This window comes from Sphingomonas montana (genome assembly GCF_001956315.1).
GTDB lineage: Bacteria > Pseudomonadota > Alphaproteobacteria > Sphingomonadales > Sphingomonadaceae > Sphingomonas_R > Sphingomonas_R montana.
In genome coordinates this window covers 1-56,749 of record NZ_MOLY01000036.1, presented here as the reverse complement: position 1 = coordinate 56,749, position 56,749 = coordinate 1, and the positions used below count along the sequence as shown (strand labels likewise).

General features: G+C 67.9%; 55 protein-coding genes (1 of these 55 cut by a window edge). 37 read left to right on the top strand and 18 right to left on the bottom strand.

The genetic code is table 11. The features are described from left to right. The 3 genes from BKY59_RS09960 to BKY59_RS09950 form a co-directional block, all read right to left on the bottom strand. On the bottom strand, positions 1-610 hold the 5' portion of the coding sequence (locus BKY59_RS09960) for a 5-formyltetrahydrofolate cyclo-ligase (RefSeq protein ID WP_240500056.1). Its footprint begins 5 nt before the window's first position; 610 of the gene's 615 nt are visible here — the first part of the coding sequence; its start codon is at positions 608-610; the stop codon falls past the left edge of the window. 172 nt (positions 611-782) lie between these two features. Continuing rightward, on the bottom strand, positions 783-1,199 hold the full coding sequence (locus BKY59_RS09955) for a cell division protein ZapA (protein WP_076071121.1): 417 nt from the start codon (positions 1,197-1,199) through the stop codon (positions 783-785). Next, on the bottom strand, positions 1,199-1,420 hold the full coding sequence (locus BKY59_RS09950; protein WP_076071119.1) for a hypothetical protein: 222 nt from the start codon (positions 1,418-1,420) through the stop codon (positions 1,199-1,201). The genes BKY59_RS09955 and BKY59_RS09950 overlap by 1 nt, the downstream gene beginning before the upstream one ends. A gap of 118 nt (positions 1,421-1,538) precedes the next feature. Here BKY59_RS09950 and BKY59_RS09945 point away from each other — a divergent pair, with 118 nt between their 5' ends. From BKY59_RS09945 to thiE, 7 genes are all read left to right on the top strand, one after another. Next, entirely contained in the window at positions 1,539-1,883 is a 345-nt protein-coding gene (locus tag BKY59_RS09945; protein WP_129586338.1) for a hypothetical protein, read from the top strand. Beyond that, positions 1,880-2,887 carry a type I glyceraldehyde-3-phosphate dehydrogenase gene (gap, locus tag BKY59_RS09940; protein WP_076071116.1) on the top strand — a complete coding sequence of 336 codons (1,008 nt, stop codon included), beginning with the start codon at positions 1,880-1,882 and terminating at the stop codon, positions 2,885-2,887. Before BKY59_RS09945 ends, gap begins: the two co-directional genes overlap by 4 nt. Positions 2,888-2,894: 7 nt before the next feature. Next, a complete protein-coding gene (locus BKY59_RS09935; RefSeq protein WP_338056532.1) occupies positions 2,895-3,419 on the top strand; it encodes an MOSC domain-containing protein in 525 nt (174 codons plus the stop codon). Between the two features lie 10 nt (positions 3,420-3,429). Further along, complete coding sequence (locus BKY59_RS09930) at positions 3,430-4,626, top strand: phosphoglycerate kinase (RefSeq protein ID WP_076071114.1); 1,197 nt, start codon at positions 3,430-3,432, stop codon at positions 4,624-4,626. Between the two features lie 199 nt (positions 4,627-4,825). Continuing rightward, a complete protein-coding gene (locus tag BKY59_RS09925) occupies positions 4,826-5,740 on the top strand; it encodes a class I fructose-bisphosphate aldolase (protein ID WP_076071113.1) in 915 nt (304 codons plus the stop codon). A 66-nt stretch (positions 5,741-5,806) separates the two neighbouring features. After that, positions 5,807-6,253 (top strand): hypothetical protein, encoded by a 447-nt coding sequence (locus tag BKY59_RS09920; protein ID WP_240500055.1) that lies wholly within the window; start codon positions 5,807-5,809, stop codon positions 6,251-6,253. 8 nt (positions 6,254-6,261) lie between these two features. Next, positions 6,262-6,963 (top strand): thiamine phosphate synthase, encoded by a 702-nt coding sequence (gene thiE, locus BKY59_RS09915; RefSeq protein ID WP_206362050.1) that lies wholly within the window; start codon positions 6,262-6,264, stop codon positions 6,961-6,963. A gap of 96 nt (positions 6,964-7,059) precedes the next feature. Here the strand turns inward: thiE and BKY59_RS09910 are convergent, their stop codons facing one another. Further along, positions 7,060-7,611: a peptidoglycan L,D-endopeptidase MepK gene (locus tag BKY59_RS09910; protein WP_076071272.1), complete on the bottom strand. Its 552-nt coding sequence runs from the start codon at positions 7,609-7,611 to the stop codon at positions 7,060-7,062. An 80-nt stretch (positions 7,612-7,691) separates the two neighbouring features. Between BKY59_RS09910 and BKY59_RS09905 the strand changes: the two genes are divergently transcribed. The 23 genes from BKY59_RS09905 to BKY59_RS09795 all read left to right on the top strand — a co-directional run bounded on the left by BKY59_RS09905 (position 7,692) and on the right by BKY59_RS09795 (position 30,759). After that, positions 7,692-8,717 carry a L,D-transpeptidase family protein gene (locus BKY59_RS09905; RefSeq protein WP_083672038.1) on the top strand — a complete coding sequence of 342 codons (1,026 nt, stop codon included), beginning with the start codon at positions 7,692-7,694 and terminating at the stop codon, positions 8,715-8,717. A gap of 74 nt (positions 8,718-8,791) precedes the next feature. After that, positions 8,792-9,379 carry a M23 family metallopeptidase gene (locus BKY59_RS09900; protein WP_076071111.1) on the top strand — a complete coding sequence of 196 codons (588 nt, stop codon included), beginning with the start codon at positions 8,792-8,794 and terminating at the stop codon, positions 9,377-9,379. A gap of 78 nt (positions 9,380-9,457) precedes the next feature. After that, complete coding sequence (gene efp, locus BKY59_RS09895; RefSeq protein ID WP_076071109.1) at positions 9,458-10,021, top strand: elongation factor P; 564 nt, start codon at positions 9,458-9,460, stop codon at positions 10,019-10,021. 103 nt (positions 10,022-10,124) lie between these two features. Then, entirely contained in the window at positions 10,125-10,940 is an 816-nt protein-coding gene (locus tag BKY59_RS09890; protein WP_076071107.1) for an inositol monophosphatase family protein, read from the top strand. A 273-nt stretch (positions 10,941-11,213) separates the two neighbouring features. Then, positions 11,214-11,591: an NADH-quinone oxidoreductase subunit A gene (ndhC, locus tag BKY59_RS09885; protein WP_076071105.1), complete on the top strand. Its 378-nt coding sequence runs from the start codon at positions 11,214-11,216 to the stop codon at positions 11,589-11,591. Further along, complete coding sequence (locus tag BKY59_RS09880; RefSeq protein ID WP_076071103.1) at positions 11,582-12,124, top strand: NuoB/complex I 20 kDa subunit family protein; 543 nt, start codon at positions 11,582-11,584, stop codon at positions 12,122-12,124. Before ndhC ends, BKY59_RS09880 begins: the two co-directional genes overlap by 10 nt. Beyond that, positions 12,121-12,783: an NADH-quinone oxidoreductase subunit C gene (locus tag BKY59_RS09875; RefSeq protein WP_076071101.1), complete on the top strand. Its 663-nt coding sequence runs from the start codon at positions 12,121-12,123 to the stop codon at positions 12,781-12,783. Before BKY59_RS09880 ends, BKY59_RS09875 begins: the two co-directional genes overlap by 4 nt. Continuing rightward, complete coding sequence (locus BKY59_RS09870; RefSeq protein ID WP_083672037.1) at positions 12,780-14,042, top strand: NADH-quinone oxidoreductase subunit D; 1,263 nt, start codon at positions 12,780-12,782, stop codon at positions 14,040-14,042. Before BKY59_RS09875 ends, BKY59_RS09870 begins: the two co-directional genes overlap by 4 nt. Positions 14,043-14,044: 2 nt before the next feature. Next, on the top strand, positions 14,045-14,224 hold the full coding sequence (locus BKY59_RS09865; RefSeq protein ID WP_076071099.1) for a hypothetical protein: 180 nt from the start codon (positions 14,045-14,047) through the stop codon (positions 14,222-14,224). Further along, the gene (locus tag BKY59_RS09860) at positions 14,217-14,864 is read left to right on the top strand and encodes a complex I 24 kDa subunit family protein (RefSeq protein ID WP_076071097.1); all 648 of its coding nucleotides are present in this window, start codon (positions 14,217-14,219) and stop codon (positions 14,862-14,864) included. The genes BKY59_RS09865 and BKY59_RS09860 overlap by 8 nt, the downstream gene beginning before the upstream one ends. A gap of 21 nt (positions 14,865-14,885) precedes the next feature. After that, positions 14,886-16,184: an NADH-quinone oxidoreductase subunit NuoF gene (gene nuoF, locus BKY59_RS09855; RefSeq protein ID WP_076071095.1), complete on the top strand. Its 1,299-nt coding sequence runs from the start codon at positions 14,886-14,888 to the stop codon at positions 16,182-16,184. A gap of 4 nt (positions 16,185-16,188) precedes the next feature. Then, positions 16,189-18,204: an NADH-quinone oxidoreductase subunit NuoG gene (nuoG, locus tag BKY59_RS09850; protein ID WP_076071093.1), complete on the top strand. Its 2,016-nt coding sequence runs from the start codon at positions 16,189-16,191 to the stop codon at positions 18,202-18,204. 64 nt (positions 18,205-18,268) lie between these two features. Then, a complete protein-coding gene (gene nuoH / locus BKY59_RS09845) occupies positions 18,269-19,315 on the top strand; it encodes an NADH-quinone oxidoreductase subunit NuoH (protein ID WP_076071091.1) in 1,047 nt (348 codons plus the stop codon). Next, the gene (gene nuoI, locus BKY59_RS09840) at positions 19,315-19,800 is read left to right on the top strand and encodes an NADH-quinone oxidoreductase subunit NuoI (RefSeq protein ID WP_076071089.1); all 486 of its coding nucleotides are present in this window, start codon (positions 19,315-19,317) and stop codon (positions 19,798-19,800) included. Before nuoH ends, nuoI begins: the two co-directional genes overlap by 1 nt. Before the next feature lie 81 nt (positions 19,801-19,881). Then, entirely contained in the window at positions 19,882-20,496 is a 615-nt protein-coding gene (locus BKY59_RS09835; protein ID WP_076071087.1) for an NADH-quinone oxidoreductase subunit J, read from the top strand. Then, positions 20,493-20,798: an NADH-quinone oxidoreductase subunit NuoK gene (gene nuoK / locus BKY59_RS09830; RefSeq protein WP_076071085.1), complete on the top strand. Its 306-nt coding sequence runs from the start codon at positions 20,493-20,495 to the stop codon at positions 20,796-20,798. The genes BKY59_RS09835 and nuoK overlap by 4 nt, the downstream gene beginning before the upstream one ends. Before the next feature lie 8 nt (positions 20,799-20,806). Beyond that, positions 20,807-22,888, top strand: coding sequence for an NADH-quinone oxidoreductase subunit L (gene nuoL / locus BKY59_RS09825; RefSeq protein WP_076071083.1), 2,082 nt, complete (start codon positions 20,807-20,809; stop codon positions 22,886-22,888). An 85-nt stretch (positions 22,889-22,973) separates the two neighbouring features. Further along, positions 22,974-24,542, top strand: coding sequence for an NADH-quinone oxidoreductase subunit M (locus tag BKY59_RS09820; RefSeq protein WP_076071267.1), 1,569 nt, complete (start codon positions 22,974-22,976; stop codon positions 24,540-24,542). Continuing rightward, positions 24,542-25,993 carry an NADH-quinone oxidoreductase subunit NuoN gene (gene nuoN / locus BKY59_RS09815; protein ID WP_076071081.1) on the top strand — a complete coding sequence of 484 codons (1,452 nt, stop codon included), beginning with the start codon at positions 24,542-24,544 and terminating at the stop codon, positions 25,991-25,993. Before BKY59_RS09820 ends, nuoN begins: the two co-directional genes overlap by 1 nt. Next, complete coding sequence (locus BKY59_RS09810; RefSeq protein WP_276205505.1) at positions 25,990-26,697, top strand: biotin--[acetyl-CoA-carboxylase] ligase; 708 nt, start codon at positions 25,990-25,992, stop codon at positions 26,695-26,697. Before nuoN ends, BKY59_RS09810 begins: the two co-directional genes overlap by 4 nt. A gap of 1,034 nt (positions 26,698-27,731) precedes the next feature. Then, positions 27,732-28,511: a type III pantothenate kinase gene (locus tag BKY59_RS09805; protein WP_076071077.1), complete on the top strand. Its 780-nt coding sequence runs from the start codon at positions 27,732-27,734 to the stop codon at positions 28,509-28,511. Positions 28,512-28,586: 75 nt separating this feature from the next. After that, on the top strand, positions 28,587-30,227 hold the full coding sequence (locus BKY59_RS09800) for a ribonuclease J (RefSeq protein ID WP_076071075.1): 1,641 nt from the start codon (positions 28,587-28,589) through the stop codon (positions 30,225-30,227). A 259-nt stretch (positions 30,228-30,486) separates the two neighbouring features. Then, the gene (locus BKY59_RS09795; RefSeq protein WP_076071074.1) at positions 30,487-30,759 is read left to right on the top strand and encodes a DUF1467 family protein; all 273 of its coding nucleotides are present in this window, start codon (positions 30,487-30,489) and stop codon (positions 30,757-30,759) included. Between the two features lie 3 nt (positions 30,760-30,762). Here BKY59_RS09795 and BKY59_RS09790 read toward each other — a convergent pair whose 3' ends face one another. Next, a complete protein-coding gene (locus BKY59_RS09790; protein ID WP_129586337.1) occupies positions 30,763-32,973 on the bottom strand; it encodes a hypothetical protein in 2,211 nt (736 codons plus the stop codon). Between the two features lie 87 nt (positions 32,974-33,060). Between BKY59_RS09790 and BKY59_RS09785 the strand changes: the two genes are divergently transcribed. From BKY59_RS09785 to BKY59_RS09770, 4 genes are all read left to right on the top strand, one after another. Then, positions 33,061-33,348 (top strand): Hpt domain-containing protein, encoded by a 288-nt coding sequence (locus BKY59_RS09785; RefSeq protein ID WP_076071071.1) that lies wholly within the window; start codon positions 33,061-33,063, stop codon positions 33,346-33,348. Between the two features lie 374 nt (positions 33,349-33,722). Further along, positions 33,723-34,973, top strand: coding sequence for a hypothetical protein (locus tag BKY59_RS17705; protein WP_076071069.1), 1,251 nt, complete (start codon positions 33,723-33,725; stop codon positions 34,971-34,973). A 32-nt stretch (positions 34,974-35,005) separates the two neighbouring features. Then, positions 35,006-36,121 carry a DUF2336 domain-containing protein gene (locus BKY59_RS09775; RefSeq protein ID WP_076071068.1) on the top strand — a complete coding sequence of 372 codons (1,116 nt, stop codon included), beginning with the start codon at positions 35,006-35,008 and terminating at the stop codon, positions 36,119-36,121. Beyond that, entirely contained in the window at positions 36,118-37,461 is a 1,344-nt protein-coding gene (locus tag BKY59_RS09770; RefSeq protein WP_076071066.1) for a sensor histidine kinase, read from the top strand. The genes BKY59_RS09775 and BKY59_RS09770 overlap by 4 nt, the downstream gene beginning before the upstream one ends. Before the next feature lie 235 nt (positions 37,462-37,696). On the opposite strand, the gene BKY59_RS09765 is transcribed toward BKY59_RS09770, so the two are convergent. Together BKY59_RS09765 and gltX are read right to left on the bottom strand one after the other, a co-directional pair. Beyond that, entirely contained in the window at positions 37,697-38,980 is a 1,284-nt protein-coding gene (locus tag BKY59_RS09765) for a citrate synthase (protein ID WP_076071064.1), read from the bottom strand. A gap of 22 nt (positions 38,981-39,002) precedes the next feature. Then, the gene (gene gltX / locus BKY59_RS09760; protein ID WP_076071063.1) at positions 39,003-40,457 is read right to left on the bottom strand and encodes a glutamate--tRNA ligase; all 1,455 of its coding nucleotides are present in this window, start codon (positions 40,455-40,457) and stop codon (positions 39,003-39,005) included. Between the two features lie 121 nt (positions 40,458-40,578). Here gltX and BKY59_RS09755 point away from each other — a divergent pair, with 121 nt between their 5' ends. Continuing rightward, a complete protein-coding gene (locus BKY59_RS09755; RefSeq protein ID WP_076071061.1) occupies positions 40,579-42,768 on the top strand; it encodes a ComEC/Rec2 family competence protein in 2,190 nt (729 codons plus the stop codon). Positions 42,769-42,972: 204 nt separating this feature from the next. Here the strand turns inward: BKY59_RS09755 and lexA are convergent, their stop codons facing one another. The 6 genes from lexA to BKY59_RS09725 all read right to left on the bottom strand — a co-directional run bounded on the left by lexA (position 42,973) and on the right by BKY59_RS09725 (position 47,866). Continuing rightward, entirely contained in the window at positions 42,973-43,650 is a 678-nt protein-coding gene (gene lexA, locus BKY59_RS09750) for a transcriptional repressor LexA (RefSeq protein ID WP_076071059.1), read from the bottom strand. Between the two features lie 57 nt (positions 43,651-43,707). Continuing rightward, complete coding sequence (locus BKY59_RS09745) at positions 43,708-44,892, bottom strand: molybdopterin molybdotransferase MoeA (RefSeq protein WP_076071057.1); 1,185 nt, start codon at positions 44,890-44,892, stop codon at positions 43,708-43,710. 136 nt (positions 44,893-45,028) lie between these two features. Further along, positions 45,029-45,499 carry a cyclic pyranopterin monophosphate synthase MoaC gene (gene moaC / locus BKY59_RS09740; RefSeq protein WP_076071056.1) on the bottom strand — a complete coding sequence of 157 codons (471 nt, stop codon included), beginning with the start codon at positions 45,497-45,499 and terminating at the stop codon, positions 45,029-45,031. Further along, positions 45,496-46,287 carry an indole-3-glycerol phosphate synthase TrpC gene (trpC, locus tag BKY59_RS09735; RefSeq protein WP_076071054.1) on the bottom strand — a complete coding sequence of 264 codons (792 nt, stop codon included), beginning with the start codon at positions 46,285-46,287 and terminating at the stop codon, positions 45,496-45,498. The genes moaC and trpC overlap by 4 nt, the downstream gene beginning before the upstream one ends. Then, positions 46,287-47,282 carry an anthranilate phosphoribosyltransferase gene (gene trpD / locus BKY59_RS09730; protein WP_076071052.1) on the bottom strand — a complete coding sequence of 332 codons (996 nt, stop codon included), beginning with the start codon at positions 47,280-47,282 and terminating at the stop codon, positions 46,287-46,289. The genes trpC and trpD overlap by 1 nt, the downstream gene beginning before the upstream one ends. Next, positions 47,279-47,866, bottom strand: a complete 588-nt coding sequence (locus tag BKY59_RS09725; RefSeq protein WP_076071050.1) for an anthranilate synthase component II — start codon at positions 47,864-47,866, stop codon at positions 47,279-47,281. Before BKY59_RS09725 ends, trpD begins: the two co-directional genes overlap by 4 nt. A 107-nt stretch (positions 47,867-47,973) precedes the next feature. On the opposite strand from BKY59_RS09725, the gene BKY59_RS09720 reads away from it, so the two are divergent. Further along, positions 47,974-50,088: a TonB-dependent siderophore receptor gene (locus BKY59_RS09720; protein WP_076071048.1), complete on the top strand. Its 2,115-nt coding sequence runs from the start codon at positions 47,974-47,976 to the stop codon at positions 50,086-50,088. A 31-nt stretch (positions 50,089-50,119) separates the two neighbouring features. Continuing rightward, positions 50,120-51,304 carry a PepSY-associated TM helix domain-containing protein gene (locus tag BKY59_RS09715; RefSeq protein ID WP_076071046.1) on the top strand — a complete coding sequence of 395 codons (1,185 nt, stop codon included), beginning with the start codon at positions 50,120-50,122 and terminating at the stop codon, positions 51,302-51,304. A gap of 247 nt (positions 51,305-51,551) precedes the next feature. Here the strand turns inward: BKY59_RS09715 and BKY59_RS09710 are convergent, their stop codons facing one another. From BKY59_RS09710 to BKY59_RS09690, 5 genes are all read right to left on the bottom strand, one after another. After that, positions 51,552-52,823 carry an adenosylmethionine--8-amino-7-oxononanoate transaminase gene (locus tag BKY59_RS09710; protein WP_076071043.1) on the bottom strand — a complete coding sequence of 424 codons (1,272 nt, stop codon included), beginning with the start codon at positions 52,821-52,823 and terminating at the stop codon, positions 51,552-51,554. 73 nt (positions 52,824-52,896) lie between these two features. After that, positions 52,897-53,592, bottom strand: a complete 696-nt coding sequence (gene bioD, locus BKY59_RS09705; RefSeq protein ID WP_083672035.1) for a dethiobiotin synthase — start codon at positions 53,590-53,592, stop codon at positions 52,897-52,899. Then, a complete protein-coding gene (locus tag BKY59_RS09700; protein WP_076071041.1) occupies positions 53,589-54,713 on the bottom strand; it encodes an 8-amino-7-oxononanoate synthase in 1,125 nt (374 codons plus the stop codon). Before BKY59_RS09700 ends, bioD begins: the two co-directional genes overlap by 4 nt. A 65-nt stretch (positions 54,714-54,778) precedes the next feature. Beyond that, on the bottom strand, positions 54,779-55,294 hold the full coding sequence (locus tag BKY59_RS09695) for a phosphoribosyltransferase (RefSeq protein ID WP_076071039.1): 516 nt from the start codon (positions 55,292-55,294) through the stop codon (positions 54,779-54,781). A gap of 28 nt (positions 55,295-55,322) precedes the next feature. Beyond that, entirely contained in the window at positions 55,323-56,339 is a 1,017-nt protein-coding gene (locus BKY59_RS09690) for an adenosine deaminase (RefSeq protein ID WP_076071037.1), read from the bottom strand. Positions 56,340-56,749 lie beyond the last annotated feature (410 nt).

Sequence of the window (56,749 nt, the reverse complement as noted above, 5' to 3'; positions counted from 1 at the left end):
CCGCGATCCAGCCGCGTTCGGTGGCGATGCCGTGGAGCGGGACGTCCCATGGATCGACGGGCAGCGCGTCGACGGCCTGCACGGTCCAGGCGAGACCGATGCGCCGCGCATCCGGCCGCGCGGCGAATGCGCGGTCGTAGAAGCCGGCGCCCTGGCCCAGCCGGTTGCAGGCGGCATCATAGCCCACCAGCGGCGCCAGGATCAGGTCGGGATCGAGGATTTCGGCATCGGCGCGCGGTTGCAGCAGGCCGAGCGGGCCGGGAACGAGGTCGTCACCGGGAAACCAGCGGTGGAAGACCATTGGGGCGGTGCGGCCGGTGATGCGGGGCAGCACCATGATGCAGCCCTGGTCGAGCGCGCGGAACAGCAGCGGGAGCGGATCGACCTCCTCCCCGTCAGAGACATAGCCCGCGACGATGCGCGCGCCGGCCAGATGCGGAGCGGCATGTTCGGCCAGCTGGAGCGTATCGACCAGCAGCTGGGCGGCGACCGCCTCGTCCGCGACGAACCGGGCGCGGGCGGCGCGAAGCGTGCGGCGGAGTTCGGACTTGTCCATAGGTTCCAGGTCCCGTCCGCTGGCCGGCCCGCAGGCGGCGTGTCCGGTTGCCATGGGTGGCGGGACCGCCATGGCCGTTTGCCGGAATATCCTCTGACGCCTGTAACGTCAGGTGGGGACCATGTGCGTCGGACCAGGATCCGGGCAGGGACAGCCCCCGAAGGATGATGAATAGCCTCAGGGATTTTCCTTCGGCTCGTACCGGGCAGTGCCCGCCGCGTCCTATCTAGGCGGTCGGCGGCCCGGCCTCAAGACCCTCCGCCGCAATTGCCTCCGGCTCGGCCACGTCCGGCTCGGCGATGTCCGCTTCCAGCGATTCGGCCAGAGTCTCGATGCGGGCGGCCAGTGCTGCGACCGCCTGGGCGAGCAGCGGATCGGGCAGCGTCTCCGCGGCGTTGTCCGGCGCCGCGGCCGCGGCGTCCGATGCGGCCTGGACCGCGCTGCGCAGGCCGCCAATCTCGTCGGCGAGCAGGAGGCCGGCGAACAGCAGCATGCGGACCTCGGTCAGGCCGCCGACCGAGCGCGCCGCCTGACCGGCTTTCTCGTCCAGGATCTGGCCGAGACGGAGGAAATGGGCTTCCTCCCCATCGCGGCAGGTAAGTTCGTGGCTGTAGCCGGCGATGGTCAGCGTGACTTTCGCCATCAGGATGCCTTTGCGTCGATAAGCGCGTCGATCCGCGCGATCGCCGCCTCCGCGCCGGCGCGCAGCCGCGCATGGCGGGCGGGCAGGTCCGGATCGTCCGGCATGGACGGAACAACGGGCGGCGCGACGGGCACGGACGCGCGGCGGACGAACGCCGCTTCGGCACGCGTTACCGCGGCGTCCAGGCGGAAGATCGCGTCCTCAAGGGTTTCATCAGGCATGGCCGGGCGATAGCAGCCCGCCCGGACATAGCAAATCGGGTTACGCCAGTCCGTCCGGCGCATGCGACCGGCGCGCGCGGGACATGACACTGTTGTCGGAAGGGCTGTCGTATGGGTCGTGCAGTTGACGATACCGGCCGCCGCCGCCAAAGCACGCCCGGACGATGCGGTGCCATGCTGTCGGCATGCCGCCGTCCGCGCCGTGACGACATGGGGGCCTGCCCGACCGATGACGATCTGCCCGCCGCCTGCCGACATCGTCCGCGCACGGATGGCGGACGTGGTGTGGACAGCCGGTCGTCCGGATCGGTTGGGGGCGGCAACCGTGGCGACGATGCCGCGCCGCACCCATATGAATGCCCGCCGCGATCTCCCGACCGTGGCCCGCCATTCCGGACCTTTCACCCTGACCGCGCCGATGGTGCCAGCCGCCGCGACGCCAACCGAGGAACAGAACGCATGACGAAGGTTGCCATCAACGGATTCGGCCGCATCGGCCGGCTGGTCGCGCGCGCCATCCTGTCGCGTCCCGACAGCGGGCTCGAACTGGTCGCGATCAACGACCTGGGCGATGCCAAGGCGAACGCGCTGTTGTTCAAGCGCGACAGCGTGCACGGCAGCTGGAAAGGCGACGTGAGCGCCGACGGCGATCATCTGGTGGTCGACGGGACGCGCATCCGCGTGACGGCGGAGCGCGACCCCGCCAACCTGCCGCATGCCGAACTGGGCGTGGATATCGCGCTGGAATGCACGGGTTTCTTCACGGACCGCGAATCGGCCGGCAAGCATCTGACCGCGGGCGCGAAGAAGGTGCTGATCTCCGCCCCGGCCAAGGGTGTCGACCTGACCGTGGTCTACGGCGTGAACCATGACAAGATCTCGGCGGATCACACGATCATCTCCAACGCGTCGTGCACCACCAACTGCCTGGCTCCGGTCGCCAAGGTGCTGAACGATGCGATCGGCATCGAACGCGGACTGATGACGACGATCCACAGCTATACCAACGACCAGAAGATCCTGGACCAGATCCACCCGGACATGCGCCGGGCGCGGGCGGCGGGGATGTCGATGATTCCGACCACGACGGGCGCTGCGCGCGCGGTGGGCGAGGTGTTGCCGGAACTGAAGGGCAAGCTGGATGGATCCGCGGTGCGCGTGCCGACGCCCAACGTGTCGCTGATCGACCTGACCTTCACCCCGTCGCGCGATACCACGCTGGAAGAGGTGAACGGCGCGCTGAAGGCGGCGTCCGAAAGCGGCCCGCTGAAGGGGATCCTGCAGTTCGTGACCGATCCGCTGGTCTCGATCGATTTCAACGGCGATCCGCACAGTTCGTCGGTCGACAGCCTGGAAACCGCGGTGCTGGAAGGCAAGCTGGTCCGCGTGATGAGCTGGTACGACAATGAATGGGGTTTCTCCAACCGCATGGTCGATACCGCAGGCGCGATCGCCAAGCTGCTCTGAGGCCGCGTTGCGCCAGCCGTTCCTGCCGTTCGCGCCGGTATCGCTGCGGTCCGACCCGGACCATGTGGCGGCCGGGCATGGCACCGTGATCGGGATCGCGCGGCGGCAGGCGCCGCGCGCGCCGATGGAATTGCTGGCGGAGGCCGCGATCACGCCGGCGCACGGCGTGGCCGGGGACTTTCGCGGCAGGGCGAAGCCCGACGGCCGGGTGGCCCGGCGGCAGGTGTCGCTGTTGCGGCGCGAGGACTGGGCCCTGGCCGAGGCCGAACTGGGCCGCGCGCTGCCGTGGACGCATCGCCGTGCGAACCTGCTGGTCGAGGGGCTGGACCTGCCGCGGATCGCCGGGACTATTCTGACGATCGGCGCCGTTCGGCTGGCGGTCAGCGGGGAATGCGACCCGTGCCGCCGGATGGACGAGGAACAGCCCGGCCTGTGGCCCGCACTGGTGCCCGACTGGCGCGGCGGATATCTCATGACCGTCATCACCGGGGGGTATGCCCGGCTGGGCGACCCGATAAGACTATCGCAATGAGGATCGAGACATGACGGCTTTCCGGACGCTGGACGATATCGGCGACGTGCGCGGGCGACGTGTGCTGGTGCGCGAGGACCTGAACGTGCCGATGGACGGCGCCAAGGTGACCGACGACACGCGGTTGCGCGCCGCGGCCCCGACGATCGCCGAACTGGCGGACAAGGGTGCGATCGTGCTGGTGCTGGCCCATTTCGGTCGACCCAAGGGCATGCGGAACCCGGACTTGTCGCTGGCGCTGATCGTGCGGCCGCTGTCCGACGTGCTGGGCCGCGAGGTGCGGTTCATCGACGATTGCCAGGGTGTCGATGCGGACAAGGCCGTGGCCCAGATGCAGGCCGGCGACATCGCGGTGCTGGAAAATACCCGGTTTCACGGTGGCGAGGAAGCCAACGATCCCGGGCTGGCGGCGGCGATCGCGCTGTTGGGCGAGTTTTATGTGAACGACGCCTTTTCCGCCGCGCACCGGGCGCATGCGTCGACCGAGGGGCTGGCGCACCTGCTGCCCGCCTTTGCCGGGCGGTCGATGGAGGCGGAGTTGCAGGCGCTGGAGAAGGCGCTGGGCCAGCCGGAGCACCCGGTGGCCGCGGTCGTGGGCGGGGCGAAGGTTTCGACCAAGCTGGACGTGCTGAAGCAGATGGTGGCCAAGGTCGATCACCTTATCATCGGCGGCGGCATGGCTAACACGTTCCTGGCGGCGCGCGGCGTGGATGTCGGCAAGTCGCTATGCGAGCATGACCTGACCGATACCGCGAACGCCATATTGGACGCGGCCGACGCGGCGGGGTGCACCGTGCACCTGCCCTACGACGTGGTGGTCGCGAAAGAATTCCGCGCCAACCCGTCGACGCGGACCGTGAACGTGCACGAAGTGGCGGCGGACGAGATGATCCTGGACGTGGGGCCGGCGGCGACCGAATCGCTGGGCGACGTGCTGAAGAATTGCCGGACGCTGGTGTGGAACGGGCCGATGGGGGCGTTCGAGACGGCCCCGTTCGATGCGGCCACCGTGGCGCTGGCGCGGACGGCGGCGGCGCTGACCGAAAGCGGATCGCTGGTATCGGTGGCGGGCGGCGGCGATACCGTCGCGGCGCTGAACCAGGCCGGCGTGGCGGACCGCTTCACCTTCGTATCGACCGCGGGCGGGGCTTTCCTGGAATGGATGGAGGGCAAGCCGTTGCCGGGCGTGAAGGCGCTGATGGGTTGAAGGCGCAGGCAGGCATATTCAACGGATATGCCTGTCACAGTTGCCACCATGGCTGTCACGTACTGGAACGACGAGACGTCCGGTCGTTCGCGCGTGCGCAGTAGGACGGGACGATGACATCGCTTGACCAGCGTTGTCATGCTTGCATGCTGCCAGCAGAGCTTTACCGCATCGCACAAATCCATCGGAGATATCGGCCATGAGCTTTACCCCGACCGTCAAGGCGATCCTGGACAATTACGAGTCCGATAACCCCGGCACGAAGGCCAATCTGGCGCGGATCCTGACCCACGGCCATCTGGGCGGCACGGGCAAGCTGGTGATCCTGCCGGTGGATCAGGGGTTCGAACACGGCCCCGCGCGGTCGTTCGCGATGAACCCGGCGGCGTACGACCCGCATTATCATTATCAGCTGGCGATCGATGCCGGCCTGTCCGCCTATGCGGCGCCGCTGGGGCCGCTGGAAGCCGGGGCGGATACGTTCGCCGGGCAGATTCCGACGATCCTGAAGGTCAATTCGTCGAACAGCTGGGCCACGAGCATCGACCAGGCGGTGACCGGCACGGTCGACGACGCGCTGCGGCTGGGATGTGCGGCGATCGGGTTCACCATCTATCCGGGGTCGGACGGGATCTTCGAACAGATGGAGGAGATCCGCGAAATGTCCGCGGAGGCCAAGGCGGTCGGCATCGCGACCGTGATCTGGTCCTATCCGCGCGGCGGCGACATTTCCAAGAAGGGCGAACTGTCGCTCGACGTCGGGGCCTATGCCGCGCACATGGCGGCGTTGCTGGGCGCGCACATCATCAAGGTGAAGTTGCCGACCGCCGATATCGAGCAGAAGGAATCGGTCGCGGTCTACAAGGACGGCGACTGGTCGACCCAGGCCAAGCGAGTGGCGCATGTCCGGCAGGCCTGTTTTGCGGGGCGGCGGATCGTGGTGTTCTCCGGCGGAGCGACGAAGGGCAACGACGCGCTGTACCAGGATGCGCGCGACATTCGCGACGGCGGCGGCAACGGGTCGATTATCGGCCGCAACACGTTCCAGCGCCCGCGGGCCGAGGCGCTGGCCATGCTCGCCAAGATCGTGCGCATCTACAAGGGCGAGGAATAAGCCATGCCGGGGGCGGGCGCGGCTGAAGCTGTCGCCTTCCCCTGCCATCGCAGCCTGGCGCCCATAATGTGGGTTCTGCTGGCGCTGGCGCTGATCGAGATGATCGTGGCGCACGGGCTGGTCGCGATCTGGTCCACGCGGGTCGCCCTCTGGCTGTCGCTTGTCAGCCTGGGCGGCGTCGCCTGGATCGTCCGGCTGATCCGGTCGCTCCGCACGCTGCCCCCGTTTGTTTCAGGCGACGTGCTGACGATGCGTGCGGGTGTGCTGGGTACGGTGGCGATCCCGGTCGCATCGATCGCCGGACTGCGCGCGGACTGGTCCGCGGAGACGCTGAGGCAGCGGGGCACGCTCAATCTGGGGCTCCTCGCCTATCCCAACATCGTGATCGACCTGTTGCCGCCGGTGATGGGGCGGCGCGGCCGGCCGGTGCGGGCCGTGGCGCACCGGCTGGACGACCCGCAGGCGTTTCGCGCGTGGATCGCGACCCTTCCGCAGGCGAACGGCTTGGCGTAGGTGGAGGCATGACCGACCTGCCCGACATCGAAGACGACGCCCTGAAACTGGACCCGGCCTTTGCCGACCGGTTCGAACCGCAGTTCCGACCGGCGTGCCAGCTCTACCTGATTTCCCCGCCGACGATCGGAGACGATTTTCCCGCGATGCTTGAAGCGGCGCTGGACGCCGGGCCGGTGGCGGCGTTCCAGTTGCGGTTAAAGGGAATCGACGATCACCGCATCGCGGCGCTGGCCCAACCACTGGTCGCCATCTGTCAGGCGCGCGAAGTGGCGTTCATCGTCAACGACAGTATCGGCCTTGCCAAGCGGCTGGGCGCGGACGGCGTGCATCTGGGGCAGGAAGACGGCGACCCGCGCGACGCCCGCGAGCAGCTGGGCAAGACCGCGCAGATCGGCGTCACCTGCCACGACAGCCGGCATCTGGCGATGGAAGCGGGCGAGCGCGGGGCGGACTATGTCGCGTTCGGGGCGTTCTTTCCCAGCACGACCAAGCCGGGGGAGCATGTCGCGGAGCCGGCGCTGCTGGGCTGGTGGACGACGGTGTTCGAGACCCCCTGCGTCGCGATCGGCGGGATCACGGCGGACAACGCCGCGCCGCTGGTCGCGGCGGGCGCGGACTTCCTTGCGGTAAGTGGCGCGGTGTGGGAACATCCGGACGGGCCGGCGGCAGGCGTACGGGCGTTTGCGGGGGTTTTGGGGCAGGGGTGAGGCCGGTTCAGTGTGCTCGAAGCGGCCGCATCGAGATCCCGGTTTTCGCCAGGGAACGCTAGCGGTTCTGGTAAGCGTTGGCGTGCGGCATAAGCCCTACCAGGTCCGCAGCTGTCCGGTATCGACATGGACGAAGCCGTCGCGCGGGTAGTAGCCTACGCCGCCGCGGCGCAGGGAGTAGGCGGCGGCGCGGAGCGTGGCGAGCGGGACGCCGGGCATGGCGATGTCGCTGGCCTTGCCGAGCATGTGCTGGCTCTTGCCCGCGACGCCGCTGTGCGCGCCGCCGGCTTCCTTGAGGCGCCCGTTCGTTTCGGGCGAGCGGTAGCCGGAGATCAGGTCGAACCCCTTGCGCGGCGCGACGCCCAGCCGGTCGCGCAGATCACCGAGCAGGTCGAGCAGGTCGCGGTCCATGAGGTGGGTCTGGCCGGTGCGCCAGTCGCGCAGGCCGTGGTTGATCTCGGCGATCCCCTGACGGTCCAGCCCGGTGGGGCCGTAGTAGCGCGCATCGACGCGTTCGTTGGTATGGACGTTGCGGAAGGCGAGGCGCCGTTCGCGCGTATCGGCAAGGGCGGGCGTGGCAAACAGCGCGGTGCCGCCAAGGGCGAGCATTCCGCCGAGCAGCCGTCGTCGTCCCGTGTCGAATTCCATCATTATGCTGGTCACCCCGGAAAGATTTGCCGTAGCCCTGCGTTTGAGTCGGCTTGGATTGAACATAAGGGCCTGCACGCATGAAGAAATCGTTGGTTGCCCTGACCGGTCTCGGACTTTGCACGGTCGGTCTGATATCCTGGCCTTCGACTGCGCAGCAGGCGGCGCCCGCGCCGGATGCGCCGGCCGCCGGCGTCGACATGACCGTGCTGCATGTCCAGGTCCTGCTCGACCATCTCGGATTCGGGCCGGGGGTGATCGACGGCAAGGGCGGCATGTCGTTCCGGAACGCGCTGTCCGGTTTTCAAGGCGCGCGCGGCCTGCCCAAGACGGGCAAGGTGGACGCCGCCACGTTGAAGGCGCTCTATCCCTATCGTGCGGTGCGGCCGGTGCGCGTGCTGGCGCTGAGCCAGGCGGATGCGGCCGGGCCCTACCAGGGGCCGTTGCCCAAGGAGCCGGCCGATCAGGCGAAGCTGCCGGCGATGGGCTACGCCAATGCGATGGAGAAGCTGGCGGAGAAGTTTCACACCACGCCGCAGACGCTGGCGGCGCTCAATCCGGGCGGGCGGATTGCACCGGGTGCCCGGCTGCGCTTTCCCAACGTCCTGCCGTCGTCGCGCGCCTATGATCCGAAGCTGAAGCCCGAATGGCGGCAGACGCTGTCCGACCTGAACGTCAGCGCGACCCAGCCGCAGGGCAAGCGGATCGTGGTCGACAAGTCGGAGGGCGTACTGAAGGTGTACGGCGAGGACGACAAGCTGCTCGCGCAATTCCCCGCGACGATGGGCAGCGAGCATGACCCGCTGCCGCTCGGCGACTGGAAGATCCAGGGCGCGGCATATAACCCGCCGTTCCACTATAACCCGACGCTGTTCTGGGATGCGGACGACAGCGACAAGAAGGCGCTGCTGCCGCCGGGGCCGAACGGGCCGGTGGGTGTGATCTGGCTGGACCTGTCGAAGCCGCATTACGGGATCCACGGGACGCCGAGCCCGGAGACGATCGGCCGGGCGGAAAGCCATGGCTGTATCCGGCTGACCAACTGGGACGCGGCGCGGTTGTCGCTGATGGTGAAGCCGGGGACGCCGGCGCATTTCCAGGCTTGAGGGTGCGGTCGGGGTCTGGTGAAGCTGTTTCGCCTTAGGCCCCGGCCCGCCCCGGGGAACGATGGGAGTGGGTTTTGAACAGGTTCGGTAAGGCGATCGTCGCCATTCTGGTTCTGGCTTTGATCTCGATCGTGTCGATGGTGCGGTTCGTGGATCCGCCGGCGAGCGCCCCTGCGCCGTCGGCCGCGACGACGGACGACGCGGTGCAGGGCGAGATCGCGATCGCGCCGACGGGGCTGGCGGTTCCGGTGGCGGGCGTACGACCGGAGCAGTTGACCGACACGTTCGACGATGCGCGCGAGGGCCATGCGCACGGCGCGCTCGACATCATGGCGCCGACCGGCACGCCGGTGGTCGCGGCTGCCGGAGGGCAGGTCGATAAGATCTTCGAGAGCGAAGCCGGCGGGCATACGGTCTATGTCCGGTCGCCGGATCGGCGCTGGATCTATTATTATGCGCATCTCGAGGGCTATGCTCCCGGGCTGGTCGAGGGGCAGCGGCTGGTCCGCGGTACGCTGATCGGGACGGTGGGCTTTTCGGGCAATGCGAGCCCTGCCGGGCCGCATCTCCATTTCGAAATTCGCCGGATGAGCGCGGACGAGCCGTGGCACGGCGGTCGGCCGATCGACCCGTACCGTGTGCTGGCCCCGCGCGCAGCATGACGACCGGACCGCTTGAGCGTGGGGCCAGGGTCGGCTAGACGCCGCGGCTGCTCTTTCCCATCATCAAGCGAGGCCCCCGTGAAGATCAGCGGCGTGGATATCCGTCCCGGTAACATCATCGAATATGAAGGCGGGCTGTGGCGCGCGGTCAAGATTCAGCACACGCAGCCCGGCAAGGGTGGGGCCTATATGCAGGTCGAGCTGAAGAACCTGATCGACGGGCGCAAGAACAATGTCCGGTTCCGCTCGGCCGAGACGGTCGAAAAGGTGCGGCTCGATACCAAGGATTTCCAGTTCCTGTTCGCCGACGGCGACGCGCTGACGTTCATGGACAAGCTGAACTACGATCAGGTGCAGCTCGACCGCGGCACCCTGGGCGATGCGGCGGCATTCCTGCAGGACGGCATGGACGTAGTGATGGAATTGTACGACGAGCGGCCGATCTCGGTCCAGCTGCCCGACACGGTGGAGGCGATGATCGTTTCGGCCGACGCGGTGGTGAAGGGGCAGACGGCGTCGTCGTCCTACAAGCCGGCGGTGCTGGAGAACGGCGTGCGCGTCATGGTGCCGCCGCATATCGGCGCGGGCACCCGGATCGTGGTCGACGTGTATGAACAGACCTATGTGAAGCGCGCCGACTGACATCGAGACCAGGGGTGCGTCGCGGTTGCGCGACCGCCCCGTACCGATCGCGTGCACCCACCCCCGACCCCTCCCTTGAAAGGGAGGGGGGAAAGAAAAGATCATGGCAGCCCAGTCCGGCCTCATCACCGTCATGGAGCGCGCGGCGCGCAAAGCGGCCCCGCGCCTGCGCCGCGATTTCAACGAGACGCAGGAATTGCAGGTCAGCCGCAAGGGGCCGGCCGACTTCGTCAGTCAGGCCGACCGCCAGGCCGAACAGACGCTGTACGAGGAACTGAAGCGCGCGCGGCCCGACTGGGGCTTTCTGGGCGAGGAGGGCGGCGTCGTCGAGGGCGATCCGACCAAGCCGCGCTGGATCGTCGATCCGCTCGACGGCACCACCAACTTTCTCCACGGCCTGCCGCATTTCGCGATCTCGATCGCGGTGGAGGAGCCCAAGCCCGGCGGGCGGACCGAGATCACGCAGGGGCTGGTGTACCAGCCGCTGACCGACGAGAGTTTCTGGGCGGAGAAGGGCCGCGGCGCGTGGCTGCACGACCGCCGGCTGCGCGTGTCGAGCAGGCGCGACCTGACCGAATCGCTGATCGCGACGGGCATCCCGTTCGCAGGGCACGGCGATTTCGCGCAATGGCGCAAGATCTACGACGCGGTCGGGCCGGAAGTGGCGGGCATCCGCCGGTTCGGGGCGGCGTCGCTCGATCTGGCCTGGGTCGCCGCCGGGCGGTTCGACGCGTTCTGGGAAAGCGACCTGCAACCATGGGACGTGGCGGCGGGCATCCTGCTGGTGCGCGAGGCTGGCGGGTTCGTCACCGATTTCCGAGGGGGCGAACGCGTGATGGAACGCAACGAATATATCGCGGCAAACGACGGGCTGCATTCGCGGCTGCACAAACTGATTGCGGGTGCGTTGCGGGTCTGAGGTCTGGTGCTCCCGCTCTCCCTTGGGGGCGGGGGAGCGCGGCGTCTGTGGTAACGTTCCGTCCCGGCGCAGGCCCTGCTCCCCCTCACCCAACCCTTTCCCCTGAAGGAGAGGGCTCAAGACGGTAGCGCGACCCGTACGCCGCCGCGGGGCGAAATGCCCAAGGCTTTGCGAGTCATTCTCACCCGGCCGATCCTTGCCTACCGCACCTGCGAAGTTTAAGTGCTCAACCTCAAGATGGTCCGGTTCACGGGGCGTCACCGGAGAAGTTTCATGGCGTCCGTCGCCGGCGGCTACCTGCCGATCCTGTTGTTCCTGGGCGTCGCGATGGCGCTGTCGACGGCATTCGTGCTGTTGCCGATGCTCGTGTCGAAATTCACCGGCGCGTCGAAGCCCTACGCCGACAAGCTGGCCGAATATGAATGCGGCTTCCCCGCGTTCGAGGATAGCCGGTCGCAGTTCGACGTGCGTTTCTACCTGGTCGCGATCCTGTTCATCATCTTCGACCTGGAGGCGGCATTCCTGTTTCCCTGGGCCGTGGCGCTGGGCGGCATCGGTTTTGCGGGCTGGGCGGCGATGATGATCTTCCTGGCCGAACTGGGGCTGGGCTATGCCTATGCCTGGAAGAAGGGAGCACTCGATTGGGAGTAGAACTGGCACGCACGATCCCCGCCCCGGGAACGGAGCCGGATCGCGCCTTCTTCGACGACATGTCCGCCGAGGTGCAGGACAAGGGCTTTCTCGTCACATCGACCGAGGACCTGTTCACCTGGGCCCGGACGGGATCGTTGTGGTGGATGACGTTCGGCTTGGCGTGCTGCGCGGTCGAGATGATCCACGTGAACATGCCGCGCTACGACCTCGAACGGTTCGGTGCGGCACCGCGGGCCAGCCCGCGCCAGTCGGACGTGATGATCGTGGCGGGGACGTTGTGCAACAAGATGGCCCCGGCGCTGCGCCGCGTGTACGACCAGATGTCGGAACCGCGCTACGTCATCTCGATGGGCAGCTGCGCCAATGGCGGTGGCTATTACCACTACAGCTATTCCGTAGTGCGCGGGTGCGACCGTATCGTGCCGGTCGATATCTACGTGCCCGGATGTCCGCCGACCGCGGAAGCGTTGCTGTACGGCATCATGCAGTTGCAGCGTAAGATCCGGCGCGCCGGGACGATCGAGCGATGAGCGGGCTGACCTATCCGCGCTATGCCGCGAACGACGGCATCGCCGACGAGGCGACGGCCGCGCTGGGCGACATGCTGCTCTACGCCGCCGAGGCGGTGGGCGAGATCATGTTGCATGTCCGGCGCGATGCGCTGGTGGACGTGATGCGCGTGCTGCGTGGGCAGATGCAGTATCAGCAGCTGATGGAGATTGCGGGTGTCGACTATCCGGAGCGTGAAGAGCGTTTCGAGGTGGTCTATTGCCTGTTGTCGTTGACCCGCAATCACCGCATCCGGGTGCATGTGCAGACCGACGACCGCAAGCCGGTGCCGTCGCTGACCGGTCTCTGGCCGGTCGCCGGGTGGCTGGAGCGCGAGGTGTTCGATCTGTACGGCGTGTTGTTCTCGGGCAATCCCGACCTGCGCCGTATCCTGACCGACTACGGGTTCCGTGGCCATCCGCTGCGCAAGGATTTTCCGCAGACCGGCTATGTCGAGCTGCGCTATTCCGAGGAAGAGAAGCGAGTCGTCTATGAGCCGGTGAAGCTGGCGCAGGATTTCCGCAGCTTCGATTTCACCAGTCCGTGGGAGGGCGGCGCCTATGTGCTGCCCGGCGACGAGAAGGTGCCGGAGGCCAAGGGTGCGCCGACGCCGCTGAAGGCCGACGAGGTGAAGAGATGATGGACTATATCGATATTCCGCATCGCGAGAATACGCCCGAGGAACTGGCGGAGCGCATCACGCCGGCCGATCCGAGCGTCGGCGATGTCGAGATCCAGAACTACACGATCAATTTCGGTCCGCAGCATCCGGCCGCGCACGGCGTGCTACGGCTGGTGATGGAGCTGGACGGCGAGATCGTCGAACGGGTCGACCCGCATGTCGGCCTGCTTCACCGCGGCACCGAGAAGCTGATCGAGCAGAAGACCTACCTGCAGGCGCTGCCCTATTTCGACCGGCTCGACTACTGCTCGCCGCTGTGCATGGAGCACAGCTATGTGCTGGCGATCGAGAAGCTGCTCGGGCTCGAGGTGCCGCTGCGGGCGCAATATCTGCGCGTGCTGTTCGCCGAGGTGACGCGGATCATGAACCACATGCTGAACCTGGGTTCGCATGTGATGGACGTCGGCGCGATGACGCCGAACCTTTGGCTGTTCGAGCTGCGCGAAGACACGATGGGCTTTTACGAGCGTGCATCCGGCGCGCGGATGCATGCCGCCTGGTTCCGCCCGGGTGGCGTGCATCAGGACGTGCCGCTGAAGCTGCTGACCGATATCGGCGACTGGGTGGACGACCGGTTCCCGAAGCTGTTCGAGGACGCGATCAGCCTGGTCGCGGACAACCGCATCTTCAAGCAGCGCAACGTCGACATCGGCACGGTCAGCCGTGACGACGCGATCGCATGGGGCTTCTCGGGTCCGATGATCCGCGCAGCGGGCATTCCGTGGGACTTGCGCAAGTCGCAGCCCTACGACGTGTACGACCGGATGGAATTCGACGTTCCGGTCGGCACGCGCGGCGATTGCTACGACCGGTTCATGGTGCGGGTGGAGGAAGTGCGGCAATCGCTGCGCATCATCAAGCAGTGCCTGGCGCAGATGCCGGAGGGGCCGATCGCTTCGCTCGACCGCAAGGTGGTGCCGCCCAAGCGGGCTGACATGAAGCAGTCGATGGAAGCGATGATCCATCACTTCAAGCTGTATACCGAAGGCTTCCACGTGCCCGCGGGCGAGGTCTACGTCGCGACGGAAAGCCCGAAGGGTGAATTCGGCGTCTATCTGGTCGCCGACGGGACGAACAAGCCCTATCGCTGCAAGATCCGGCCGACGGCGTTCAGTCATCTGCAGGCAATGGACTTCATGATGAAGGGCCACATGCTGGCGGATACCACGGCCGTGCTGGGTGCCGCGGACATCGTGTTCGGGGAGTGCGACCGGTGACGATGAAGCGGGCTCTTCCGCTGTGGCTCTATGTCGTGGTTGCGACGCTCATCGCGGTGACCGCGTTCGGCATTGCCCAGATTTCGGATGGCGCAGGCATGCCGTTCGTCATTCTCGCGACCACGCTGTGGGCCGCCTTTTCAGTTTCCCATCAGCGCAGGTGGCACAAGACGCATGGCTGACGCAGCCCACATCCCCGACGAAGTCGAGACGCGCGCCCGCTGGGGCGGGTTCGCATGGAACGAGGCGAACGCCGCGAAGGCGCGCGAGATCATCGCGCGTTATCCTGACGGCCGCGCGCACAGCGCGGTCATGCCGTTGCTCGACCTGGCCCAGCGTCAGGTGGGGGCCGAGACACAGACCCAAGGCTGGTTGCCGGTCCCGGTGATCGAATATGTGGCCCAGTCGGTCAACATGCCGTTCATGCGCGCCTACGAAGTCGTGACCTTCTACACCATGTACAACATGGCACCGGTCGGGCGTTTCCATGTGCAGGTCTGCGGCACGACCCCGTGCATGCTGCGTGGATCGGACGATGTGTTCGCCGCCTGCAAGAATCGTGGGCTGTCCAAGGGCCACACCACGCCGGACGGACTGTTCACGCTGACCGAGGTCGAGTGCATGGGCACATGCGCCAACGCGCCGATGGTGCAGATCAACGACGACAATTACGAGGACCTGACGTTCGACAGCATGTCCGCGATCCTGGAAGCGCTGGCCAATGGCGAGACGCCGAAGGCCGGATCGCAGATCGGGCGGATGGCATCGGCGCCGGAAGGCGAACGTACGACCCTGCACGCCTATCAGGGTGCGGACGCGTGAGCGGCATGAAGGAGCACGACCGTGCTTGACGACAAGGATCGCATCTTCACCAACCTGTACGGCCAGCAGGACTGGGGCGTCGACGCCGCGATCAAACGCGGCGACTGGGACGATACCAAAGGCCTGATGGCGCGCGGGCAGGACGGTATCATCGACGCGATCAAGGCTTCGGGCCTGCGCGGGCGTGGTGGTGCCGGTTTCCCGACCGGCATGAAATGGTCGTTCATGCCCAAGGAATCGAAGAACGGGAAACCGAGCTTTCTCGTCATCAACGCCGACGAGTCCGAACCGGGGTCCTGCAAGGATCGCGAGATCCTGCGCCATGATCCGCACAAGCTGATCGAGGGCGCGCTGGTCGCCGGCTTCGCCATGCGGGCGCGAGCGGCGTATATTTATATTCGCGGCGAGTATATCCGCGAAGCCGAGACGCTGTTCGCGGCGGTGGCGCAGGCCTATGCGCGCGGGTTCATCGGCAAGAATGCGTGCGGGTCGGGCTACGACTTCGACGTGTTCGTGCACCGCGGGGCGGGCGCCTACATCTGCGGCGAAGAAACGGCGATGCTGGAAAGCATTGAGGGCAAGAAGGGCCAGCCGCGGCTGAAGCCGCCGTTCCCGGCGGGTGTGGGCCTTTACGGCTGCCCGACGACGGTAAACAATGTCGAGTCGATCGCGGTTGCGCCGACGATCCTGCGGCGCGGGGCGGAGTGGTTCGCGGGCATCGGGCGCGAGAAGAACCAGGGTACCAAGCTATTTCAGATCAGCGGCCATGTGAACCGGCCCTGCGTGGTCGAGGACGCGATGGGCGTGTCGTTCCGCGAACTGATCGAGACGCATGCCGGCGGCATTCGCGGTGGGTGGGACAATCTGCTGGCGGTGATCCCGGGCGGATCGTCGGTGCCGCTGGTGCCGGCCGCGCAGATCATCGATGCGCCGATGGATTTCGACGGGCTGCGTGAGTTGGGTTCGGGGCTGGGCACGGCGGCGATCATCGTCATGGACAAGTCGACCGACATCGTTCGCGCGATCAGCCGACTGAGCTATTTCTACAAGCATGAATCCTGCGGCCAGTGCACGCCGTGCCGCGAAGGCACCGGCTGGATGTGGCGCGTGATGGAGCGGCTGCGCGAAGGCAATGCCGAGATCGGTGAGATCGACATGCTGGAGGAGGTGACCCGGCAGATCGAGGGCCACACCATCTGCGCACTCGGTGATGCGGCGGCCTGGCCGATTCAGGGACTGATCAAGCATTTCCGCCCCGAGATCGAACGCCGGATCATCGAAAAGAACGGTGCCGCGCCTTACGCGGTGGCGGCGGAGTAACGACATGCCAATTCTGACCGTCGACGGGATCGAAGTGGAGGTGCCGGCCGGTGCCACCGTGCTCCAGGCCTGCGAAGCCGCGGGGAAGGAGATTCCGCGTTTCTGCTATCATGAGCGGCTGAGCATCGCTGGCAATTGCCGGATGTGCTTGGTGGAGGTGAAGCCGGGTCCGCCCAAGCCGCAGGCGTCGTGCGCACTGCCGGCGGCGGACAAGATGGAGGTCTTCACCACCAGCGAAAAGGTGAAGAAGGCGCGCGAGGGGGTGATGGAGTTCCTGCTCATCAACCACCCGCTCGATTGCCCAATCTGCGACCAGGGCGGCGAGTGCGACCTTCAGGATCAGTCGCTGGCCTATGGCCGCGGGCACAGCCGCTACGACGAGAACAAGCGCGCGGTCACCGAAAAATATATGGGGCCGATCGTCAAGACGGTCATGACGCGCTGCATCCAGTGCACGCGCTGCGTCCGGTTCGCGCAGGAAGTGGCGGGCGTCGAGGAGATCGGCGCGATCGGCCGCGGCGAGAACATGCAGGTCACGACCTATCTGGAACATGCCGCGACGAGCGAACTGTCCGGCAATGTGGTCGACCTGTGCCCGGTCGGTGCGCTGACGTCGAAGCCCTATGCGTTCGAGGCGCGTCCGTGGGAGTTGAAGAAGACCCACGGGATCGACGTGATGGACGCGGTTGGCACGAACATCCGGCTGGACAGCCGTGGTCGGCAGGTGCTTCGCGCGCTGCCGCGGCTGAACGAAGACGTGAACGAGGAATGGGCGTCGGACAAGACGCGCCACGCGGTCGATGGGCTCGTGCGGCGGCGGCTCGACAGCCCCTATGTCCGGCGTGACGGCAAGCTGGCGAAGGCGAGCTGGGCCGAGGCGTTCGCGGCGGTGAAGGCGGCGGCGGATGCGGCCGGTTCGTCGGTGGCGGCGATCGCGGGCGATCTGGTCGATGCCGAGACGATGTATGCGGCCAAGGCGCTGCTGCGGGCAATCGGGTCGGACATGCTGGAAGGTCGGCAGACGGGTCTCGCCTACGACACGTCCAGTATCGCCGCGGTCAATTTCAACACCACGATCGCCGGGATCGAGACGGCGGACGCGGTGCTGCTGGTCGGCACCAACCCGCGGTGGGAGGCACCGCTGGTCAACACGCGCATCCGCAAGGCCGTGAAGCGTGGCGCGCGGGTGTTCGCGATCGGCGAACCGGTCGACCTGACCTACCCGGTCACCTGGCTCGGCAACGACGCCGCGCTGCTCGGCGACCTGCCGCAGGCGGTGACCGATGCGTTCGGCGGTGCCGAACGGCCGGCGGTGATCGTCGGTGGCGGCGCGCTGAAGATCGACGGGTTGCAGGCGGCGACGCTGGCGCTGGTCGAGACGCTGGACCTCATCAAGCCGGACTGGAACGGCTATAACGTCCTGCACATGGCGGCGTCGCGGATGGCGGGGCTGATGCTCGGCTATGCGCAGGACGGCGGCATCGCGGCGGTGGCGGAAAAGGCCCCGAAGCTGCTCTTCCTGCTGGGTGCGGACGAGGTCGATTTCACGCGGTTCGGCGGCAGTACCAAGGTGTATGTCGGCCATCACGGCGACAAGGGCGCGGCGGCGGCGGACATCGTGCTGCCGGGTGCGGCCTATGCCGAGAAGGCCGGGACGTGGGTCAACCTGGAAGGGCGCGTGCAGCGTGGCGAGCGGGCGGTGTTCCCGCCGGGCGATGCGCGTGACGACTGGAGCATCTTCCGCGCGCTGTCCGAAACGCTGGGGCACACGCTGCCGTTCGATACGCTGGCGGCATTGCGTGCGGCGATGACGGCGGAGGTCCCGGCGCTGGGCGTGCAGGGGCTGGCCGGTTATGTTTGGGGCGTACCGACCTTGCCGTCGGTTCCGGTATCCGGCACCTTCGGGCTGCCGATCGCGGACTTCTACCTGACCAACGCGATCTGCCGGGCCAGCCCGACGATGCAGCGCTGTTCGGACGAGATCATCCACGGCCACGACTATGCGGAGGCCGCGGAATGAGCGAGCTCTTCGCCATGCCTGTCAATCCGCGCGCGACGTCGCGCCGCCATGGGGGCCTTGCGGCATGACCGGTTTCTTCGCCGATACGCTTGGCATGGGCTATAATGCGGGGTGGTTCACGGCCACCATCGTCGGCATCCTGCTGATCGCGTTGCCGCTGATGCTGTCCGTCGCGATGATCATCTACGCCGATCGCAAGATCTGGGCGGCGATGGCGCTGCGCCGCGGACCGAACGTGGTGGGTCCGTTCGGGCTGCTGCAGTCGTTCGCCGACGGGTTGAAAGTGTTCCTCAAGGAAACGATCATTCCGTCGTCCGCCAACCGCGGGCTGTTCCTGATTGCGCCGATCCTGACGTTCACGGTGGCGCTGGTCGCCTGGGCGGTGATTCCGTTCGGGCCGAACATGGTGCTGGCGGACATCAATGTCGGGCTGCTCTACATCCTCGCGGCGTCTTCACTGGGCGTGTACGGCATCATCATGGCGGGCTGGGCGTCCAACTCGAAATATCCCTTCTATTCGGCGCTGCGCGCGGCCGCGCAGATGGTCAGCTACGAAGTGTCGATCGGGTTCATCCTGATCTCGGTCGTGCTGTGGGCCGGCACGTTCAACATGGGCGGCATCATCGATGCGCAGCGCGGCAACATCTTCGGTATCGTCAGCGCGTTCGGACTGAATCCGCTGCTGTTCCCGATGGCAGTGATGTTCCTGATCTCGTCGATGGCGGAGACGGCGCGCGCGCCGTTCGATCTGACCGAGGCGGAAAGCGAGCTCGTCGCCGGGTACCAGACCGAATATTCGTCGATGAGCTTCGCGCTCTTCTGGCTTGGCGAATATGGCAACGTGCTGCTGATGTGCGCACTGAACGCTGTCCTGTTCTGGGGTGGCTGGTTGCCGCCGGTGGATTGGGCGCCGCTCTACATGGTGCCCGGGATCATCTGGCTGTTCGCCAAGATCCTCATATTCTTCTTCATATTCAGCTGGGTGAAGGCGACGGTTCCGCGCTATCGCTACGACCAGTTGATGCGGCTGGGCTGGAAGATCTTTCTGCCGATTTCGCTGTTCTGGGTGTTCCTGGTGTCGGGATACCTCATGCTGACAAGGTATAGCTGATGGGTATCGCGTATCTCGTTAAATCGTTCACGCTCTGGGAGTTTCTCAAGGCGCACACGCTGACGCTGAAGTATTTCTTCAAGCCAAAGGCGACGATCAACTACCCGTACGAGAAGAACCCGCTGAGCCCGCGGTTCCGCGGCGAGCACGTCCTGCGACGCTATCCGAATGGTGAGGAGCGCTGCATCGCGTGCAAGCTGTGCGAGGCGGTATGCCCGGCGCAGGCGATCACGATCGAGGCGGAGCCGCGCGACGACGGCAGCCGCCGCACGACACGCTATGACATCGACATGACCAAGTGCATCTTCTGCGGCCTGTGCCAGGAAGCCTGCCCGGTCGATGCAGTGGTGGAAAGTCCGAACTTCGAATATTCGACCGAGACCCGCGAAGAACTGATCTACGACAAGGCCAAGCTGCTGGCGAATGGCGACCGGTGGGAGCGTGCCGTCGCGGCGAACCTTGCCGCCGACGCGCCCTACCGCTAAGGCCCGCTCGACTCCCGCGCCGTCGTCCGTAACGGAAGGCGGCGCGGGTCGGACGCCCACCGGTTTGAGGACCGTTTCGCTTTGATCCAGACGATCGCCTTCTACCTGTTCGCCACGCTGGTCATCGCGTCAGGCGCGTTGACGATCGTCGCGCGAAACCCGGTCCATTCGGTGTTGTGGCTCATCCTGGCGTTCTTCAACGCCGCAGGCCTCATGGTGCTGGTGGGGGCGGAGTTCATCGCGATGCTACTCGTCATCGTGTACGTCGGCGCGGTGGCTGTGCTGTTCCTGTTCGTCGTCATGATGCTGGATATCGACTTTTCCGAGCTGCGCGCCGGCTTCGGGCGCTATCTGCCGTTCGGCGTGCTGCTGGTCATCGTGCTGGCGGTGGAGATCATCTTCGCGGTGGGTGCCTGGAATGCTGGCGGCATCGGGCTGGGTGCGGCGACGTCGCCCACGCCGGAAGGCATGTCCAACATCCAGGCGCTCGGTACGCTGCTCTACACGCGATATCTGTATATCTTCGAGGCAGCCGGACTGGTGCTGCTGGTCGCGATGATCGGTGCGATCGTGCTGACCCACCGGACACGGAGCGGCGTGCGAGCGCAGAATATCAGCCGTCAGAACCAGCGCCGGCCGCAGGATGCGGTGCGCAACGTATCGGATCAGCCGTCGGGCAAGGGAGTGACGCTGTGATCGGGATCCAGCATTTCCTGGTGGTATCGGCCATCCTGTTTTCGATGGGCGTGTTCGGCATCTTCCTGAACCGGAAGAACATCATCATCATCCTGATGGCGATCGAGCTGATCCTGCTGAGCGTGAATATCAACCTGGTCGCCTTCTCCGCCTATCTCGGCGATCTGGTGGGGCAGGTGTTCGCGATGTTCGTGCTGACCGTGGCCGCCGGCGAGGCTGCGATCGGTCTCGCCATCCTCGTCATCTATTTCCGCGGACGCGGCACGATCCTGGTTGACGACGTCAACCGGATGAAGGGGTAGTTCGCACCGTGATTGCCGTCATCGTCTTCCTGCCGTTGCTGGCAGCCATCGTCGCGGGCCTGGGCCAGCGAATGATCGGCGCCGTGCCGTCGAAGCTCATCACCACCGCCGGGCTGTTCGCCGCCTGCGCGCTCAGCTGGCCGATTTTTCTGGGTTTCCTGGGCGGCACGATGACCGCGCATGTCGAGACCGTGCTGCCGTTCATCCGGTCGGGCGATCTGGCGGTCGACTGGGCGTTGCGCGTCGATGCGCTGACTGCCGTCATGCTGGTCGTCATCACGTCGGTATCGGCGCTCGTCCACCTGTATAGCTGGGGCTATATGGCGGAGGACCCGGATCAGCCGCGGTTCTTCGCCTACCTGTCGCTGTTCACCTTCGCCATGCTGATGCTGGTGACGTCGGACAATCTGATCCAGATGTTCTTCGGCTGGGAAGGCGTCGGGTTGGCGTCCTATCTGCTGATCGGCTTCTGGTACAGGAAGCCGAGCGCGAACGCGGCGGCGATCAAGGCGTTCGTGGTCAATCGCGTGGGTGATTTCGGTTTCTCGCTGGGTATCTTCGGGACGTTTCTCGTGTTCGGCACCGTGTCGATCCCGGCGATCCTGGCGGCGGCGCCGGGCATGGCCGGATCGACGATCGGGTTCCTGGGCGGCCGGTTCGACACGATGACCGTGCTCTGCCTGCTGCTGTTCGTCGGCGCGATGGGCAAGTCGGCGCAGCTCGGGCTGCATACCTGGCTGCCGGACGCGATGGAGGGGCCGACGCCGGTCTCCGCGCTGATCCACGCGGCCACGATGGTGACTGCGGGCGTGTTCATGGTGTGTCGCCTGTCGCCGATGTTCGAAGTGTCGCCGACCGCGCTGACGGTGGTGACCTATGTGGGGGCCGCCACCGCTCTGTTCGCTGCGACGGTTGGGCTGGTGCAGACCGATATCAAGCGCGTGATCGCCTATTCGACCTGTTCGCAGCTGGGCTACATGTTCTTCGCCGCGGGCGTCGGGGCGTATGGTGCGGCGATGTTCCACTTGTTCACGCATGCCTTCTTCAAGGCGCTGCTGTTCCTGGGGGCCGGTTCAGTTATCCATGCGATGCATCATGAGCAGGACATGCGGTTCTACGGTGGCCTGCGGAAATCGATTCCGATCACTTTCTGGGCGATGCTGGCCGGGACGTTGGCCATCACCGGGGTCGGCGTTGCGGAGGTGTTCGGCTTCGCGGGCTTCTATTCCAAGGACGCGATCATCGAGGCGACCTATGCCGCCGGCAGTGATGCGGGGCAGATCGCGTTCGGGGTGGGCGTGTTCGCAGCGCTGCTGACCAGTTTCTATTCGTGGCGGCTGATGTTCCTGACCTTCTTCGGCGCGCCGCGCTGGGCCGGGTCAGAGCATATCCAGCATGCGGTGCACGATGCGCACGGTCATGGACATGACGCGACGCATGGCCATGACGACCCGGCCGCGGCCGAGGACGCCGGCCATGCGCCGCATGCCCATGACGCTGGCTCGCACGATGTGGCGACCGGGACGGCGGGTTATCATCCGCATGAGAGCCCGTGGCCGATGCTGGTGCCACTGGTCGTGCTGACGATCGGCGCGGTCTTCGCCGGCTTCGTGTTCCACGAGCCGTTCATCGGCGCCGAACATGGCGCGGCCTTCTGGTCGGGCAGCCTCGCTTTCAACGAACATCTGATGCATGCGATGCACGGCGTGCCGGAATGGGTGAAACTGTCCGCCACGGTCGCGATGGCCGTCGGTTTCCTGCTTGCGCTCTGGGCCTATGTGTTGAACACCAGCATTCCGGGGCGGGTCGCTGCCACCTTTGGCGGGTTGTATGCCTTCCTGCTCAACAAATGGTATTTTGACGAGTTGTACGCGTTCCTGTTCGTGCGGCCGGCCTTTGCGATCGGTCGGATGCTGTGGAAGCGCGGCGATCAGGGGACGATCGACCGGTTCGGGCCGAACGGGCTCGCCCGGCTGGTGGTCGGCGGCGGCGTGCTGACCCGGCGGTTGCAGTCCGGTTATCTCTACACCTATGCGCTGGTCATGCTGCTGGGCCTTGCGGCCGCGGCGACCTGGGCGATGACGCGGTGACTGGCATGTCGGCCATTGCAATGGGTATGGTAAAGGCGACGCGCGCTTCGGGCATGGTCCGGGCCACGGCGGGGGTGAAGTGAACGTGCTCGGGTTTCCCATCCTATCGATCATGATCGCGGTCCCTGCGGTCGCGGCGGTGCTCTGCCTGCTGATGCCGGGCGCACCGGAGCAGAAGGCAGCGACCGCGCGCTGGCTGGCGCTGGCCGCCACGCTGATCGACTTCGCGCTGGGCGTGCTGTTGTGGACATCGTTCGACGTCGGCGGCGCGCAGTGGCAGTTCCAGGAATATGCGCCGGTGTTCGGGCGTTTCGCCTGGGCGATGGGGATCGACGGCATCGCGCTGATGCTCATCATGCTGTCGGTGTTCCTGATGCCGATCTGCATCGGGGCAAGCTGGATCGCGATCACCAAGCGGGTGCCGGAATATATGGCGGCGTTCCTGTTGATGGAAACGCTGATGATCGGCGTGTTCGCGGCGCAGGACCTGTTCCTGTTCTATATTTTCTTCGAGGCCGGACTGATTCCGATGTACCTCATCATCGGCATCTGGGGCGGTGCGGAGCGGATCTACGCCAGTTACAAGTTCTTCCTGTACACGCTGCTGGGTTCGGTCCTGATGCTGGTCGCGATGCTGTGGATGGCGCGCGAGGCCGGGACGACGTCGGTGCCCGCCCTCATGGCGCACGACTTCCCGGTCCAGGCGCAAACTTGGCTGTTCCTAGCGTTCTTCGCCTCTTTCGCGGTGAAAATGCCGATGTGGCCGGTCCATACCTGGTTGCCGGACGCGCACGTCCAGGCGCCGACCGCAGGATCGGTGATCCTGGCGGGCGTGCTGCTGAAGATGGGTGGCTACGGCTTTATCCGTTTCTCGCTGCCAATGTTTCCGGAGGCGTCCGCGCAGCTGGTCTGGCTGGTGCTGGGGCTGAGTATGGTGGCGATCGTGTACACCTCGCTTGTGGCCCTGGTGCAGAGCGACATGAAGAAGCTGATTGCCTATTCGTCCGTCGCACACATGGCGTTCGTGACGTTCGGGCTGTTCGCGTTCAACCGTCAGGGGCTCGAGGGCAGCCTGATGGTTATGCTGAGCCATGGCCTCGTATCCGGCGCACTCTTCCTCTGCGTCGGTGTGGTCTACGACCGGCTGCATACGCGGGAGATCGACCGGTACGGCGGGGTCGCGCAGAACATGCCGGCCTATGCGTTGCTGTTCCTGCTGTTCACCATGGCTTCGGTCGGGTTGCCGGGTACGTCGGGCTTCGTCGGCGAGTTCCTGGCGATGATGGGCGTTTACCAGATCAGCAGCATCGCGGGCTTCGTCGCGGTGACCGGGATCATCCTGGGTGCGGCATATATGCTCTATCTCTACCGCCGGGTCGTCTACGGTCCGCTCGAGAAGCCGGACGTGGCCGCCATGACCGACCTGAGCATGCGCGAATATGCGCTGCTCGTGCCGATCGCGGCGGTCGTCCTGTGGATGGGCGTCTATCCGCAGAGCTTCATGGCACCGATGGCCAAGGATGTCGGCTTTGTGTTGACGCGGCTCGACCGGGCGCGCCCGTCGAGCGACGCGCAGCCGACCGCCGGACGCGCCATAGCTCCCGCCCACGCAGCCGAACCCGCCCACGCAGCCGAACATGGCGGAGCGCACTGATGTCGACCTTGTCCTCAATCGCGCTGACGGCGCCCGAACTGTTGTTGTCGGTGGGCGCCATCGCGCTGCTGCTGTGGTGCGCATGGGGCGGTGACACGGCCACCCGCGCGATCAGCATCGCATCGGTCGCGCTGCTGACGGCGGCGGCGTTCCTGCTGCTTGGCCCCGCGGGTCAGGGCGGGCCCGGTTTCGGCGGGCTGTACCAGGCGGACGCGTTCGCCGCCTTCGCCAAGCTGCTGATCTATATCGCCTGTGCGGTCGGGATCATCATCGCGCCGCGCTTCTTTGCGGACGGCGGATCGATGCGCGCGGAATATCCGGTGCTCATCCTTCTGTCGGCGGTCGGCATGGGCATGATGGTGTCGGCCGGCGACCTGCTGACGCTCTATGTCGGTCTGGAGCTGCAGAGTCTGGCCGCCTATGTGCTGGCGTCGTTCATGCGCCGCGATACGCGTTCGGCGGAGGCGGGACTGAAGTATTTCGTGCTGGGCGCGCTGGCGTCCGGCATCCTGCTCTATGGTATCTCGCTGGTGTACGGCTTCACGGGCACGACGGATTTCGGTGGCATTGCCGCGGTGTTCGGGACCCCGGCCGAGGAGCCGGTTCGCCTCGGGCGGCTGTTCGGTCTGGTGTTCGTGTTCGCCGGTCTCGCGTTCAAGATTTCCGCCGTGCCGTTCCACATGTGGACGCCCGACGTCTATGAAGGTGCGCCGACCCCCGTGACCGCGCTGTTCGCGACCGCGCAGAAGGTGGCGGCGATGGCGCTGCTGCTGCGCGTCGCGATCGAGGCGATGGGGCCGGCGACCGAGGAGTGGCGGCAGATCGTGATCTTCTGTGCGCTCGCCTCCACCATCCTCGGCGGTGTGGCGGCGATCGGGCAGAGCAACATCAAGCGGCTGCTGGCCTATTCTTCGATCAACAATGTCGGGTTCGCGCTGTTCGGGCTGGTTCCGGGCACGGCGCTCGGCGTGTCGGCGGTGCTCACCTACATGGCGGTGTATGTCGCAATGACGCTGGGTGCGTTCCTGGTAGTGTTGCAGATGCGCAATGCACGCGGTGCGCCGGTCGAGACGATTGCGAGCCTGTCGGGCCTGTCGCGGACGCGACCTGCCCTGGCGGCAGCGATGGCGATGTTCATGTTCTCGCTGGCCGGGATCCCGCCGCTGTTCGGCTTCTGGCCGAAGTTCCTGGTGTTTGATGCAGTCGTGGATATCGGGCTGTGGCCGCTGGCGATGATCGGCATCGCGACGTCGGTCATCGGCGCTTATTATTATCTGCGGATCATCAAGACGATGTACTTCGACGAGCCCGCCGAGGCGTTCGCGCCGGGCGGCAGTCGGGTCGAAGGTGGTTTGATCGCGGTCGCTGCGGTGGTGGTCTCGCCGCTTGGTTACCTGATGATCGGGCCGTTGGGTCTGCTGGCGCTGAACGCCGCGAAGGCGCTGTTCTGACGCCCCGGGTCGAGACGGTCGCCGAGACCGGATCGACCAACGACGACATGATGGCGCGCGCCCGGGACGGGGCGAGCGAGGGATGCTGGATCCGGGCCGAGCGCCAAATCAGCGGGCGTGGACGGCAGGGCCGGGCCTGGTCTTCCGATACGGGTAACCTGTCCGCATCGACGCTGGTCCGGGTCCACCCCGGCGATCCACCTGCGCCGACGCTGGCGCTGGTCGCGGCGGTGGCGCTGCACGAGAGTGTCACGGTGGCGGTGCCGGGACTGGACGTCCGGATCAAATGGCCGAACGATTTGGTCGTTGGGGATGCCAAGCTGTCGGGAATCCTGCTGGAACGACAGGGCGATGCGGTCGTCGTCGGGTTCGGAGTCAATCTTCGTTCGGCGCCGTCGATTGCCGATCGCGCGACCGTCTCGGTGGCGAGCCTGATCGGCACCGCGCCGACACCGGCGGACTTCCTCGATATCCTCGCCGATCTGATGACCTACTGGATCGCGACCTGGCGATCGGCGGGGCTGGAGCCGGTGCGGCAGCGCTGGCTGGCGGCGGCGCATCCGATCGGGGCGGCGCTGCGCGTTCGAAGCGGCAACACGGCGGTCGACGGGCTGTTCGCGGGGCTGGACCGCGACGGGGGGCTGTTGCTGCGCACCGCGGAGACGGTGCGTACAGTGCATGCGGGGGACGTTTTCCTGTTGTAATGGGCGGGTGATGGCGAAGCGGAACGGCGGGTGCGAGGCAGATGCCGATCGCTCTGCTGGGATATCGTGGGTTGAGCCTACGCCCGGAGCACATGCCATCAGGCGTACGCTGAGTGGCCTTCGCTGCGATCTTCGGGCCTGCGCTGAAAGACGGACCGTCATGAGCGAGGCCTGACATATCACGCAGGTTGACGCTCCCGTCGGCCTGTTTCGAGCTCGGCACCACCTCGGTGCCGGGTTCTCGACAGGCTCGAACCAAACGGAATCGGATCCACGTTAATTGGCCGCAGCGATCCTGGTCTGGGCGGGAACGCCGGTTCAACTGCGTGCGCTTCTACCCCCCGCCCGCCAGCAAGGATTAGGACCACGAACGATACCACCTGTGATCCTGCGCCTGCGCCTGCGCGGGGCGGGGCGGGGCGGGGTGAATATCCGGGTCTGGCTGTGATCGCTCTGGTGCAGTTCTCGATGACACAGCGCCGAATGGTGAATGTTAAGCAGGTCGGAAAGCGGGTTCAGGTCGGGAGGGGTGTTGTTTGAACCACTGCCGGATCCATTCATCCCATGCGTGGTCGGGGCACGTCCGTAGTGCGTGGCCGGGAAGTGTTGGTGGCCGTTTCGACTCCGATGGACGGACACTTGGACTTCGTTTGGGATAGACGGTTCTGATCAACCCCCTTCTGCTCGTGACGACGTCGGGCGTCGGATACCCCATTCTGACGCCGGGGCGTGTCTTCGCTGCATTCCGGAAGCCGCCCGACTGTGTTCGGGATAGCGATGTCGATGTCTGGTCTGTCCTCGTTACGTTGGCGGGGGATAGACTGATCCGCTTGGAACGGGCTCGGGGCGGGGCGATCGGAAGTGGTGGTGGAAGCCCAGGTCCGGTTTCGGGTGCGGAAGCCACGAAATTGGAGGGGTAGGCGAGTCCGCAACTGCCTTCTCGCCGGCTGGATCAACCGGCCGTGCGCTTCGTGTCGCGCGGCGCGTAATCAAAGCGGTACACCTTGCGTGCGAGATGGGCTAAGGTGGAGGTCATGCTGCTTGCGATCGATGCCGGGAATACCAATGTCGTGTTCGCGCTGCTCGATGGGCGGCGGATCGTAACGCGCTGGCGCATCGCGACCGATCCGCGCCGGACCGCGGACGAATATGCGGTTTGGCTCCACCAGTTGCTGACCATGGAAGGGTTCGCCCGCAGCGATGTCGAGGCGGTCATGCTGTGTACCGTCGTGCCGCGTGCGCTGCATAATCTGGAGGTGCTGGCGCAGAAATATTTCGAAACGACGGCGTTAGTTGCCGGGCGGGCGCCGGTCGAGTGGGGCATCGCGCTGGACGTCGACGAGCCGCGGTCGGTGGGTGGCGACCGCGCGGTCAACACGATCGCGGCGCATGCGCTGCATCCCGGCGATTGTATCGTCATCGATTTCGGCACGGCGACGACGCTGGACGTGGTCGATTACGAGGGTGCCTACAAGGGCGGGATCATCGCGCCCGGTATCAACCTGTCACTCGACGCGCTGGTCGCTGCGGCGGCGCGCCTGCCGCGGATTGCCATTGCGGCACCGACGACGGACAGCCTGATCGGGCGCAATACCGAGGACCAGATGCTGATCGGGATATACTGGGGGTATATCGCGATGATCGAGGGCCTGGTGGCGCGCATGCGGACGGAGATCGGGCGACCGGTCAAGGTGATCGCAACCGGCGGGCTTGCCACTTTGTTCGACAAGCATACATCGGTGTTCGACGCGATCGAACCCGACCTGACGATCCAGGGCCTAGGCCTGATGTACGAGCGGCTGCGCCGCGATTGACCGCCGTTCCCCACGCCGTCGTCCTCGTCATGGGTTCGACGGCGGGAACGCGCATAGTGAAGAGAGAAGAGACGCGTGACGAAACCCGGAAATGAGTTGTTGTTCCTGGCCCTTGGTGGGTCGGGCGAGATCGGCATGAACGTGAACCTGTACGGGACGCAGGGTAAATGGCTGATGGTGGATCTGGGCCTGACCTTTGCCGATCCGCAGTTCCCCGGTATCGACGTGATCCTGCCCGACCTCGATTTCATCGAGAAGCGCGCCAAAGATCTGGTCGGGCTGGTCATCACGCACGGGCATGAGGATCATATCGGCGCGATCCCGTATCTGGCGGCGGACCTTGGGGTGCCGATCTATGCCACGCCGTTTACGGCCGGGCTGATCCGCGGCAAGCTGGAAGAAGAAGGCCTTGCGCGCAAGGTGCCGCTGCATGTTATCCCGGTCGGCGGGGCGATGCAGCTCGGGCCGTTCGGCGTGCAGTTCGTACCGCTGGCGCATTCGATTCCCGAAGCCAACGGGCTGTTCATCCAGACCAAGTTCGGCAACGTGTTCCACAGCGGCGACTGGAAGCTCGACCCGCAGCCGCTGGTCGGTCAGCCCGCCAACCCGGACCTGATCCGGTCGATCGGCGACAAGGGCATCACCGCGCTGGTGTGCGATTCGACGAACGTGTTCAACGAGAAGGCGTCGGGTTCCGAAGCGGATGTGCGCGAAGGCCTGATGGATGTCGTCGGCAAGGCCAAGGGCCGCGTGATGGTCACGAGCTTCGCGTCGAACGCGGCGCGCGTGCAGACGCTGGGCGAGGTCGCAGTGGCGACAGGCCGCAAAGTGTGCGTGGCCGGCCGGTCGCTCGACCGCATCCTGAAGGTCGCGCGTGCGACCGGCTATATGAAGGGCTTCCCCGAGACGCTGGATTTCGATTCGGCGATGCGGGTGCCGCCGTCCGAGCTGCTGATCATCGCCACGGGCGGACAGGGCGAGGACCGGGCCGCCCTCGCGCGGGTCGCGACCAACAGTCACCAGATCAAGCTGTCGCAGGGCGACACGGTCATATTCTCGTCGCGCCAGATCCCCGGCAATGAGGTGGCAGTCGGCCGCATCCAGAACCGGCTGGCGCAGAAGGGTGTCCATCTGGTCACCGATCGCGAGGCGTTCGTGCATGTGTCGGGTCACCCCGGTCGGCCGGAACTGCAGCAGATGTACGAATGGATCCGGCCCGAGATCATCGTGCCGGTGCATGGCGAGATGCGGCATCTGGCCGAACATGCCCGGTTCGCGGTGGACAACGGCATCGCCAAGGGCGTGGTGCAGACCAACGGGACGATGTTGCGGCTCGCGCCGAACGGCCCGGCGCTGGTCGGCCATGAAAAGGTCGGCCGGCTTGTGCTGGACGGCGACGTGATCCTGCCGGCGGACGGCGCCGCGCTGAACGAGCGCCGCCGGATCGCGCAGAACGGCATCATCACGATCGCGATCGCGCTGAACAAGCAGGGCGGGATTGTGGGCGAGCCGGGCGTGACCATCCAAGGCATGCCGGTGGAGGAAGACCGCGACGATTTCCTGGTCGAGATGCGTGGCGCGGTGCAGGAAGCGGCGCGCAACGGTCAGCGCGACGCGGCACGGCTGAACGAGAAGATCCGGCTGTCCGTGCGGCGCGCGGCGTCGGACTGGACGGGCAAGAAGCCGGTCGTGGACGTGTCGGTCATTCGGGTCTGAGGAGGCTGCTGCGGTTCGCTTCGGGGCGGACCGTGGGGCGGGTCCTGTGGTGCGCGTCGTCCCGAACCGGATCCGGGATCCCGCTTCTACCGTCGCGTGGACAGGCAGCGGGATCCCAGATTGCGTCCGGGCAGCGGTACAGCGTGGATGTTGCGCCGGACGGGTCGTCTTCGACTTGCCGGTGCCGGCCCGCCGGTTCAAACCGAGCAGACCAGGTTAGCGGTGCGGCGTCTACAACAGGCAAGATCAGGACGGTTTCATGCGGTTCACGTCGATCCTTGCGATCTATTCGCTGTTCTGGTCGCTCAGCTTCTTTTTCGTGCTGCCGTTCCGATTACGGACGGGGGCGGCGCCCGAAGCCGCGATTGCGGGGCAGGCGGACAGCGCGCCGCCGCGCTTCGCGTTCGGCCGGACATGCCTGTGGACGACGATCGTGTCGGCCGTGCTGTTCGGGCTATATTACGTAAATTATGTGCAGGGCTGGATCGGGACCGACGATCTGGACTTCTTCACGCGTTACCGCCCGCACTGACCGTCAGGCGCGCAGCCGTTCGATGGCCTGCGCCAGCGCGACGTAAAGCTTGCCCATGTCGGACGAGAGCAGGGTCACGCCCATCGGCGTACCATCCCGGCTGGCCAGAACGCGGCGCAGCATCGCTTCGAAATCATGGACGTAGCGATTGACCTGATCGTGGAATGCGCTGTCTTCGCCATAATGCGCGGCGATGGTGCGGGCATCGGCATGATCGAGCAGGCGGACCGCGCGGCGCGTGAAGACGCCGCGATCGCCGCGGAGATAGGCAGCCCAGGCATCGTCGGCGACATCCTGCCCCAGAATCTTCGTGACATCGATGGCGGTGGAATTGAGGCCTTCGATCAGAAGCGCCACACGCTGTGCGAAGTCGCCCTGATCGGCGTCGGCGGTTTCCTGCCGTGCGGCCGCGATCCGCGCTTCGACCGCGGAAGCGGTGTCGGCGATGGCGGCGAGTTGGTGGACAAGATGCTCCGAAGTGGCCGACGCCGCGTCGGTCGCGCGGGCGGCGGCGGCGGAAAGCGATGCGAGGTTGCGGTCGACCGCCGCGGTGACGGTGGTGTCGACGATCGCGCAGGTGGCGGCGGCAAGATCCGCACCGGCGTCCGGCCCGATCGCGGCGAAGGCGGCGCGGACATGGCCGGCGGCGTCGTCCGCCGCGGCACGGACGCGGTGCAGCGCATCGATGAGCGCGGGGGTCGCGGCGTCCGCCAGTGCCTGCGTATCGGCATCGGTGCGGGCGAGACCGGCGGACAGTGCGTCGAGCGCGGCGCGGTTGCGCTCGATCGCCTCGCCCGAACGATCGAGCGCGTCGCCGGCGTGACCGGCGACGTCGGCGAAACCGGACAGCGTCGGCAGGCTCTGATCCACGCGCGCGACGATGCGGGCAGAAGCGAGATCGGCCCCCTGCAACGCCGTGCCAACAAGTTCCATCGCCCGCGTCAGGCGATCGGCACGCTGGATCAGCCGGTCGACCGCGGTGCCGCCGGTATCGATCGCGGCCGTGGCGGTATCAGCCCGGAGGCGCGCCGTATCGAGCTGCTCGACGATGTGAAGTGTCGCGGCCCCGCCGTCCTGCGCCAGCCGTTCGAACCGCTCACCGGCGCGATCGAGATCCTGTGTGAGCGTGGCGGCAAGTGCGCCGACGGCGGTCCCCTCGCGCGCGACCCGCGTGCCGAACCCGGCAAGCCGGGTTTCGAGCAGATCGACCTGATCGCGGACGGCGGCGACCGCGACGGTGCCGGCCGAGCCGATCAGCGCGTGCGATTCGGTGACGATCGCGGTGAGCGTCGCCTGTTCCGCGGCCAAGGCGGTGCGCAATGCATCCAGCACGGTCGCGGCCTGTTCCAGGGTGCGGTCCGCCGTGGCGGCCATGCGCGTGCCCGCCGCGTCGATGCGTTCGGCGGCGACGTCGCTCACTCCCTCGACCCGGGCGAGATGCGCGGCGAGGCGTTGCGCCGCGGCCCCGGCGACCTGATCTGCATCGCGCGCGTGATCGACGATCGCGACGAGTTGCGCATCGAGCGCACCGGCCTGTTCATGCGCGGACAGCCCGGTGTCGCGCAGCCGATCGGACAGGCCGCGCACCTGCGCATCGATCCGTGGCAGATCCGCCAGGATAACGCCCAGATCGATGCGGGCGGCATCCGTGGCGCGCGCCAGCGCCGCACCCTGTTCAGTAAAGGTCGCGCTATCCTGGGTAAAACCGCTGCGGATCGCGCCGATCCGGTCTGCGGTCTCATCGCCCAGCGCGACGAGTTGCGCGGCCTGATCCGCCAGCAGGCGGTTCTGGTCGGCGATCATGTCGGCCATCCGGGCCAGTACCGCTTCGAGCGCCAGCGTTTCGCGTTGCATATGCCCGGCGACGCGGCGGAAGCGCCGTGCCTCGCCATGCCCGCCACGCGCGACGACGATATAAAGCAGCAACGCCAGGATGAGCGGGGCAAGCGTCGGCAGCATGGCGGCGACGACTGCGGGCGGCGGCGGCGGTGCGATTCCGGCGGCGGTCAGCAACGTGTAGAGCAGCCAGAGCCCGGCCACCGCGATCGGCAGCAGGGCCAGCCAGGGTCGCGGGCCGGCTGCCGCTTGGGCGACCTCGCCCATGTCGTCCGTCGGCAGCGCCGCGTCGGACCTGTCGATCACTGGGGCCGGTTCGGCCTCCACCGCATCCTCCACGATGTCGCCATCGCGGGGTGCGCCCCATCTTGCCCCCATGCCCATTTCGCCGGTCTACCAGATTTCGTTACGGGGGGAAGGTGGTGGTAACGGTTGCTTAACCTGCCGGGCGCTAGCGATGACCGCATGGTTTACGATCCCGGAGTATTGGAAGCGGCTTTGTCGGCGGCGATCGGTGACGATCCCGCGCTGGCCGACGAATTGCGCGTGGCTTTCCTGGACAGTGCGGCGACTATGATCGTTGCGCTCGGCCGTGCGCGCGATGCCGGTCAGTGGGAACAGGCCGCGTGGCGACTGAAAGGGCTGGCCGCCAGTTTCGGCGCGATCGACCTGATGATGGCGGCGGATGCGGCCGGACGCGCGGCGCCGGGCGACCCCGCCGCACTGGATGCGGTGCGCGACGCCATCGGCTGACGCCGCGTGTGGCTGGGCTGTTCCAAGCGGGACCGTGCGACAGCAGAGACGCGACGCCGTTAGAATGCGATGCGTTCTGGTTGGTCCATTGCAAAGTCCGTTCAGGCCGAGCGCAGCCGAGGTACGTTCCCCGAGCGTAGCCGAGGGGCGCTGTTGGCCGTCTCGGCTGCGCTCGACGGGTCCCTCGACGGGTCCCTCGACTGCGCTCCGGATGCACGGTTTTTAGGGAAATCATCCTGCTTTAAGCCGGCTCTTACCGGGCCACAGTCTCCGAGACCGCTCGCTTTGCGACAGCGGGTTGGCAAGCGGCGGTCGATCCGCCTATCGCTGCGGCCGATGCGGGTGATCCCGCGACCTGCGGGAAGGACGACGGCTTGGCGCTGGCTGCGCTCATCATCGCGATCGAAACGGCCACCGGCGCGGGGGCGGCGGGCGACGGGTTGCGTGCGACCCTGCCGCTGCTCGGGCGAACGGTGGTGGAGCATCAGGCGCGACAGGCGGTCGGCGCGGGCGCGACGCATCTGGTGCTGCTGGTCGAACGGATGCCGTCCGCGCTGACTGCGGCGCTGGACCGGTTGCGGCGCGACGGCGTGTCGATCGAGGTCGCGCGGACGATCGGCGATGCGGCGGACCGGTTCCACCCCGACGAACGGCTGTTGCTGATCGCCGACGGGTGCGTCGCCGATCAGGTGATGCTGGATATGCTGGCGATGCAGCCGGCCCCCGCGCTGATGACGGTGCCGGACCAGCCGGACACGGTGGAATATGAACGAATCGACGCGCAGTGCCGCTGGGCCGGGCTGGGCGTGCTGGATGGGGCGGCGGTGCGGTCGACCGCGGCGATGCTGGGCGACTGGGACGCGCAATCGACGTTGCTGCGCCGCGCGGTACAGGCGGGCGCGCGGCGGGTGGCATGTGCGCCGGCGGCGGATGGGCGGCCACGGATCGCGATCCGCCATCAGGCGCTGGACGGGCTGGACCGCCAGTTGCTGCGCGGATCGCGCGTGCCGGCAGGCCGCTGGCCGCGACGCTGGCTGTTCGCGCTGGTGGACGGGCCGGTCGCGGGGTGGCTGGCGCGCAAGGCGGTTGACCCGTGGCCGGTCGCGATCGCGTCCGTCGGACTGGCCGGGGTGGGCGTCCTGCTGGCGTTGGCCGGCTGGGTCGGGACGGGGTTCGGCTTCGGCCTGTCGTCCGGACCGGTGGCGGCAGTGGCGGCGCGGCTGGCGCGGGTGCGGCTGGCCGATATCCGCCACGGGGCGATGATCGAGCGCGCGCGCGCGGGTGCGCTGGCGCTGGGCCTGCTGGCGCTGGCGTGGCCGCTGGGCGGCGTCTGGTTGCTGGCGGGGGCAGGTGCCGTCGCATGTGTCATGGCGACGCGGTCCGCCCTGCACGGGCTGGCGGCGCTGTCGGACGACGCCGGGCCGCCATGGATCGCGGAGGCCGACGGGCTGGCGTGGGGCATGATGCCGGTGGCGCTGGTGGCCGGCTGGACGGGGGCGGTGGCCGCGGGCCTGCTGTACGGGCTGGCATCGTTCGTGCGGATGCAGGCGATGTTCGTGGCGGCGGCGCGGCAGGCCCCGCGCGGGGCCGCGCGGGATGCAGACCATGGGGATCCGGCGGTTTAACCGCTATTAACGATGTTCATTTAAAGCGGGGCATGGCTTCGTTCGAATCATTGCTGGCTGACGCACCCGGCGGCCCTGCCGCGGGGGTGCTGGCCGATGCGGCGCGGTCCAAACGGGCCGGCCGCGTGCGGCTGGAGGCGTTGGCGCGCGACCTGTTCGGCGACGACGCCGTGCGTGTGGACGAGGCGCAGCGCACGCGGATACGCGCGCTGCTGACCACGGTGACGCGTACGATCGAGGGGCGGATCCGGCGCGACCTGCTGGTGCGGCTGGCCGGGGTGCTGCCTGCCCATATCCTGATGGTTCTGGGCAACATGACGGTGCGCGTGGCGCGGATCGCGCTGGATGCGGATGGGCCGGTCGATCCCGATCTGGTTGCGGTGCTGGCCCGGCGGGTCGATGAGCACCGCCTCGTCACGCAGGCGCACATCGCGGTGACGCAGGACCCGTTGCTGGTGGACGCGCCGGTGCTGGACGGGCTGACGCGCCATGGCGATGCCGGGGTCGCAGGCGCGGCGCGGGCGCTGGTGGAGCGCGATGCCGCGCGGCGGGGCCGGTTCGACGAGCCGGTGCTGGTGCCCGAGGACCTGCCGATCGACGTCTGCGCCCGGTTGCACTGGCGGATCGCGGCGGCCATCCGCCACTGGATCGACCGGCAGGACGTGATGATGACGGGCGCGATCGACCGCGCGGTCGCAGCGGCCACCGGCAGTGCGCTGTCCGGGGCGGCGGCGGTGCCGGATCATGATGCGGTCGCGATCATGCTGGCGCGCGCGATGCTGCGTACCGGGATCGCCGACGATGCCGGGACGGTGGCGTTCGCGGTGGAAGGGCATGTGGCGGCGGCGGTGGCCGGGCTGGCGTTGCGCGCGGGAATCGGCATGGCGGCGGCGTGGGACATGGTGCTGGACCCCGATGGCGCGCGACTGGTGGTGCTGCTGCGCGCCGCGGCGATCGATCGGAGTGCGGCGGCCGCGCTGATGCTGCGCTGGCCGGACGGAGCCGCGCCGATCGACGCGATCGTGGACCGGATGGCGGGATATGACGCGTTGTCCGACGCGGCGGCGCAGGATGCGATCGACCTCTACCGGCTCGACCCGGACTATGTCGCCGCGCTGGACGCCGGGCCCCAGGCGCGCGGGCGATGATGGCGGGCGGGCCGTCGATGCGGACGCCGATCCACGGTCTGGTCGACCGCGAGGAACGGCTGGCGTCGGCCGATTTGCCGCTGGCGACGCTGAACGTGCGGGCCGGGGGAAGGACGGGCGGGAAGCTGGTGGTGCCGCAACTGGCCGGGCTGGTCCGGCTGGTCCGGCGGCTGGGCGTCGTGGTGTCGCGCGGGGTCACCATCGCGGACGGCGACCGCGACCTCGATCTGTGGGTACGGGCCGCGCCGGAGGGCGACGCGGTGGCGCTGGCAATCGTGGGGTGGACCGAAACGCAGTCGCGGCAGCCGTTCGCCGGGCCGGACGGCGAGCGCATGCGTGATTTCGGGCGCGGCGCGGCCGACTGGCGTTGGACGGTGGACGCGCATCTGCGGCTGACCCGGCTGGACCCGCCGCAGGACGGTGCGGTGGGGCAGCCGCTGGCGCGGACCTTCGTGCTGCGCGCCGGGGCGGACGGGACCGTACCGATGATCGAGGCAATGGCGGCCGGCAACGCGTTCGGCGACCAGCTGGCGCACCCGGCCGGCGATCCGGCGCGCACGCTGCGGCTGTCAGGGCAACCGCTGGCAGCGACGGACGGCAGCTTTGCCGGGTTCGAGGGGGTCGCCGGTTTCGTAGACGAGGATGACGGCGATCCACCGATCCCGGCGGACGGCGATACCGGGTTCGGACCGCGGCTGGGTGCTGCGTTACGGGCGCCGATCGACCGGATCATCACGCAGGCCGACGCGATCCGCGGCGCCGATGCCGAGTTGCAGCCGGACTATGTCGAATATGCCGGCGATATCGCCAATGCGGGCCGGCACCTGCTGGACCTGGTCGATGATCTGGTCGACCTGCAGGCGATCGAGAGCATGGAGTTCCGCGCACGGAGCGAGGCGATCGACCTGGCCGATATTGCCCGGCGGGCCGCGGGACTGCTCGCGGTGCGGGCTGAACGGTCCGGCGTGCGGATCGATGCACCGGGGCCGGACGACCTGCTGCCCGCGCGTGGCGAGTTCGGCCGGGGTTTGCAGATATTGGTGAACCTGATCGGCAACGCGGTCCGCTATTCCCCGCCGGGCGGTACGATCTGGATTCGGGGCGAGCGCGATGCCCACGCGGCGCGAATCGTGGTCGCGGACCAAGGCAAGGGCATCGCCGCGGAGGATCAGGACCGGGTGTTTGACAAGTTCGAGCGGGTCGACCCGACCGAGCCGGGCGGGACCGGCCTGGGGCTCTACATCTCGCGGCGGCTGGCGCGCGCGATGGGGGGGGACATATTGCTGGATTCGGAACCGGGCGATGGCGCGCGCTTCATACTGGTATTGCCGACGGAGTAGCGGTCCGGAGCATGACTTTTTTCGCGGGATCCGGGAGCATCGCATAATCTGATGATCTGCGATGCAGCACGCGGCGGGGACTGCCGCTCCCCCACAAGATCGTCATCGGCCGGAAGCCTGGTATCGCGGTGGGCAGGTTCACCGTGTCACGCGCGCTGCACGCTTCGTGTAAACCCGCGAGCGGTTGTCGCCAAATTCTCCCTCCCCCGTCAATCCAGGGGAGGGAGAGCAAGGATCAGCGATCGGCGACGGGGATGTAGTCGCGTTGCGTCGCACCGGTGTAGAGCTGGCGCGGGCGGCCGATCTTCTGCTCCGGGTCTGCGATCATCTCGTTCCACTGCGCGACCCAGCCGGTGGTGCGGGCAAGTGCGAAGAGAACGGTGAACATCGTCGTCGGAAAACCGATCGCCGACAGGATGACGCCCGAATAGAAATCGACGTTCGGGTACAGCTTCTTGTCGATGAAGTAGGGATCCTCGAGCGCGATCCGTTCCAGTTCGCGCGCGGTGTCGAGCACCGGATCGTTCTTGCCGAGCTTGGCCAGAACCTCGCCCGCCGCCTTGGACAACACCTTCGCGCGTGGATCGAAATTCTTGTACACGCGGTGGCCGAAACCCATCAGGCGGAACGGATCGTCCTTGTTCTTGGCGCGGGCGATATATTCCGGAATACGATCCGGCGTGCCGATTTCACGCAGCATGTTGAGCGCCGCTTCGTTGGCGCCGCCATGCGCGGGACCCCAGAGGCAGGCGATGCCGGCCGCGATGCAGGCGAACGGATTGGCACCCGACGACCCGGCGAGCCGGACGGTCGAGGTGGACGCATTCTGTTCATGATCGGCGTGAAGGATGAAGATCTTGTCCATCGCCGCCTCGACGACCGGATCGACCTCATATTCCTCCGCCGGGACCGAGAAGGTCATGCGCAGGAAGTTCGCGGTGTAGCTCAGGTCGTTGCGCGGATAGACGAAGGGCTGCCCCACCGAATATTTATACGCCATCGCCGCGATCGTCGGCATCTTGGCGATCAGCCGGTGGCTGGCGATCATGCGCTGCTGCGGGTCGGTGATGTCGGTGGAGTCGTGGTAGAAGGCACTGAGCGCGCCGACGACGCCGCACAGGATCGCCATGGGATGCGCATCGCGGCGGAACCCGCGGAAGAAGGTCGCGAGCTGCTCGTTCACCATGGTGTGGCGCGTGATGGTCGTCTTGAACTCCTCCAGCGTCGTGCCCTCGGGCAGTTCGCCGTTCAGCAGCAGATAGGCGACCTCCATGAAGGTCGACTGTTCGGCCAGCTGGTCGATCGGATAACCGCGGTGCAGCAGGATGCCGGCATCGCCGTCGATATAGGTGATCGACGATTCGCAACTGGCGGTCGACGTGAAGCCGGGGTCGTAGGTGAACGCGCCGGTCTGCGCGTACAGCTTGCGGATATCAACGACGTCCGGGCCGGTGGAGCCGGACAGGACGGGATATTCGAAACCCTTGCCGCCCAGTTCAAATTTTGCCGTGTCGGCCATAAGCTATTCCTCCTGTTCAATCCTAGGCGGCGGTCGCAGTGCGATCGCCGATGCGGGCCAGCGTTTCGTCCCGGCCCAGCAGCGCCAGCACGTCGAAGATGCCGGGCGACGTGGTCCGACCGGTCAGCGCCGCACGAAGCGGCTGCGCGACCTTCCCGAGACCCAGTCCCGCCCGTTCGGCGACGACCCGGAGCGCGGCCTCCACACCGGCCACGTCCCATGTCGCCACACCCGCCAGTTCCGCCGCGATCGTCGCGAGCAGGACCGGTGCCTCACCTTGGAGCAGGGCTTGCGCCTTGTCATCCATCGCAAGTGGGCGGGTGCGGAACAGAAACAATGCGCCATCGGCCAGATCGTTCAAATCCCGCGCCCGTGGCTTCAATTCCGCCATGCCGCGGAGCAGCAATTCGCGGTCAGATTCGGTCAGATCGCGCCCGATCAACGCGGCGACGCGCGGCGCGACGAGGTCGGTCAGGCGCGCGTCGTCCGCCTCGCGGATATAATGGCCGTTCAGATTTTCCAGCTTCTTGATGTCGGTGCGCGACGGCGAGCGGCCGACATCGGCCAGGTCGAACAGCTGCGTCGCGGCCGCGCGGTCGATGATGTCGGTGTCACCATGGCCCCAGCCGAGCCGGAGCAGGTAGTTGTCGAGCGCTTCGGGCAGGATGCCGAGTTCGTCGCGGTAAGCCTCGACCCCGAGCGCGCCGTGGCGCTTGGACAGCTTGGCCCCGTCCGGCCCGTGGATCAGCGGGATATGGGCATAGACCGGCTCGGCCCACCCCATCGCCCGCACGATGCCGAGCTGGCGGAAGGCGTTGTTGAGATGATCGTCGCCGCGCACCACGTGGGTCACGCCCATGTCGTGATCGTCCACCACCACGGCCAGCATGTAGGTGGGCGTCCCGTCCGACCGGAGCAGGACCATGTCGTCCAGTTCCGCATTCTGGACGGTCACGTCGCCCTGGACCCGGTCGTGGATCGTGGTCGCGCCACTGATTTCGGCGCGCAGCCGGACGACGAAGGGTGCACCGTCGGGTGCCTCCGCCGGATCACGATCGCGCCAGCGGCCGTCATAGCGCAGCGGCTGCTTGCGGGCCTTCTGGTCGGCGCGCATCGCCTCCAGTTCCTCCGGCGTGGCGAAGCATTTGTAGGCATGGCCTTGGTCGAGCATCGCCTGCGCGACTTCCGCATGGCGCGCGGCGCGCTGGAACTGGAACACCGGTTCACCGTCCCAGTCGAGCCCGAGCCAGCGCATGCCGTCCAGGATGGCGTCGATCGCCGGCTGGGTCGATCGGGCGCGGTCGGTGTCCTCGATCCGCAGCAGGAAACGCCCGCCGGCACGGCGCGCGAGCAGCCAGTTGAACAGCGCCGTGCGCGCGCCACCAATGTGCAGGAAGCCGGTGGGCGACGGGGCGAACCGCGTCACGATCATTTCGGAGGGCGTGGTCTCTGGGGCAGTATCGGCACTTGCGTCCATGCGCGCTTTCTCCAAGGATCGGCGCATGGCCAGTCGGTTCGGCCACGCCCCTAGCATGCGGGGGTGGCGGCTCAAAGAGGGGGGAGGGGGTGCGGCGGGGCGAGCCGGCGCACGGATCGTCATGTCCGTCGAACGGTGGCTGGAGGCGGAGCGCGACCAGCTGGTGCTGTGGTGCCCCGTCGCGCTGGCCTGCGGGATCACGGCGTGGTTCCTGTTGCCGGATGCGGGCGCGTGGACGGTGTTCCTGCTGCTGGCGGGCGGGACAGCGCTGGCCGCGCTGGCGGTGCCGGGCGGCGGGCGTGCGGCGCGGGGGATGGCAGTGTTCGCTGGGCTCTGCGCGATCGGCTGTGCGCTGATCTGGCTGCGGGCAGAACGGGTCGCGGCGCCGGTGCTGGCGCGGACGACGGTGGCGACGATGACGGCGCGGGTCCTCTCGGTCGATCCGCTGCCGGCGCGCGCGCTGGTGCGGGTCATGCTGGCCCCCGACGTGATGCCGGATGCGTTGTTGCCGCCGCGGGTGCGGGTGAACATCGCCGACGCGGACGTGCCGGCGGGGCTGGCACCGGGGGCGCGGCTGGCGCTGCGCGCGCGGTTGATGCCGCCGGCCGATGCGGCGGTGCCGGGCGGCTATGCCTTTGCGCGGGTCGCCTGGTTCCAGCGGATCGGTGCTACGGGCAAGGCGCTGCCCGGCATCCGCGTGGTGCAGGCCGCCCCGGTCACGCATGACGGGCTGGCCGCGACGCGGGCGCGGCTGTCGGCGCATATCCAGGCGCGGCTGCCGGGTGCGGCGGGCGGTTTCGCGACCGCGCTGGCGACCGGCGACCAGGGCGCTCTGCCGCTGGCGGAGGCGGAGGCAATGCGGCGCAGCGGGCTGGCACATCTGCTGTCGGTCAGCGGGCTGCACGTGACCGCGGTGGTGGCGACGACGATGCTGATCGTGCTGCGGCTGCTGGCGTTCAGTCCGTGGGCCGCGCTGCGGTTTCCGCTGCCGCTGATCGCGGCGGGGTGCGGCGCGGGCATGGGGGTGGGGTACACGTTGCTGACCGGGGCGGAAGTGCCGACGATCCGGTCCTGCGTGGCCGCGATCCTGGTGCTGGCGGGGATCGCGATCGGGCGGGAGGCGGTGACGCTGCGGCTGGTGGCGGCGGGCGCGCTATTCGTGCTGGCATTGTGGCCGGAGGCGGTGACGGGGGCGAGTTCCCAGCTGAGTTTCGCCGCGGTCACCGCGATCGTGGCGTTCGCGGAATGGCCGCTCGCACGGCGACTGTCCGCCGCCAACGAGGCGGGAATGGTGCGCCGCTGGGGCCGCGCGCTGGCAATGCTGCTGGCGACGGGCGTGGTGGTGGAGATCGCACTGATGCCGATCGCGCTATATCATTTCCACAAGGCCGGGCTGTACGGGGCGGCGGCGAACATCGTCGCGATCCCGCTGACCACCTTCGTCATCATGCCGGCGGAGGCGATGGCCTTGCTGCTCGATACCGCGGGGCTGGGGCGGCCGGCATGGTGGATCGCGGGGATGGCGACGGACGGGCTGCTGTGGCTGTCGCGCGCGGTCGCGGTGGCGCCGGGATCGGTGCAGGCGCTGCCCGCAATGCCGGACGGGGCCTATGCGGCGATGGTGGCGGGCGGGCTGTGGATCGCGCTGTGGCGGACGCGGTGGCGGCGGCTGGGGCTGGTGCCGCTGGCAGTCGGGGCGACATGGGCGCTGGCGACACCGGCACCCGACCTGCTGGTGACGGGCGACGGGCGGCATCTGGCGTTGCGTGGGCGGGACGGATCGCTGGCGCTGCTGCGGCCGCGGGCGGGGGACTATGTCCGCGGGCTGCTGGGCGAGAATGCCGGGGTGAGCGCGGAGGCAGGCGAATTCGAGAGCGTGGCGGGCGGGGCGTGCAGCGCGGACCTGTGCGTGGCCGATATCGTGCGTGGCGGGCGGACTTGGCGGCTGCTGGCGACGCGGAGCGCCTATCTGGTCGCCATCGCCGAGATGAACCGGGCGTGCGCCGCGGCCGATATCGTGGTCAGCGACCGGTATCTGCCGCGAAGCTGCACGCCGCGCTGGATCCGCGCGGATCGCGGGCTGCTGGCCCGGACCGGGGGGCTGGCGATCGACCTGACCGCGGCGAAGGTACGGACGGTGCGGCGGGCGGGGGATGCGCATCCCTGGGTGCCGGTGGCGGTGGTGCGGACGAGGTACGGGCGGCGTGATCGACAGTTCAGGCCGGGTGATGCGCTTCATTCGCGCAAAATGCGGGGCGGCGGGCTGTCGGCGCGGGTCACGCGGACTGCTGGCGAGGAGGCGGGACAGTGAGCGTTGTTGACGCCGGACGCCGGACTTGGTTTCTGATGATGGGCGATAGTTTTCGATTGCGGAAGGTAGAAGGTCAGCAGACCCTCACCCCACCCTTTCCCGCGAAGGCGGGAGAGGGCTTCGTTGCGCGATGTTGTTTGATGGGTCCCCGTCAAGGGGCAGCGCAACAGGTCCCGAATACCATTCCGGGCTGATGCAGCAGGGTCAGTAGCGCCGGAGCAGGCCGGCCAGGCGGCCCTGGACGCGGACTTCGTCGGGGGCGTAGCGTTGCGGGTCGTGGGCGCGGTTGGCGGGGTCGAGGCGGACGAGTTCGCCTTCATGGCGCCAATATTTCAGCGTCGCTTCATGTTCGTGGACGAGGGCCACGACGATGTCGCCTTCGCGCGCCTCCTCCTGCCGGCGGACAAGGGCGTAGTCGCCGTCGAGGATGCCCGCCTCGACCATCGAATCGCCGGACACTTCCAGGGCATAATGTTCGCCGGGGCCGAGCAGGGCGGCAGGGACGGACAACATGCTCTGCCCCTCGATCGCCTCGATCGGAAGGCCGGCGGCGATGCGGCCGTGCAGCGGGATGTCGAGCACGTCGTTGGCGGCGGCCAGAATCGGCATCGGCGCACGGGGCGCGACGATCGCCGGGCTGCGCGGCGCGGCCGCGAGCGGCTTCATGCCTTCGGGCAGGCGCATCACTTCCAGCGCGCGGGCGCGGTTGGGCAGGCGGCGGATGAAATTGCGTTCTTCCAGCGCACTGACCAGCCGGTGGACGCCGGACTTGGATTTCAGGTCGAGCGCCTCCTTCATTTCCTCGAACGAGGGCGACACGCCGGTTTCGCCGAGACGGTCGCTGATAAAACTGAGCAACTCATGCTGCTTGCGCGTGAGCATTGCTGGACCCCTTCGAAGGAACGAACGGGGAACGTGTAGGAACAGGATCGACCCCTGTCAAGCGATGCGAACGACCGTCACCATCGCGCCGGCCACCGCGGGCGGGCTGTGGGCATCGCGCAGGACCAGCACAGCGGCCTCCGGCAGCCGGCGGAGGGCGGCGCTGTCCTGACCGGTCAACGGGCAGGCGGCCCCCTCGCGGTCCGCGGCGCGGACATATTCGCGGCGCGGGCCGGTGGCGGGCAGCGGCGTGGCGAGCGGCATCGTTTCCGGCGGAGGGAGCAGATGATCCGCGCCGGCAAGCCGGGCGGCGAGCGGCAGCAGGAACAGAAGCGCCGTGACATAGGCCGAGATCGGATTGCCGGGCAGGCCGAGCGCGACCGTCGCGCCGATATGCCCGGCCATCAGCGGCTTGCCGGGTTTCAGCGCGAGCCGCCAGAAATCTATCTCCGCACCGGCGGCGACCAGCGCCGGGCGGACGAGGTCGTGATCGCCGACCGAGGCGCCGCCGGTGGTGACGATGATGTCCGCCCAGGCCGCGGCATCGCGGAAGGCGGCGGTGAGTGTGGGCAGGTCGTCGCGAACGATGCCGCGGTCCTGCACCTCGACCGGCAGGCGGGCGAGGAGGGCGGCGAGCATCGGTGCGTTGGACGAGGGAAGCTGGATGCCGGTCGCGGGCGTACCGGGCGGAACCAGTTCGTCGCCGGTCGACAGGATGACGATCCGTGGCCGGCGCAAGACGGGCAGCAGGGCGTGGCCGGCGGCCGCCGCCAGGGCCACGACCGCGGGGGTAACGACGGTTCCGGCCGGCAGCAGCAGATCGCCGGTCGTGAAGTCCGACCCCTTTCGCCGGATGTGCGCGCCGGGGGCGGGTGGGCCTTCGCCACCGAGTGTCAACCGGTCGCCGTCGCGGATCGCTTCCTCCTGGATCAGGACAACGTCGGCGCCGTCCGGCACGGCCCCGCCGGTGAAGATCCGCGCGGCGTGACCCGGTGCGATGGCGAAGGGGGCGACACCGGCGGCGGCCTCGCCCGTGACGGTCAGCGGCTGGCGCAGTTCGGCGAAGCGGAGCGCGTAGCCGTCCATAGCGGACAGGTCGGCGGCCGGTTGCGTGCGGGTGGCGTGGATTGGGGCGGCCAGCGTGCGGTCGAGTGCCGCGAGGAGCGGCGCCTGTTCGGTCTCCAGCGCGGGGGCCAGCGCGAGTAGCCGCGCGAGGGCTTCGGGGACGGGGAGGAGGGTCATGCTTCAGCCACCCCGTCTGGTTCGAGGCTGGCGAGAACCCTGCACACGGTTCTCGACAGGCTCGAACCAAACGGGGTGGTGGAGGGTGGCCCGTTCTCGACACGCTCGAACCGAATGGAGGAATTGGAGAGCGATTTCACGCCGCGTGCCAGTCGCCGGAGCGGCCGCCGGATTTGGCGAGCAGCCGGACCTGGCCGATGGTCATGGCGCGGTCGAGGGCTTTCGCCATGTCGTAGATCGTCAGGAGGGCGACCGAGACGGCGGTCATCGCTTCCATCTCCACGCCGGTGCCGTGGGTGGTGACGACGGTGGCAGTGACGGTGATGCCCGCGTCGGCCAGTTCCAGGTCGATCGTGACGCCGCCGATCGGGAGCGGGTGACAGAGCGGGATGAGGTCGGACGCGCGCTTGGCGGCCATGATGCCGGCGATGCGCGCGACGGCCAGGACGTCGCCCTTCGCCACCGCGCCGTCGCGGATTGCGGCGAGCGCGGCGGGCGCGATCGCGATGTGGCCGCTGGCCGTGGCCGAGCGGCGGGTGTCGGGCTTTGCGGTGACGTCGACCATGCGGGCGGCGCCGCGGTCGTCGAGGTGGGTGAGCGTGGTCATGCCGTCAGCAACGCGCGGGTCGCCGATTCGACGTCGGCATGGCGCATGAGCGTTTCGCCGACGAGGAAGCAGCGGATGCCGTGCGCGGCCAGCCGGGCAACGTCGGCCGGACCGGTGATGCCGCTTTCGGCTACGAGCGTGGTGCCGGCGGGCACAAGGCCGGCCAGTTCCTCGGTCCGCGCCAGATCGACCGAGAAGTCGCGCAGGTCGCGGTTGTTGACGCCGATCAGCCGGCTCCGCAGCGCAAGCGCGCGGTCGAGTTCGGTGCGGTCGTGGACCTCGACCAGCACGTCCATGCCGTGGTCGATCGCGGCGGACTCAATCTCGGTCATCTGCGCGTCGTCGAGTGCGGCGACGATGATGAGAATGGCGTCGGCACCCAGCGCGCGCGCTTCGGCCACCTGCCACGGATCGACCATGAAGTCCTTGCGGAGCGCGGGGATCGTCACGGCGGCGCGGGCGGCGACGAGGTACACGTCGTCGCCCTGGAAATACGGCCGGTCGGTCAGGACCGAGAGGCAGGCGGCCCCGCCGGCGGCATAGGCGCGCGCGTGGGCGGGCGGATCGAAATCCTCGCGGATGAGGCCCTTGGAGGGGGAGGCCTTCTTGATCTCCGCGATCAGGCCGTAGCCGCCGGCCGCGACCTTTGCGTCGAGCGCGGCGCGGAAGCCGCGAGGCGGCGTGGCGGCGGCGATGCGGGCGGCGAGTTCGGACGGCGGCAGCGCGGCCTTCATCGCGGCGACATGGGTGCGGGTGGTGGCGCAGATTTCGCGGAGGCGGTCGGACATCAGGCGGCGATCCAGCGGGAGAGGAGGGTGGCGGCGCGGCCGCTATCGATCGCGTCGGCGGCAAGGGCGGCGCCTTCGGTCCAGTCGGACGCGGCATCCGCGACGATCAGCGCGCCGGCGGTGTTGAGCAGCACGGCGTCGCGATAGGCGCCGGGCGCGCCGGCCAGCAGCGTGGTGAGCGCGGCGGCGTTGTAGGCCGGGTCGCCGCCGCGCAAGTCGTCCGGGCCATAGGTCGGCAGGCCGGCGTCGGCCGGGGTGATCCGTTCGGTCCGGTCGCCGCAGGCACCGATGCGGATCGCGGTGGAGGGTGCGCAGACCGACAGTTCGTCGAGCGGCTCGTCGCCCGCTACCATCATCGCGCTGTCGACGCCGATCAGGCGGAGCGCGGCGGCATAGGTCGGCAGAAAGTCCGGTCGGGCGACACCGATCAGCTGGCGGCGGACACGCGCCGGGTTGGCGATCGGGCCGATCAGGTTGAAGATCGTGCGGCGGCCGATCGCGCGGCGGACGGGGGCGAGCCGGCCGAGCGCCGGGTGATGCTTCTGCGCGAACAGGAAGGCGATGCCGATCGTGTCGAGCGTCTCCTCCGCGATCGCGGAGGCGCGGTCGAGATCGAGACCGAGTGCCTCCAGCGTGTCGGCCGCACCGGCGCTGGACGAGGCGGCGCGGTTGCCGTGTTTGGCGACGGGGATGCCGCAGGCCGCGACGACGATCGCGACCGCGGTGGACACGTTGAGGCTGTGGCTGCCGTCGCCGCCGGTGCCGCAGACGTCGATCGCGTTGGCGGGCGCCGAGACCGGGATCATGCGTTCGCGCAGGGCCTGGGCGGCGGCGGCGATCTCGATCGCGGTTTCCTCGCGGACGGTGAGCCCGGTGAGGAAGGCGGCGGCCTGTGCATCGGGCACGCGACCGTCGAGCATGTCGCCGAATGCGGCGAGTGCGGTGGCGTGGTCAAGCGGGCTGTCGGTATCGGGGAGCAGCGCGACGGTCGTCATGGCCGTTCGCGCACGGGGATGCCGGCGATCCGCATGAAGTTGGCGAGCATGGCGTGGCCATGTTCGGTGGCGATGCTTTCGGGGTGGAACTGCACGCTGTGGATCGGCAGCGTGGGGTGGGCAAAGCCCATGACGACGCCGTCGGCGGTGCGCGCGTTGACGGTCAGCGTGTCGGGCACGTCCTCCACCACCAGCGAGTGGTAGCGGGTGGCGATGAAGGGCGTGGGCAGGTCCGCGAACAGGCCACTGCCGTCATGGTCGATCGGGGACGTCTTGCCGTGCATCAGTTGCCCCGCGCGGACCACGCGACCGCCGAAATACTGACCGATCGCCTGGTGGCCGAGGCAGACGCCGAGCAGCGGCTTGCCCGCGTCCGCCGCCGCGGCGACGAGGTCGAGCGAGACGCCCGCCTCGTTCGGCGTGCAGGGGCCGGGGGAGATCAGGAACGCGTCCGCGCCGGTGCCGATCGCCTGGCCCGCGCCGATCGCGTCGTTGCGGACCACCTCCACCTCCGCCCCCAGTTCCTGGAGATAGTGGACGAGGTTCCAGGTGAAGCTGTCGTAATTGTCGATGACGAGGATCATGCGCGTCGACCTACCAATGTTGCAGCGATGCGTCACCCCGCTTGGCGCAACGGTTTTTGCCGCTAACCGCTATTGATCTTCATTCGCAACACGAGCAGGGGGCGGGAATGAGAACCCGTCTTGCCGCGATCGTGCTTGCCACGACACTCCTTGCCGCCCCGCTGTCGGCGCAGACGACCGGGGCCGCTGGCGAAGTGGGTGGCGAAGCGGCGGACAGCGTGGTCGTGATCGCGCCGAACTTCGTACCCGTGACGACCAGCGTGGGCACCAAGACAAACGCGCCGCTGATCGAGGTGCCGCAATCGATATCTGTCGTGACGCGCGACCAGATCGACCTGCTGAACTTCATCGATGTGCAGCAGGCGGTTCGCTACACCGCGGGCATCACCGGCGAGAATTACGGGCCGGACCTGCGCTATGATTTCCTGACGGTGCGCGGCTTCGTGCCGGTGCAGTATATCGACGGGTTGCAGGCGCCGGTGAGCGCGTCGATCACCAATATCGGGATCGATCTGTACGGGTTCCAGTCGCTGGAGGTGCTGAAGGGTCCGGCGTCGGTGCTGTACGGCACGAACCCGCCGGGCGGGTTGTACAACCTGACCAGCCGGCGGCCGGACGCGGCGTTCGGTGGCGAATTGCAGGTCAAATACGGCAACGACGATTTCAAGCAGGCGGCCGGCACGCTGACCGGCACGGTGACGGACGGGCTGCGCGCGCGGGTGACCGGGCTATACCGCGATCGCGACAGTCAGACCGATTTCGTCCACGCCAAGCGCGCCTACGTCGCGCCGGCGCTGGCGGTGGATATCGGGCCGGACACGGTGCTGACCGGGCTGGGGCATTATCAGTATGACCGCATCGACGGCGACACGAACGGGTTCCTGCCGGTGCTGGGCGTGTTGCGCGACAATCCGGCGGGCGACGTGCCGCGCAGCGTGAACCTGGGCGAGCCGGATTATAACAGTTACCGGCGCGAACAGTTTTCGGCCGGGTACGAACTGGTCCATGATTTCGGGACGGACGCGCGGTTCACACAGAATGCGCGCTGGTCGGAATATCATGAGGACCAGCGGACGATCTATGCCAGCGGTCTGGGCGCGGACAACCGCACCGTGACGCGGTCGAACTTCCCCTATCAGGACGATGTCGCGCAGTTCGCGGTGGACAGCCGGCTGGAGGCGACGCGCTGGACCGGGCCGGTGCAGCACAGCCTGTTGCTGGGCCTGGATTATCGCAATTACCGCGAGGCGTCGGCGTTCGGCTTCGGCCCGGCATCGTCGATCGACCTGTTCTCGCCGGTGTACGGCCAGGCGGCGATCGTGACGCCCGACCTGACGCTCCAGACCGACCAGCGGCTGCGCCAGACCGGCATCTATGTGCAGGACCAGCTGAAATATAACCGGTTCGTGCTGACGCTGTCCGGGCGGCAGGACTGGACCCGGACGGCGGATTACCGGCGCGCGTCGAACGCGAAGCAGGACAAGTTCAGCTACAGGGTGGGCGGGTCCTATGTCGCGGACTCGGGGCTCGCGCCTTATGTCAGCTACGCCACGTCGTTCCAGCCGGTCGTGGGCGCGGGGATGGACGGGCGCACGTTCCAGCCCACGACGGGGAAGCAGTGGGAAGCAGGCCTGAAATATGATGCGCGGGGGCTGCCGTCCGACGTGAAACTGTTCGCGACTGCCGCGGTCTACCGCCTGCGGCAGAATGATGTCGTGACGCCGGACCCGACCAACGCCATGTTCAACGTCCAGACGGGCCAGGCGACGGTCGAGGGGGTCGAGCTGGAGGCGGTGACGCGGATCCGCGACCGGCTGAGCATCAACGCATCCTATACCTATGCCGATGCGCGGGTGACGCGCAGCAACGTGGACGGACAGGTCGGCGCGCGGCTGTTCGCGCAGCCCAAGCACAAGGCGTCGGCGTTCGTCGACTATTCGTTCCGCGACGGGGCGCTGGCCGGCTTGGGGCTGGGTGGCGGCGTACGCTACCTGTCGAACAGTCCGGGGGCGTTGCCCGGGCCGTTCGTGGCGACGGTGTATGATACCGGGCGGTCGACGCTGTTCGACGCGGTGCTGCGCTACGATCTGGGCGACTGGCGGGTCGCGGTGAACGGGACGAACCTGTTCGACAAACGCTATGCCGGGCGCTGCAACAGCGATATCGGCTGCTTCTTCGGTCAGTCGCGGCAGGTGATCGCGACGTTGACGCGCCGGTTCTGAGGCGCCCCGATCTGACCCGAAGTTCCGACGCATGACCCGTGGTGGTCCCGGTGTTCGCGGCTTTTTCGTGCGGCTGCACCGCTATGTCGGGCTGGCGCTGGCCGGGTGGCTCGTCCTGCTGGGGCTGACCGGCAGTGCGCTGGTATATGAGCGCGAACTGGATGCGTGGCTGAACCCCGGCTTGTGGCATACGACGCCGGGTCCCGCGCTGTCGCCGCAGACGATCGCGGACCGGGTAACGGCGGCGGACGCACGCGTTACCGCGCGATGGATCCCGATCGGGACGGCGGGGGCGCTCGACGTGTGGGTCGACTGGAAGCCCGACCCGGTGACGGGGGCGGCGGCGGTGCGCGACTATGACCAGATGTTCGTCGATCCGGCGACGGGGGCGATCAACGGGCGGCGGCGCTATGGCGGGTGGACGCTGACCCGGGCGACCGCGCTGCCGTTCGTCCATACGCTGCACAGTTCGCTGTTCCTGCCGGGGCGGGTGGGGGCGATCCTGCTGGGCATCGTCGCGCTGGCGTGGCTGGTCCACGGACTTACGGGGTTCTGGCTGACCCTTCCCCGCAGCCTGCGCTGGGGGCAGTGGCGGCGCGCCTGGGTCCTGAAACGGCATGTCCGGGCGGAACGGCGGACCTACGACCTGCACCGCGCCGGCGGGCTGTGGGCGTGGGGGCTGATGATCGCGATGGCGGTCAGCGGGGTCGCGCTGACGCTGTCGGCCGAGGTGTTCGAGCCGGTGGTGGCACGCGTCTCGCCGCTATCGCCGCATCCGTGGGAGGGGCGGACGGCCGCCGCGGCGGAGGTGCCGTCGGTGTCGTTCGATCGCGCGCTGGCCGCCGCGACCCGCGCGGCCATGGCGGCGGGGATCGCGACACGGACGTCAGGCCTGTTCCTGGGGCCGGAGATCGGGCTGTACGGCGTGTCGTTCGGGCAGCAGGAAGCGGCCGGCGTGGGGCAGGCGTGGGTCTATGTCGACCGCGCGACGGCGGCCGTGGTGTCGGTGCAGACCGCGACCGGCGGCAGCGCGGGCGACGTGGTGGAACGGGTGCAGTTGCCGATCCACGCCGGCCGGGTGGGCGGTGTTGCGACGCGCGTGCTGGCGGTGCTGCTGGGGCTGGCGGTCGCGATGCTGTCGGCCACCGGGGTGATGGTCTGGTGGTACAAGCGGCGGGCGCGCCGCGTGGCGGCGGGGATGCACCGGCGGGGGTGAGGGTTTCGGGTGCGTCCTCGTTGATCCGTTCGTCCCGAGCGTAGCCGGGTGTCCGAACTTCGTGCTTCTCGGCTTCGCTCGAAGGGGTCCCTCGACTGCGCTCGGGATGGACGGGTGTTGGGGATAGTCCGGGTCTGAACCTCATTCCGACCCCCTTTGGTTCGAGCCCTGGCGCAGGATTCTCGACAGGCTCGAACCAAACGGGTTGGGGGTGTCCGGAATCCAGGGTCCGCGGCGTGGGACGTCGTTACGAACGGCGACCCTCCAGGAAGCTCGTTACCGTGCCGTACACCGCGTCCAGATCGGCATCGCCGATGCAGTAGGGCGGCATGACGTAGACCGTGTCGCCCAGCGGGCGGAGCAGGACGTCGTGCGTGCCGGCATGTGCCATCAGCGCCGGGCCGATCGCGGAGAGATAGCCTTCGTGGTCCGCGCCCGCGGTCTGCGTGATCTCGAACGCGGCGATCGTGCCGAGGCGGCGGGGGTTGCGGATTGCGGGATGGGTGGCGATCCGATCGAGCCGGGCCTGCTGGCGCGCGCCCAGGTCGGCGATGCGGGCGCGGACCGGTTCGTCGCGCCAGATCCCCAGATTGGCGACCGCAGCGGCGCAGGCGATCGGGTTGGCGGTGTAGCTGGACGAATGGAAGAACATGCGCGCGCGATCGTCCGACAGATGCGCGTCGAAGATCGCGTCGGTCGCCAGCGTGACAGCCAGCGGGACCGCGCCGCCGGTCAGTCCCTTCGACAGGCACAGGATGTCGGGGACGATGCTGGCCTGTTCGCAGGCGAGCAGCGTGCCGGTGCGGCCCCAGCCGGTCATGACCTCGTCCGCGATGAACAGCACGCCGTGATGCGCACAGATCCTCTGCATTTCGGCCAGCAGCGCGGGTGGATAGAGCTTCATGCCGCCAGCACCCAGGACTAGCGGTTCGACGATGAACGCGGCGGCGGGTTCGGGGCCGCCGCACAGCCTGTCCAGCGCGTCGAGCGTCGCCTGATGCGCGTCGGGTTCCGGGAAGGGCACCGTGCCGACATCGAACAGCAGCGGCGCATAGGCGCGGTTGAACACGCCGCGCGCACCGACCGACATCGTGCCGATCGTGTCGCCATGATAGCTATGTTCCAGCATCAGGATGCGGTGGCGGGGCGCGCCGATATTGGCCCAGTAGCCAAGCGCCATCTTCAGCGCGACCTCGACCGCGGTCGACCCGCTGTCGCTGTAGAAGACGTGCGACAGTTCCTCGGGCATAATCGCGACCAGATCGCGGGCGAGTCGTTCGGCCGGTTCGTGGGTCCAGCCGGCGAAGATGATCTGGTCCATGGTGGCCGCCTGTTCGGCGATGGCCGCCATGATGCGCGGGTGGCTGTGGCCGTGCGTCGTGACCCACCAGGAAGAGATCGCATCCACCACGCGCCGGCCGTCCGCGGTGTGGAGCGCGGCCCCTTCGGTGCGGACGACCGTCGGGATCGGAGCGCCGAGGCCGTGCTGGGTGAAGGGGTGCCAGACGGGGGAGGTCATTGCGGGGGTCCTTGGCGGTTGTGCTTTCCGGTGGCGGCGGACGGGCGAACGCCGGGCGTTGTCGGCACGCCGGTCACGGCTGATCCGTGCGGCGTGACAACGGATCCTGACGTCCGTCAGGATGACGGTGAACGGGTTGGCCCTTCGGTTCGAAGTCGGCGATAGCGAAATTGGCAGCGAACGCGGCTGCAAGCGTTTCGCGGTCGAGCACCGGCAGGATCGGCAGCCGCCCCAGCCGGCGTACGCCGCCGATGGCGCAGATCGTCGCCTCGCTGTCGGCATTGCCCGACCCGACGAAGGCGATGCCCAGGACGGGCACGCCGCGTGCGCGCAAGGCCTCGATCGACAGCAGGCTATGGTTGATCGTACCTAGTTCGGTGCGGGCCACCAGAATGACGGGTGTGGCCCAGCGGGCGAACAGATCGGCATAGAGCAGGGTGCGGGTGAGCGGGACCAGCACGCCGCCGGCACCCTCGACCACCAGCGGCCCCGCGACCGTCGGCAACGCCAGCCGTTCCGGATCGATCGCGACGCCGTCCAGTTCCGCCGCCCGGTGGGGCGAGCAGGGGGTGTTGAGCCGGTACGCCTCGGGCAGGATGCGGGGGGCGGGCAGGCCGGAGAGCGTGGCGACGGTGGCGCTGTCGCCTGCCTCGTCGAGCCCGGCCTGGACCGGTTTCCAGTACCGCGCACCGAGCGCACCGGCGAGCGCGGCGGCGAACACCGTCTTGCCAATGCCGGTATCGGTGCCGGTGACGACGATCGCGCTCATGCCAGCGCCGCCGGAAGTGCCGCCGCCAGTGCCGCCAGATCGTCCGCATCGATATTGGCGGTGATCGACAGGCGGAGCCGCGCGGTGCCGGCGGGGACGGTCGGCGGGCGGATGCCGCGGACGTCGAACCCGGCGGCCTGGAGCCGGCCCGCGACCTGCATCGTGCGGACATCTTCGCCGAGCACCAGCGGCAGGATCTGCGATCCGGTGACCGTCGCGCCGAATGGTTCGAGCAACCGGCCCGCCTCCGCCACCAGCGCGGCGAGGCGGACGCGGCGTTCGGGTTCGTCGGCCAGCAGGCGGAGCGCGGCGCGGGCGGCGGCGGCCATCAGCGGGGAGGGGGCGGTGGAAAAGATGAACCCGCGCGCCCGGTTGACGAGGAAGTCGCAGACGATCGCGGGTGCGCAGACCAGCGCCCCTTCGCAGCCGAGCGCCTTTCCGCAGGTCCGCAGCACGACGACATTGTCGCGCCCGTCGATCCCGTCCGCCAGCCCGCGTCCGCCGCGGCCGAACACGCCGGTGGCGTGCGCCTCGTCGATCAGCAGGAAGGCGTCGTGGGTGTCGGCCAACCTGGCGAGGTCGGCCAGCGGCGCGCGGTCGCCGTCCATGCTGTAGAGGCTTTCGACCGCGATCCAGACGCGACCGGTGCCGCCCGCGCGACGCCACGCGGTGATCGTCTCTGCGACCGCGCCGGTGTCGTTATGCGCGGCGGCGCGGACCTCGGCCCGGCCGAGACGCATCCCTTCATGTGCGCTGGCGTGGATCAGCGCGTCGTGAACGACCAGGTCGCCCCGTTGCGGCAGCGTCGCGAACAGCGCGACGTTGGCGGCATATCCGCTCGACAGATACAGCGCCTGTTCCGACCCGAAGAAGGCCGCGGCCTCCGCCTCCAGCGCCTCATGTTCGGGGTGATTGCCGCGCAGCAGGCGCGATCCGCCGGAGCCGACCGGCACGCCGCGGGCGAGCGCATCGGCGACGGCCCGCGTCAGGACGGGCGAAGCGGCAAGCCCGAGATAGTCGTTGGACGACAGGTCTGTGCCGGACCGCGCGATCAGCCGGCGCGCGCGTCCACGATCGGCAAGGCCCGCCAGATCGGCGGCATGGGTGGCAAGGATCGACATGGTGGGCCGCGCAATAGGCCATCGCGGGACGGACCGGAAGTCGGGCGGCAATCCGCGGCCGCCTGTCACGCGATCCGGCCGGGCACCGCATTGGCATCGGCGGCAAGGCGCGCCTGCGGGGCGACCGCCTCCCATGGGAAGACGAACCAGTCCTTGTTCACGCTACGATCGATTCGGCGGTGGCGATATTCGACCGTGGCGGTGGAACGGATATTGTCGATCAGGACCGCGAAACGGATATTGGCTGGGATGGCGCCGGCCGCCACCGTCCGCTCCCGCAGCCGGGCGATCGTCGCGCCGCTGTCGTTGATATCGTCGACGAACAGCAGGCGCGCGCCGTCCGCCGTCCGCGCCGCCAGCCGATCGACCAGCGCATCGCCGAAGTCCGCGACGCCAGCGGACAGATCGATCGTCAGCAGCGGCACCCCGGTGGCGTGCGACAGGAACGTGCCAGGAACCAGGCCGCCGCGGCCGATGCCGACCAGATGATCCGGCTGCCAGTCGTCGGCCGCCAGCGTGGTGGCGAGCGTGTCGATCGCGGCAAGGAACGCATCGTGCGATATCGAGGAGAAGGTTGGCATGGCGGTCGGTTCCCAGGGCGATACGGGCTTAGGGATGCGCGGCAACATAGGCGTCGATCGCCGCCAGATGGCGGGCCACGTCCGCATCGGGCAGGAATGACCCCAGAAAACTGTTGCGCGCCAGCGTGACGAAATCGTCGCGCGTCAGGCGCCCGGAGGCCGCGACCGCATAAAAATTATCGTTCACATAGCCGCCAAAATAGGCGGGATCGTCCGAATTGATCGTCGCGCGCAGGCCGAGCCGGAGCATCCGGTCGATCGGATGCGCGTCGATATCGGGCACGACGCACAGCTTCAGGTTCGACAGCGGGCAGACGGTCAGCGTCATCCCCGTCCGCGCCAGCCGGGCGACGAGCAGCGGATCCTCCAGCGAACGGTTGCCATGGTCGAGCCGATCGACATGCAGCAGGTCGAGCGCCTCCGTGACATAGGCCGGCGGGCCTTCCTCGCCGGCATGCGCGACCCGCTTCAGGCCGAGTTCCGCCGCAGCGGCGAAGACGCGCGCGAATTTCGACGGGGGATGGCCCTGCTCCGACGAGTCGAGCCCGACCGCGGCGATCCGGTCAAGCCAGGGGCGGGCGGCGTCCAGCGTGGCGAAGGCGTCCGCCTCGTCCAGGTGACGGAGGAAGCAGAGGATGAGCCGTGACGAGATGCCGTGCTCGGCCTCCGCATCGGCCATCCCGGCCAGCAGTCCCGCGATCACCGTGCCGATCGGGATACCGCGCGCGGTATGCGTCTGCGGATCGAAGAAGATTTCGGTATGGACCACATGATCCGCGGCGCACCGCGCGAAATAGGCACCGGCCAGCTCGCGAAAGTCCGCCTCGGTCCGCAGCACGTCCGCGCCGGCATAGTAGATGTCGAGGAAATCCTGGAGGTTCCCGAACGCATAGGCGGCCCGCACGGCGTCCACATCTGGGTAAGGAATCGTGACGCCGTTCCGCTGTGCGAAGGCGAACATCTGCTCGGGTTCGAGCGAACCCTCGATATGAAGATGCAGTTCGGCCTTGGGCAGGCCGGCGACGAAGGTGGCGAGATCGGTCATGCGGGCAGGATACGCGAGATGGGTGAACTTTGCAGCACCTGCGTCTGCCCCTTGGTCCGTACCCCGGCGCAGGCTGGGGCCTAGACGGTACGGTTGTCTCCAGGTCCGGTCTGCTCCGGGCAACCGTTCAGACTAGGACCGGAGCGGCCAACGCTGTTCCAGGATCGCACACAGCTCTCCCTGTCATCCTGACGGAGGTCAGGATCCACTATCACTACGCTTTTGCGTGTGGGAGCGTTGGCAGCGGGCGCGTCCGAATCGGGTCATGCGCGATTCGCCGGTTGAGGCTCGCTTCGCCTGGTTTTGTCTTGTCCTATGTTGGTGCCGTGAGGCCGCTGAATCCCGCTTCTGGGGCCACTTCCTGGATCATTTGCCACAAAACTGCAATTTCTGGATTGACCCCTGTCGTT

Coding starts and splice junctions, on each gene's coding strand:
- BKY59_RS09860 (WP_076071097.1), top strand. CDS start 14,217: ATGGCTGACGCAGCCCACATCCCCGACGAAGTCGAGACGCGCGCCCGC.
- nuoI (WP_076071089.1), top strand. CDS start 19,315: ATGGGTATCGCGTATCTCGTTAAATCGTTCACGCTCTGGGAGTTTCTC.
- nuoH (WP_076071091.1), top strand. CDS start 18,269: ATGACCGGTTTCTTCGCCGATACGCTTGGCATGGGCTATAATGCGGGG.
- BKY59_RS09920 (WP_240500055.1), top strand. CDS start 5,807: ATGTGGGTTCTGCTGGCGCTGGCGCTGATCGAGATGATCGTGGCGCAC.
- lexA (WP_076071059.1), bottom strand. CDS start 43,650: ATGCTCACGCGCAAGCAGCATGAGTTGCTCAGTTTTATCAGCGACCGT.
- BKY59_RS09930 (WP_076071114.1), top strand. CDS start 3,430: ATGACGGCTTTCCGGACGCTGGACGATATCGGCGACGTGCGCGGGCGA.
- BKY59_RS09690 (WP_076071037.1), bottom strand. CDS start 56,339: ATGACCGATCTCGCCACCTTCGTCGCCGGCCTGCCCAAGGCCGAACTG.
- nuoN (WP_076071081.1), top strand. CDS start 24,542: ATGTCGACCTTGTCCTCAATCGCGCTGACGGCGCCCGAACTGTTGTTG.
- BKY59_RS09755 (WP_076071061.1), top strand. CDS start 40,579: ATGTCCGTCGAACGGTGGCTGGAGGCGGAGCGCGACCAGCTGGTGCTG.
- BKY59_RS09695 (WP_076071039.1), bottom strand. CDS start 55,294: ATGCCAACCTTCTCCTCGATATCGCACGATGCGTTCCTTGCCGCGATC.
- BKY59_RS09770 (WP_076071066.1), top strand. CDS start 36,118: ATGATGGCGGGCGGGCCGTCGATGCGGACGCCGATCCACGGTCTGGTC.
- BKY59_RS09790 (WP_129586337.1), bottom strand. CDS start 32,973: ATGGGGGCAAGATGGGGCGCACCCCGCGATGGCGACATCGTGGAGGAT.
- BKY59_RS09910 (WP_076071272.1), bottom strand. CDS start 7,611: ATGGAATTCGACACGGGACGACGACGGCTGCTCGGCGGAATGCTCGCC.
- trpD (WP_076071052.1), bottom strand. CDS start 47,282: ATGACGACCGTCGCGCTGCTCCCCGATACCGACAGCCCGCTTGACCAC.
- BKY59_RS09700 (WP_076071041.1), bottom strand. CDS start 54,713: ATGTCGATCCTTGCCACCCATGCCGCCGATCTGGCGGGCCTTGCCGAT.
- BKY59_RS09710 (WP_076071043.1), bottom strand. CDS start 52,823: ATGACCTCCCCCGTCTGGCACCCCTTCACCCAGCACGGCCTCGGCGCT.
- bioD (WP_083672035.1), bottom strand. CDS start 53,592: ATGAGCGCGATCGTCGTCACCGGCACCGATACCGGCATTGGCAAGACG.
- thiE (WP_206362050.1), top strand. CDS start 6,262: ATGACCGACCTGCCCGACATCGAAGACGACGCCCTGAAACTGGACCCG.
- BKY59_RS09795 (WP_076071074.1), top strand. CDS start 30,487: ATGCGGTTCACGTCGATCCTTGCGATCTATTCGCTGTTCTGGTCGCTC.
- BKY59_RS09715 (WP_076071046.1), top strand. CDS start 50,120: ATGACCCGTGGTGGTCCCGGTGTTCGCGGCTTTTTCGTGCGGCTGCAC.
- BKY59_RS09890 (WP_076071107.1), top strand. CDS start 10,125: ATGGCAGCCCAGTCCGGCCTCATCACCGTCATGGAGCGCGCGGCGCGC.
- BKY59_RS09865 (WP_076071099.1), top strand. CDS start 14,045: ATGAAGCGGGCTCTTCCGCTGTGGCTCTATGTCGTGGTTGCGACGCTC.
- BKY59_RS09870 (WP_083672037.1), top strand. CDS start 12,780: ATGATGGACTATATCGATATTCCGCATCGCGAGAATACGCCCGAGGAA.
- ndhC (WP_076071105.1), top strand. CDS start 11,214: ATGGCGTCCGTCGCCGGCGGCTACCTGCCGATCCTGTTGTTCCTGGGC.
- BKY59_RS09725 (WP_076071050.1), bottom strand. CDS start 47,866: ATGATCCTCGTCATCGACAATTACGACAGCTTCACCTGGAACCTCGTC.
- BKY59_RS09775 (WP_076071068.1), top strand. CDS start 35,006: ATGGCTTCGTTCGAATCATTGCTGGCTGACGCACCCGGCGGCCCTGCC.
- moaC (WP_076071056.1), bottom strand. CDS start 45,499: ATGACCACGCTCACCCACCTCGACGACCGCGGCGCCGCCCGCATGGTC.
- BKY59_RS09955 (WP_076071121.1), bottom strand. CDS start 1,199: ATGGCGAAAGTCACGCTGACCATCGCCGGCTACAGCCACGAACTTACC.
- trpC (WP_076071054.1), bottom strand. CDS start 46,287: ATGTCCGACCGCCTCCGCGAAATCTGCGCCACCACCCGCACCCATGTC.
- BKY59_RS09805 (WP_076071077.1), top strand. CDS start 27,732: ATGCTGCTTGCGATCGATGCCGGGAATACCAATGTCGTGTTCGCGCTG.
- gap (WP_076071116.1), top strand. CDS start 1,880: ATGACGAAGGTTGCCATCAACGGATTCGGCCGCATCGGCCGGCTGGTC.
- BKY59_RS09925 (WP_076071113.1), top strand. CDS start 4,826: ATGAGCTTTACCCCGACCGTCAAGGCGATCCTGGACAATTACGAGTCC.
- BKY59_RS09720 (WP_076071048.1), top strand. CDS start 47,974: ATGAGAACCCGTCTTGCCGCGATCGTGCTTGCCACGACACTCCTTGCC.
- BKY59_RS09875 (WP_076071101.1), top strand. CDS start 12,121: ATGAGCGGGCTGACCTATCCGCGCTATGCCGCGAACGACGGCATCGCC.
- BKY59_RS09950 (WP_076071119.1), bottom strand. CDS start 1,420: ATGCCTGATGAAACCCTTGAGGACGCGATCTTCCGCCTGGACGCCGCG.
- BKY59_RS09745 (WP_076071057.1), bottom strand. CDS start 44,892: ATGACCCTCCTCCCCGTCCCCGAAGCCCTCGCGCGGCTACTCGCGCTG.
- gltX (WP_076071063.1), bottom strand. CDS start 40,457: ATGGACGCAAGTGCCGATACTGCCCCAGAGACCACGCCCTCCGAAATG.
- BKY59_RS09765 (WP_076071064.1), bottom strand. CDS start 38,980: ATGGCCGACACGGCAAAATTTGAACTGGGCGGCAAGGGTTTCGAATAT.
- nuoG (WP_076071093.1), top strand. CDS start 16,189: ATGCCAATTCTGACCGTCGACGGGATCGAAGTGGAGGTGCCGGCCGGT.
- BKY59_RS09905 (WP_083672038.1), top strand. CDS start 7,692: ATGAAGAAATCGTTGGTTGCCCTGACCGGTCTCGGACTTTGCACGGTC.
- BKY59_RS09785 (WP_076071071.1), top strand. CDS start 33,061: ATGGTTTACGATCCCGGAGTATTGGAAGCGGCTTTGTCGGCGGCGATC.